The sequence below is a fragment of the Vibrio sp. ECSMB14106 genome (genome assembly GCF_000972265.1).
GTDB classification, from domain to species: Bacteria; Pseudomonadota; Gammaproteobacteria; order Enterobacterales; family Vibrionaceae; genus Vibrio; species Vibrio kanaloae.
In genome coordinates this window covers 1-57,671 of record NZ_LAUM01000009.1, presented here as the reverse complement: position 1 = coordinate 57,671, position 57,671 = coordinate 1, and the positions used below count along the sequence as shown (strand labels likewise).

The 57,671-nt window shown below is 44.6% G+C and carries 53 protein-coding genes (1 of these 53 running past the window's edge); 10 read left to right on the top strand and 43 right to left on the bottom strand.

Going from position 1 to position 57,671, the window contains the following annotated elements:
* The 29 genes from ureC to trmJ all read right to left on the bottom strand — a co-directional run.
* Positions 1–1,185, bottom strand: the 5' portion of a protein-coding gene (gene ureC, locus WR49_RS08070) for an urease subunit alpha (RefSeq protein ID WP_046223660.1). Its footprint begins 519 nt before the window's first position; the window shows 1,185 of its 1,704 coding nt (coding positions 1–1,185); the start codon lies at positions 1,183–1,185; its stop codon lies off the left edge, out of view.
* A 40-nt stretch (positions 1,186–1,225) separates the two neighbouring features.
* Entirely contained in the window at positions 1,226–1,561 is a 336-nt protein-coding gene (locus WR49_RS08065; protein WP_046223659.1) for an urease subunit beta, read from the bottom strand.
* An 11-nt stretch (positions 1,562–1,572) separates the two neighbouring features.
* Complete coding sequence (ureA, locus tag WR49_RS08060) at positions 1,573–1,875, bottom strand: urease subunit gamma (protein WP_004735119.1); 303 nt, start codon at positions 1,873–1,875, stop codon at positions 1,573–1,575.
* 130 nt (positions 1,876–2,005) lie between these two features.
* Positions 2,006–2,953 (bottom strand): urease accessory protein UreD, encoded by a 948-nt coding sequence (locus WR49_RS08055; protein ID WP_046223658.1) that lies wholly within the window; start codon positions 2,951–2,953, stop codon positions 2,006–2,008.
* Entirely contained in the window at positions 2,950–3,645 is a 696-nt protein-coding gene (gene urtE / locus WR49_RS08050) for an urea ABC transporter ATP-binding subunit UrtE (RefSeq protein ID WP_046223657.1), read from the bottom strand. The genes WR49_RS08055 and urtE overlap by 4 nt, the downstream gene beginning before the upstream one ends.
* Position 3,646: 1 nt before the next feature.
* Entirely contained in the window at positions 3,647–4,489 is an 843-nt protein-coding gene (urtD, locus tag WR49_RS08045) for an urea ABC transporter ATP-binding protein UrtD (protein WP_046223656.1), read from the bottom strand.
* Entirely contained in the window at positions 4,486–5,658 is a 1,173-nt protein-coding gene (gene urtC / locus WR49_RS08040; protein WP_046223655.1) for an urea ABC transporter permease subunit UrtC, read from the bottom strand. Before urtC ends, urtD begins: the two co-directional genes overlap by 4 nt.
* Positions 5,659–5,668: 10 nt before the next feature.
* Positions 5,669–7,297, bottom strand: coding sequence for an urea ABC transporter permease subunit UrtB (gene urtB, locus WR49_RS08035; protein ID WP_046223654.1), 1,629 nt, complete (start codon positions 7,295–7,297; stop codon positions 5,669–5,671).
* Between the two features lie 160 nt (positions 7,298–7,457).
* Positions 7,458–8,744, bottom strand: coding sequence for an urea ABC transporter substrate-binding protein (urtA, locus tag WR49_RS08030; RefSeq protein WP_017629853.1), 1,287 nt, complete (start codon positions 8,742–8,744; stop codon positions 7,458–7,460).
* Positions 8,745–9,038: 294 nt separating this feature from the next.
* Positions 9,039–9,266 carry a zinc ribbon domain-containing protein gene (locus WR49_RS08025; RefSeq protein ID WP_017056199.1) on the bottom strand — a complete coding sequence of 76 codons (228 nt, stop codon included), beginning with the start codon at positions 9,264–9,266 and terminating at the stop codon, positions 9,039–9,041.
* Between the two features lie 402 nt (positions 9,267–9,668).
* Complete coding sequence (locus WR49_RS08020) at positions 9,669–10,574, bottom strand: metal-dependent hydrolase (protein WP_046223653.1); 906 nt, start codon at positions 10,572–10,574, stop codon at positions 9,669–9,671.
* Between the two features lie 132 nt (positions 10,575–10,706).
* A complete protein-coding gene (der, locus tag WR49_RS08015) occupies positions 10,707–12,188 on the bottom strand; it encodes a ribosome biogenesis GTPase Der (protein ID WP_017056197.1) in 1,482 nt (493 codons plus the stop codon).
* 158 nt (positions 12,189–12,346) lie between these two features.
* Positions 12,347–13,507: an outer membrane protein assembly factor BamB gene (gene bamB, locus WR49_RS08010; protein ID WP_046223652.1), complete on the bottom strand. Its 1,161-nt coding sequence runs from the start codon at positions 13,505–13,507 to the stop codon at positions 12,347–12,349.
* Positions 13,508–13,517: 10 nt separating this feature from the next.
* Positions 13,518–14,132, bottom strand: coding sequence for a YfgM family protein (locus tag WR49_RS08005; RefSeq protein WP_046223651.1), 615 nt, complete (start codon positions 14,130–14,132; stop codon positions 13,518–13,520).
* Positions 14,133–14,208: 76 nt separating this feature from the next.
* Positions 14,209–15,477 carry a histidine--tRNA ligase gene (gene hisS / locus WR49_RS08000; RefSeq protein ID WP_017056194.1) on the bottom strand — a complete coding sequence of 423 codons (1,269 nt, stop codon included), beginning with the start codon at positions 15,475–15,477 and terminating at the stop codon, positions 14,209–14,211.
* A 70-nt stretch (positions 15,478–15,547) separates the two neighbouring features.
* A complete protein-coding gene (ispG, locus tag WR49_RS07995) occupies positions 15,548–16,669 on the bottom strand; it encodes a flavodoxin-dependent (E)-4-hydroxy-3-methylbut-2-enyl-diphosphate synthase (protein WP_046223650.1) in 1,122 nt (373 codons plus the stop codon).
* 7 nt (positions 16,670–16,676) lie between these two features.
* The gene (locus tag WR49_RS07990; protein ID WP_046223649.1) at positions 16,677–17,567 is read right to left on the bottom strand and encodes a RodZ domain-containing protein; all 891 of its coding nucleotides are present in this window, start codon (positions 17,565–17,567) and stop codon (positions 16,677–16,679) included.
* A 437-nt stretch (positions 17,568–18,004) separates the two neighbouring features.
* Entirely contained in the window at positions 18,005–19,147 is a 1,143-nt protein-coding gene (locus WR49_RS07985; RefSeq protein WP_017056191.1) for a bifunctional tRNA (adenosine(37)-C2)-methyltransferase TrmG/ribosomal RNA large subunit methyltransferase RlmN, read from the bottom strand.
* Positions 19,148–19,416: 269 nt separating this feature from the next.
* The gene (gene ndk, locus WR49_RS07980; RefSeq protein WP_017056190.1) at positions 19,417–19,851 is read right to left on the bottom strand and encodes a nucleoside-diphosphate kinase; all 435 of its coding nucleotides are present in this window, start codon (positions 19,849–19,851) and stop codon (positions 19,417–19,419) included.
* Positions 19,852–19,956: 105 nt separating this feature from the next.
* Positions 19,957–21,252 carry an aminopeptidase PepB gene (gene pepB / locus WR49_RS07975; RefSeq protein WP_046223648.1) on the bottom strand — a complete coding sequence of 432 codons (1,296 nt, stop codon included), beginning with the start codon at positions 21,250–21,252 and terminating at the stop codon, positions 19,957–19,959.
* A gap of 203 nt (positions 21,253–21,455) precedes the next feature.
* Positions 21,456–21,656: a Fe-S cluster assembly protein IscX gene (gene iscX, locus WR49_RS07970; RefSeq protein ID WP_004740335.1), complete on the bottom strand. Its 201-nt coding sequence runs from the start codon at positions 21,654–21,656 to the stop codon at positions 21,456–21,458.
* A gap of 117 nt (positions 21,657–21,773) precedes the next feature.
* Complete coding sequence (fdx, locus tag WR49_RS07965) at positions 21,774–22,112, bottom strand: ISC system 2Fe-2S type ferredoxin (protein ID WP_017056188.1); 339 nt, start codon at positions 22,110–22,112, stop codon at positions 21,774–21,776.
* 20 nt (positions 22,113–22,132) lie between these two features.
* On the bottom strand, positions 22,133–23,983 hold the full coding sequence (hscA, locus tag WR49_RS07960; protein ID WP_017056187.1) for a Fe-S protein assembly chaperone HscA: 1,851 nt from the start codon (positions 23,981–23,983) through the stop codon (positions 22,133–22,135).
* A 22-nt stretch (positions 23,984–24,005) separates the two neighbouring features.
* The gene (gene hscB, locus WR49_RS07955) at positions 24,006–24,521 is read right to left on the bottom strand and encodes a co-chaperone HscB (protein WP_046223647.1); all 516 of its coding nucleotides are present in this window, start codon (positions 24,519–24,521) and stop codon (positions 24,006–24,008) included.
* Positions 24,522–24,605: 84 nt separating this feature from the next.
* Positions 24,606–24,929 carry an iron-sulfur cluster assembly protein IscA gene (gene iscA, locus WR49_RS07950; RefSeq protein WP_010440519.1) on the bottom strand — a complete coding sequence of 108 codons (324 nt, stop codon included), beginning with the start codon at positions 24,927–24,929 and terminating at the stop codon, positions 24,606–24,608.
* 97 nt (positions 24,930–25,026) lie between these two features.
* Positions 25,027–25,404, bottom strand: a complete 378-nt coding sequence (gene iscU / locus WR49_RS07945; RefSeq protein WP_017056185.1) for a Fe-S cluster assembly scaffold IscU — start codon at positions 25,402–25,404, stop codon at positions 25,027–25,029.
* A 33-nt stretch (positions 25,405–25,437) separates the two neighbouring features.
* Positions 25,438–26,652, bottom strand: coding sequence for an IscS subfamily cysteine desulfurase (locus WR49_RS07940; protein WP_017056184.1), 1,215 nt, complete (start codon positions 26,650–26,652; stop codon positions 25,438–25,440).
* Between the two features lie 27 nt (positions 26,653–26,679).
* Positions 26,680–27,201, bottom strand: a complete 522-nt coding sequence (iscR, locus tag WR49_RS07935; protein ID WP_029626962.1) for a Fe-S cluster assembly transcriptional regulator IscR — start codon at positions 27,199–27,201, stop codon at positions 26,680–26,682.
* A gap of 116 nt (positions 27,202–27,317) precedes the next feature.
* A complete protein-coding gene (gene trmJ, locus WR49_RS07930; protein WP_046223646.1) occupies positions 27,318–28,046 on the bottom strand; it encodes a tRNA (cytosine(32)/uridine(32)-2'-O)-methyltransferase TrmJ in 729 nt (242 codons plus the stop codon).
* 181 nt (positions 28,047–28,227) lie between these two features.
* Here trmJ and suhB point away from each other — a divergent pair, with 181 nt between their 5' ends.
* Entirely contained in the window at positions 28,228–29,031 is an 804-nt protein-coding gene (gene suhB, locus WR49_RS07925) for an inositol-1-monophosphatase (protein ID WP_017056181.1), read from the top strand.
* A gap of 234 nt (positions 29,032–29,265) precedes the next feature.
* Here the strand turns inward: suhB and secF are convergent, their stop codons facing one another.
* The 5 genes from secF to queA form a co-directional block, all read right to left on the bottom strand.
* Positions 29,266–30,213 carry a protein translocase subunit SecF gene (gene secF, locus WR49_RS07920; RefSeq protein WP_017056180.1) on the bottom strand — a complete coding sequence of 316 codons (948 nt, stop codon included), beginning with the start codon at positions 30,211–30,213 and terminating at the stop codon, positions 29,266–29,268.
* A 14-nt stretch (positions 30,214–30,227) separates the two neighbouring features.
* Entirely contained in the window at positions 30,228–32,084 is a 1,857-nt protein-coding gene (gene secD, locus WR49_RS07915; RefSeq protein WP_077680742.1) for a protein translocase subunit SecD, read from the bottom strand.
* A 20-nt stretch (positions 32,085–32,104) separates the two neighbouring features.
* A complete protein-coding gene (gene yajC / locus WR49_RS07910; RefSeq protein WP_010440492.1) occupies positions 32,105–32,434 on the bottom strand; it encodes a preprotein translocase subunit YajC in 330 nt (109 codons plus the stop codon).
* A gap of 111 nt (positions 32,435–32,545) precedes the next feature.
* Positions 32,546–33,682 (bottom strand): tRNA guanosine(34) transglycosylase Tgt, encoded by a 1,137-nt coding sequence (gene tgt / locus WR49_RS07905; RefSeq protein WP_017056177.1) that lies wholly within the window; start codon positions 33,680–33,682, stop codon positions 32,546–32,548.
* A 190-nt stretch (positions 33,683–33,872) separates the two neighbouring features.
* A complete protein-coding gene (gene queA / locus WR49_RS07900) occupies positions 33,873–34,925 on the bottom strand; it encodes a tRNA preQ1(34) S-adenosylmethionine ribosyltransferase-isomerase QueA (protein WP_046223645.1) in 1,053 nt (350 codons plus the stop codon).
* 334 nt (positions 34,926–35,259) lie between these two features.
* Between queA and WR49_RS07895 the strand changes: the two genes are divergently transcribed.
* Together WR49_RS07895 and WR49_RS07890 are read left to right on the top strand one after the other, a co-directional pair.
* The gene (locus WR49_RS07895; RefSeq protein ID WP_017056175.1) at positions 35,260–35,703 is read left to right on the top strand and encodes a CBS domain-containing protein; all 444 of its coding nucleotides are present in this window, start codon (positions 35,260–35,262) and stop codon (positions 35,701–35,703) included.
* 225 nt (positions 35,704–35,928) lie between these two features.
* The gene (locus WR49_RS07890) at positions 35,929–37,869 is read left to right on the top strand and encodes a methyl-accepting chemotaxis protein (protein WP_046223644.1); all 1,941 of its coding nucleotides are present in this window, start codon (positions 35,929–35,931) and stop codon (positions 37,867–37,869) included.
* 102 nt (positions 37,870–37,971) lie between these two features.
* Here the strand turns inward: WR49_RS07890 and WR49_RS07885 are convergent, their stop codons facing one another.
* Positions 37,972–38,877 (bottom strand): hydrogen peroxide-inducible genes activator, encoded by a 906-nt coding sequence (locus WR49_RS07885; RefSeq protein ID WP_046223643.1) that lies wholly within the window; start codon positions 38,875–38,877, stop codon positions 37,972–37,974.
* A gap of 209 nt (positions 38,878–39,086) precedes the next feature.
* On the opposite strand from WR49_RS07885, the gene WR49_RS07880 reads away from it, so the two are divergent.
* Together WR49_RS07880 and WR49_RS07875 are read left to right on the top strand one after the other, a co-directional pair.
* Positions 39,087–39,695 carry a peroxiredoxin C gene (locus tag WR49_RS07880; RefSeq protein ID WP_004740353.1) on the top strand — a complete coding sequence of 203 codons (609 nt, stop codon included), beginning with the start codon at positions 39,087–39,089 and terminating at the stop codon, positions 39,693–39,695.
* Positions 39,696–40,008: 313 nt separating this feature from the next.
* Complete coding sequence (locus tag WR49_RS07875) at positions 40,009–40,758, top strand: copper homeostasis protein CutC (protein ID WP_017056172.1); 750 nt, start codon at positions 40,009–40,011, stop codon at positions 40,756–40,758.
* 132 nt (positions 40,759–40,890) lie between these two features.
* Here the strand turns inward: WR49_RS07875 and phoU are convergent, their stop codons facing one another.
* The 4 genes from phoU to WR49_RS07855 form a co-directional block, all read right to left on the bottom strand.
* Positions 40,891–41,589 (bottom strand): phosphate signaling complex protein PhoU, encoded by a 699-nt coding sequence (phoU, locus tag WR49_RS07870; protein WP_017056171.1) that lies wholly within the window; start codon positions 41,587–41,589, stop codon positions 40,891–40,893.
* Between the two features lie 75 nt (positions 41,590–41,664).
* Positions 41,665–42,483 carry a phosphate ABC transporter ATP-binding protein PstB gene (pstB, locus tag WR49_RS07865; RefSeq protein WP_017056170.1) on the bottom strand — a complete coding sequence of 273 codons (819 nt, stop codon included), beginning with the start codon at positions 42,481–42,483 and terminating at the stop codon, positions 41,665–41,667.
* 1 nt (position 42,484) lies between these two features.
* Positions 42,485–44,179, bottom strand: a complete 1,695-nt coding sequence (gene pstA / locus WR49_RS07860) for a phosphate ABC transporter permease PstA (protein ID WP_017056169.1) — start codon at positions 44,177–44,179, stop codon at positions 42,485–42,487.
* 44 nt (positions 44,180–44,223) lie between these two features.
* Entirely contained in the window at positions 44,224–46,455 is a 2,232-nt protein-coding gene (locus WR49_RS07855) for an ABC transporter permease subunit (RefSeq protein ID WP_046223642.1), read from the bottom strand.
* Between the two features lie 202 nt (positions 46,456–46,657).
* Between WR49_RS07855 and ppk1 the strand changes: the two genes are divergently transcribed.
* Both ppk1 and ppx read left to right on the top strand, forming a co-directional pair.
* On the top strand, positions 46,658–48,757 hold the full coding sequence (ppk1, locus tag WR49_RS07850) for a polyphosphate kinase 1 (protein WP_046223641.1): 2,100 nt from the start codon (positions 46,658–46,660) through the stop codon (positions 48,755–48,757).
* The gene (gene ppx / locus WR49_RS07845) at positions 48,744–50,327 is read left to right on the top strand and encodes an exopolyphosphatase (protein WP_269429467.1); all 1,584 of its coding nucleotides are present in this window, start codon (positions 48,744–48,746) and stop codon (positions 50,325–50,327) included. The genes ppk1 and ppx overlap by 14 nt, the downstream gene beginning before the upstream one ends.
* Before the next feature lie 15 nt (positions 50,328–50,342).
* Here ppx and WR49_RS07840 read toward each other — a convergent pair whose 3' ends face one another.
* Genes WR49_RS07840 through phoB form a run of 3 tightly spaced genes read right to left on the bottom strand, consistent with a single transcriptional unit; the run spans position 50,343 to position 53,336 of the window.
* Positions 50,343–51,320 (bottom strand): PstS family phosphate ABC transporter substrate-binding protein, encoded by a 978-nt coding sequence (locus tag WR49_RS07840; RefSeq protein ID WP_046223640.1) that lies wholly within the window; start codon positions 51,318–51,320, stop codon positions 50,343–50,345.
* Positions 51,317–52,615 (bottom strand): phosphate regulon sensor histidine kinase PhoR, encoded by a 1,299-nt coding sequence (gene phoR, locus WR49_RS07835; RefSeq protein WP_046223639.1) that lies wholly within the window; start codon positions 52,613–52,615, stop codon positions 51,317–51,319. The genes WR49_RS07840 and phoR overlap by 4 nt, the downstream gene beginning before the upstream one ends.
* Before the next feature lie 31 nt (positions 52,616–52,646).
* Positions 52,647–53,336: a phosphate regulon transcriptional regulator PhoB gene (gene phoB, locus WR49_RS07830; RefSeq protein WP_004735064.1), complete on the bottom strand. Its 690-nt coding sequence runs from the start codon at positions 53,334–53,336 to the stop codon at positions 52,647–52,649.
* Positions 53,337–53,530: 194 nt separating this feature from the next.
* On the opposite strand from phoB, the gene rdgC reads away from it, so the two are divergent.
* The 3 genes from rdgC to WR49_RS07815 all read left to right on the top strand — a co-directional run bounded on the left by rdgC (position 53,531) and on the right by WR49_RS07815 (position 56,345).
* Entirely contained in the window at positions 53,531–54,445 is a 915-nt protein-coding gene (rdgC, locus tag WR49_RS07825) for a recombination-associated protein RdgC (protein WP_046223638.1), read from the top strand.
* Positions 54,446–54,651: 206 nt separating this feature from the next.
* Positions 54,652–56,070: a prephenate-dependent tRNA uridine(34) hydroxylase TrhP gene (gene trhP / locus WR49_RS07820; RefSeq protein WP_017056161.1), complete on the top strand. Its 1,419-nt coding sequence runs from the start codon at positions 54,652–54,654 to the stop codon at positions 56,068–56,070.
* 20 nt (positions 56,071–56,090) lie between these two features.
* Entirely contained in the window at positions 56,091–56,345 is a 255-nt protein-coding gene (locus WR49_RS07815; protein WP_017056160.1) for a YfhL family 4Fe-4S dicluster ferredoxin, read from the top strand.
* 273 nt (positions 56,346–56,618) lie between these two features.
* On the opposite strand, the gene mepA is transcribed toward WR49_RS07815, so the two are convergent.
* Positions 56,619–57,455, bottom strand: coding sequence for a penicillin-insensitive murein endopeptidase (gene mepA, locus WR49_RS07810; protein WP_017056159.1), 837 nt, complete (start codon positions 57,453–57,455; stop codon positions 56,619–56,621).
* Positions 57,456–57,671 lie beyond the last annotated feature (216 nt).

Sequence of the window (57,671 nt, the reverse complement as noted above, 5' to 3'; positions counted from 1 at the left end):
GCTGTAGTCTGAATCTTCTTTTAGGCTGCCACGCTGCACTTTCATCTTGTGTGCGGTTTGCCAAGTACGTGTTACCACCTCGCCTACGCGCCCCATCGCTTGTGAATCAGAAGCGATCATTGAGAACGCGCCCAAATCATGAAGAATATCTTCAGCGGCAATAGTTTCACGGCGGATACGTGACTCGGCGAACGCGACATCTTCAGCAATTGACGGTGAAAGGTGATGACAGACCATCAACATATCTAAATGCTCATCGACCGTATTGACCGTATAAGGTCGCGTTGGGTTGGTTGAGGAAGGCAGAACGTTCGGCTCACCTGCGGCGCGAATAATATCGGGAGCATGACCACCACCGGCACCTTCGGTGTGATAAGTATGAATCACACGATCACCGATTGCGCCAAGTGTCGATTCAACAAAACCAGATTCGTTCAGAGTGTCGGTATGAATCGCGACTTGTACGTCCATCTCGTCAGCAACGCTCAAACAGGTATCGATTGAAGCGGGAGTGGTTCCCCAATCTTCGTGCAACTTCAAACCCACTGCGCCTGCCGCTACTTGTTCACGCAATGCTTCTGGCTGACTGGCATTGCCTTTGCCTAACAAGCCAAAGTTCATCGGGAATTGATCGAGTGACTCTAGCATGCGGTGCATGTTCCAAGGCCCCGGCGTACATGTGGTCGCGTTGGTGCCGGTGTTTGGCCCTGTGCCTCCGCCAATCATGGTTGTCACACCTGACGCCAATGCCTCTTCAATTTGTTGTGGGCAGATAAAGTGGATGTGTGAATCAATGCCACCAGCCGTCAAAATTGAACCTTCACCTGCTAAAATTTCCGTGCCCGGACCAATCACAATATCAACGCCTGGTTGAACATCTGGGTTGCCCGCTTTGCCCAATGCCTGAACTCGACCATCTTTGATGGCGACATCGGCTTTTACGATTCCCCAGTAGTCCAACACAATCGCGTTAGTGATCACCAAGTCAGGTGTTTCAGCACTTGGACGTTGGCTTTGCCCTTGTCCATCACGAATGACTTTACCGCCGCCGAACTTCACTTCGTCGCCGTATACCGTGTAATCCTTTTCAACTTCTAGCCATAAATCGGTGTCAGCAAGACGCACTCGGTCTCCGATTGTTGGCCCAAACATTTCGGCGTAAGCCTGTTTGGATATCTTCGCCATGTTCAATCCTTTGTTGTTTTTATTGTTTCCGTGAGAGCGCTTAGATCTTGCCCATCACCTTTCCTTGGAAGCCGTAAATTTCTAACTTACCAGCGTAACGTACTAACTCGACGCTGCGCGACTGACCCGGCTCAAAACGGGTGGCGGTGCCTGCAGGGATATTGAGTCGAAAGCCTTTAGTGGCTTCTCGGTCAAAGATCAGCGAAGGATTTGCTTCATAGAAGTGGTAATGAGAGCCAATTTGAACGGGACGATCGCCAATGTTTTGCACCTTAATGGACGTCGTGTCGCGGCCTTTATTGAGAGTGATGTCACCGGAAGCAGTTTCGACTTTTCCGGGAACGAATCCTGAGTATTGCTTTGTGGAACCAGCCATATTACTTCTCCCTACACGATAGGTTCATGAACGGTCACCAGCTTGGTGCCATCAGGAAAAGTGGCTTCGACTTGTACATCAGGGATCATGGAAGGGATCCCCTCCATAACGTCATCGACAGTAAGCAGTGTGCGTCCAAAATCCATCAACTCTGAAACGGTTTTACCCTCACGGGCACCTTCAAGAATGGCACTACTGATCAGTGCAATAGATTCTGGGTAGTTAAGTTTTAAGCCTTTTTGTTTGCGCTGCTGTGCCAGCATTCCTGCGCAGAAGATAAGTAGCTTATCTTTTTCTCTTGGTGTTAATTCCATTTAGCCGCCCGCTGTTAGTGTTGTTTCTTAGTGCTCAAAAACGCATGAGCAGTAAGTGGGATTCAAGCACAGCAAGCTTGAAAAATGTACCTAGAGCCGGAAGTCACCCTAGGTACAAAAGGGCTAATCGCTAAGTCGCCCAAATCCTTGGTAAGTCAGGAGCCGTACCACATAAATGAGAGCGAGTTGCTTGCCATATCTGACCAAAGGCCTGGAGGATGTCTTCACTCCAATTACCCAAGGCTCGCACCACAATCAATCCTTCTATCTGAGTCGCACCCAATATTAATGTGGGTTCACTCGACGTTTTTGATGTGACTGATTGCTGTGAAGCTTGCTGTGTAATAGATAAGAGCAAGCTCTGTACCAACTCTAAACCTTGCTTCTCATTTGAGGTGATATAAAAGGTTCCCATCATTGAATAATCAAGTAATCCCATATTTATCATTAACTTATCACCACCGTGAAAATTAAAACCTTCAGTAAGAAGCCTTTGATTATCAAGATGGATTTCCGTTTTCCCTACAAGATGACCACGCTCAAATCCCTCATTCTGTGCAGGTCGCCCAAAACAGTGCATCTCCCACCCCCAAAACTGTGCACCCTTTTCTAGGCGAATTTCAGTGTCTAGGCGAACGTGTGCATTAGGAAAAAAGATGTTCTCTTGCGGCATCCACTCTAAACGTGCGCCTTTCTTCACTCGAAGGGTTTGCTTCTGCTTGGCGTACTTGTTGTTAGAACGATAGAACTTGGTCGCACCGGGTGTGGTGATCAACGCATGAGCGCCGCTTTCGATGGTCGCTTCAATATTGAGAGTGTCACCACCTACTACTCCGCCGGGGGGATGAAGTAAGTAGGTGTGACACGTTTCCCCATCAGGATACAGGGGGCGTTGCACCGCAAGCGGACCAAACTGCTGACGATTCTTTAACACGGTTTTATCACCGCGGTCGACAAAGGTGAGGTTTAAACTCGCTTGCCAACCGTCTCGGATATCTTGCTTGATGGTCTCATTCAGAGACAACACTCCCGCTAAAGAAGTGTTTATTGCTTCACTCGAAGAATATAGAGAGCTCATACGGTTAGGTACTCCTTAATCAAAGACTCATTGAGCCCTTTCATTTCACCTTCTGCTACCTGACGACCGCGGTCTAGAATGCAAAATCGGTCACCGACCTTTCTCGCAAATGGCAGCTTCTGTTCAACAAGCAGAACCGTGAGTCCCATCTTCTCGTTGAGCATACGAATGATGTCACCAATCTCTTGCACAATATTAGGCTGAATACCTTCAGTCGGTTCATCCAAGATCAACAGTTTTGGATTAACCACCAGCGCACGCCCAATCGCCAGTTGCTGCTGCTGACCACCAGATAAGTCACCTCCGCGACGATGCAGCATCTCTTTTAATACTGGGAATATATCGAAGATGAACTCAGGGATCTTACGGTCGCCCTTTTCTCGAATCGGCAAGCCTACTTCTAGGTTTTCTTGAACCGTGAGCATCGGAAAGATCTGACGTCCTTGCGGCACATAACCGATACCTTGGCGAGCACGCTCTTCAGCATCGGTTTTAAGAAGCGACTCACCCGATAACGAAATGTCACCACTTTTGACTTTAACTAGCCCCATGATGCATTGCAGAAGAGTCGTTTTACCAACGCCATTGCGCCCCATTAACACCGTGCATTTACCTTCTGGGATTTGCATATCCAAGTCCCACAAAGTGTGGCTCTCACCGTAATATTGATTAACTGATTTAACCTCTAACATCCTATTCTCCGAGATAAACTTGTTTAACTTCAGGGTGAGCCTGCACTTGGTCCATGGTGCCTTCGGCCAACACGTGACCTTGATGAAGCACGGTGACATGGCTTGCGATAGAACGAACGAAATCCATATCGTGTTCAACCACGACCACCGAGTGTTTGCCTGCCAGTGAGTTAAGTAACTCCGATGTACGATCCATCTCTTGGTGAGTCATGCCCGCCACAGGTTCATCCACCAGTAACAGCTTGGGGTTTTGCATCAATAACATGCCGATCTCTAACCACTGCTTTTGCCCATGAGACAGGTTACCCGCCAAATTCGCCGCTTCGTCTTTTAGGTGAATCAGCTCAAGTACCGAGGTCAATTTGTCTTTCTGCTCGCCAGACATCACAGCTGTGAACGTCGCCCACACAGAACGATCACCTGCCATGGCTAATTCAAGGTTCTGCCACACGGTTAAACATTCAATCACAGTCGGTTTTTGGAATTTACGCCCGACGCCTGCATTGGCAATTTCGGCTTCATTCATCTTCAATAAGTTGATGTTCGAACCCAACCACACCTCGCCAGTGTCCGGCTTAGTTTTACCTGTGATGATGTCCATCATGGTGGTTTTACCTGCCCCATTAGGGCCGATGATGCAGCGCAGTTCGCCCTCTTTGATATAGAGGTTGAGGTCATTTATCGCTTGGAAACCATCGAAGCTTTTATTGACGCCTTCGACATACAACAGCACGTTATGACGAGTATCGATGGCAGGATGAACATCGGGTTTGAGGTAATCAAAGACTTCGTCTCGACGAGTGAACGCCTGAACGGATTCCTTTACGTTATTAAATGTGGTCATGCGATCACCTCCTTGGCCTTGTGCTGATCATCCTTACCTTGCTCCTCGCCTTTTGAGTTCGATGCCTTGCGTAGCTGTTGCCACTTTTCACTGACAAAGCCAATCACACCTTGTGGGAAGTACATGGTTGAAAGAACGAATAGTCCACCGAGAGCAAATAACCACACCTCTGGAAACTCAACCGTAAACCAGCTCTTCGCGTAGTTGATGATCAGCGCACCAACGATTGCACCAAACAGAGTGGCACGACCGCCTAAGGCAACCCAAACTACAATCTCAATCGAGTTAAGCGGTGCAAACTCTCCCGGGTTAATGATGCCAACTTGAGGCACATATAAAGCCCCAGCAATACCCGCGATAACCGCTGAAAGAACGAACACCCACAGCTTGATGCCATCGACGTCGTAGCCCATAAAGCGAGTGCGTGATTCCGTATCACGAATCGCTAATGCCACAAGGCCTAATCGACTGGTCACCACCATGCGACACGCAATATAGCTGAGGATTAGCGCAATACCTGTCGCGACAAACAGACCTATCTTGACCGCGTCACTCTGCAAGCTCAGGCCAATGATGTCTTTGAAATCCGTCAGCCCGTTATTGCCACCAAAGCCCATCTCGTTGCGGAAAAATGCCAGCATCAATGCGTAAGTTAATGCCTGAGTCATGATAGAAAGATACACCCCGGACACACGAGAGCGGAAAGCTAAATAACCGAACAAGTAAGCCAACGCGCCCGGCACTAACACCACCATCAAACAGGCGAACCAAAACTGATCAAAGCCCTGCCAAAACCACGGCAACGCCGACCAATCAAGGAACACCATGAAATCTGGTAAGACTGGATCACCATAAACCCCACGGTCACCAATCTGGCGCATCAAGTACATGCCCATCGCATAACCACCAAGCGCAAAGAAAGCACCGTGGCCGAGGCTCAATATTCCGAGATAGCCCCACACAAGATCGAGCGCCAACGCCAACATTGCGTAGCTCAGGTATTTACCCATTAGTGAGATAGTGAAAGTCTCGACATGGAGCGGGTGCCCACTTGGTAACATGGTGTTAGCCAGTGGGATAAGAATGACGGCCGCAAGAATGGCGAGGATGGTCAGTTGGCCACCTTTGTCACCTCGCATTGCCGAAAGTACAAATGATTTTGACTGCATGATGTTGTCCTTAACCTTCAGCCGCACGACCACGTTGCGGGAACAGTCCGCGTGGGCGTTTTTGAATAAATAGAATGATGAAAACCAGTACCAGAATCTTAGCGAGAACCGCACCAGCCCATGGTTCTAAAATCTTATTGAACAGACCAAGGCTTAAACCTGCGACTAGCGTGCCCCATAGGTTGCCAACACCGCCGAATACCACCACCATGAATGAGTCGATGATGTAAGCCTGTCCCATATTAGGGCCAACGTTGGTCAGTTGAGAAAGTGCCACGCCTGCGACACCCGCCACACCAGAACCTAACCCGAAGGTCATCGCATCAACTCGCTCAGAACGAATACCCATCGCACGCGCCATGCCACGGTTTTGAGAAACCGCACGAACCTGTAAGCCTAGTGGTGTCTTTTTCAGAACCATTAATAAGCCCATAAACACCAAACCACAGAACAAGATGATATAAAGTCGGTTGTAGGTCAGAGATAACATTGGGTTTAATTGAAGTGCGCCAGACATCCATTCAGGCGTGCTCACTGAGCGGTTCAAAGGAGAGAAAATAGAACGAACAGCTTGCTGCAAGATCAAGCTAATACCAAAGGTGGCGAGTAAGGTTTCCAATGGGCGACCATAAAGATGACGAATCACACTTCGCTCAATCGCAATGCCCACTAATCCGGATACAATGAATGCCGCTGGAATGGAAAGTATCAGTGCTAGGCCAACATGATTCGGCATCAACAACTGCAATACATAGGTGGTATAAGCGCCAATCATGATCAGCTCGCCATGAGCCATGTTGATAACGCCCATCACACCAAAGGTAATCGCTAAGCCAATGCCCGCCAGCACCAATACCGAACCTAAGCTCAAGCCGAAGAATACCGTTTCCACACCCGAATAGAGTGATTGGCTTTGTTGATAATCGTCCATCGCACGCTCTGCCGCTGCCAAGACTTTTGGATCTTGTTCGCTGTTGAGCAGTTGATTCAAGGTTTTGAGTACCACCGAATGTTTGAAGTCACCGATTCGCTCAATCGACGTGACTCGGTCTTCAATGGTTACGCTTTGATCAAGGGCGGTATAAATAGCCAATGAGAGATCCATCAGCTCTGCCACTTTGCTATCTGATTCGTTGGTTCTGAGTTCAGCGATGCGTTCGATGATATCAGCGTCTTTGGTACCTAACAGATCCAGAACCGCTTTATAGCGCACATCAGGATTACTGCTGTTCAGTCCAATCGAGGCGATTTCCCCGCGCAAGATCCCGCGAAGTTTGTTATTCACGCGAACCTTTTTAAACTGTCTCGCATTCTCGATATTCAGCGTTGAATCATCCCATACAGACAGAGCTGACGTCGCTGTTTTGATACTTTGAATGAGGTAGAGCTGTTTGTACTGCTCGCTCTGTTTCTCATTAAAGTAGTAAAGATCTCCGTTTAACCAGCCATCCAAAATAGGTTTCGACATGTCTCCCGTCTGTGCCTCAATCACCCAATCGATAGCCAATTCTTTATCCGATGTTTTCTTACCAACTAGCGCCTTGGTAAAGCTAGCTTCATCCGTTATTCCAGCAAAAGCCAACTGAGCACTGACTGCCATGAGCAACAGCGCTTTAAATACGTTTAATACGTTTTTCATCCCTGCTTCCTTAACCAACCAAGTTAGATATTGTTATTTTTACTTGGAGGATGTGTGGATAGTGGTTGTTACCTGAAACGATGAGCCTTCCGTTCGCTTCGCCCGTTAAACAGACGCGTTCTTCCCAAACCGGAAGGCTCAATATTCCTGAATTGACGATCTAGTTACCGCCAGAACACTTCTTGGTTTCGACGTTAAACGCACCACATGAGAATGGCTTCGACCAGCTAGAGAACAGTTTTGCCGATTCAGGTAAGTAACTCGACCAAGCATCACCCGCCACTAGTCCAGTGGTTTCCCAAACGATATCGAATTGACCATCGTCTTGGATTTCACCGATCAGGACTGGTTTAGTAATGTGGTGGTTTGGCAGCATGGTAGAGTAGCCGCCAGAAAGGTTAGGTACAGACACGCCAATCAAGGCATCTTGCACAGATTCAGGATCGGTTGTGCCCGCATTAGTGACCGCTTGAGCCCACATATTGAAGCCAACATAGTGCGCTTCCATTGGGTCATTGGTGACACGCTTTTCACTCTTGATGAACGACTGCCACGTTTCAACGAACTCTTCATTGGCTTCGGTATCAACACTCATGAAGTAGTTCCATGCCGCTAGGTGACCTACCAGTGGTTCAGTGTCCATACCTGACAGTTCTTCTTCACCGACAGAGAATGCAATAACTGGGATGTCTTCAGATGAAATGCCTTGAGCGCCTAACTCTTTATAGAAAGGAACGTTCGCATCGCCGTTGACAGTAGAAACCACTGCGGTTTTCTTACCGGCTTCGCCGAACTTTTTGATATCTGAAACAATAGATTGCCAATCAGAATGACCAAACGGTGTGTAGTTGATCATGATGTCTTCTTCGGCGACACCTTTATCTTTTAGGTAGGCCTCTAAGATCTTATTGGTGGTACGTGGATAAACGTAATCGGTACCTGCAAGTACCCAACGTTCAACTTCAAGCTCTTCCATCAAGTAATCCACTGCTGGGATCGCTTGTTGGTTTGGCGCGGCACCGGTGTAGAAAACGTTTTTAGAAGACTCTTCACCTTCATACTGTACTGGGTAGAAAAGGATGCTGTTGAGTTCTTCAAAGACAGGCAACATCGATTTACGTGATACCGATGTCCAACCACCGAACACCACATCCACTTTCTCTTTTTCGATAAGCTCACGCGCTTTCTCAGCAAATAGCGGCCAGTTTGACGCAGGGTCAACCACGACAGGTTCTAGCTTCTTACCAAGCAAACCGCCCTTTTTGTTCTGCTCTTCGATGAGCATTAGCACGGTATCTTTTAGCGTTGTCTCACTGATCGCCATGGTGCCAGAGAGTGAGTGTAGAACACCGACCTTGATGGTCTCGTCAGCCGCAAGTACTGATGCAGAAGAAAATGAAAGTGTTGTACACAGTGCAGCTAGCGATAAATTGAACACCTTGTTCATGATTGTTACTCCATAATTGTATTTTTGTTATCCAATTACAGAGTTACAAAAAGAGTGCCAAACTTAAAATTTGGTCAATAAATTTATAACTTATTGTATTAATAGAATTTAAAAACAAATCACACCAATAATGTGCATAGTAATTATGTAACTATGTTTCATGCTGGTGCAGTGACGGTGGGAATGAACCAAGATGACACATTCCTGTTCTTCAGATACAAAAAAGACCCAACACTTTAGTATTGAGTCTCTGGTATAACATTACCGATAGTCGTTCAAACCATGAATTTAAGGCTATTCCGCTGGTTGAAATTCGAATTTTACTCTCGACTTTGATTTCAACTCGTTGCAATCACCGTTGCAAAAATAGCTCGCCGCGCCACAGGCTTGAAGCTTCTCAAGTTGGCTGCTGCACTCAGGGCAAAACCCAACTTTAGTAAAGTGAGCCTGACAACTTTCACAGTGATACTTGCCATCCCAAGCGAGCTCAGATTGGCATTTAGGGCAGATATTTTCACTCATTAGCACTTCCTAATTTACTACTATTTTTATAATCTACTACTGATGAAGCTTATGTAGCTTTCGAAACAAACTCTTTAATTCTCGATAGGCTTCTAAGACAGATTGTTGCGTCATTCGTCAGTGCTTTCAATTATATATTTTGGCGCAGATAGTTCTTGTGCAAGATCGTATTAGTTGCTATTGGCAGACTAAATGAGTACGACAGAAAACCGAAGATCATAGGTTGATCTTTTGCTTTATCTGTTTTGATCAGCGATCTACCCTAAAAAGAATATTTATATCACCACACACCGAAAGCATAAGTTACATGTGCTGCATTTCAATTTTAAATAGTCATTTATATTGAAGGTGACATTTAAAAATAAATAAAACAGCATAAGTGATTTCGATCTGTAATCTGAATCATCGAATTACATGCGTCAGCATTTCAATGTGCTGGTCATCTAACTGGGTTAACTTAACGGACAATGCCTTAAGCTCTGACGTATTCTCAATGTGAGTGCCACCACACGGTATAGACACTAAAGTATCAGCATCCAACTGCCACTCCCAGTAACGAGAGTCTGTTAATGCCTCGCCTTCCAGTCTCATTGCTACTGGCGTCGGCTCTGCAAGCCAGCCAGAAATCATCTGATTGATATCAGTTTCAATGCCATCAAGGTTTGCTAGCAGGTCTGCAACGTTCAAGCCCCGTTTCTTCAGAGTTTTACCCAAGCGATACTTGTCGGTACACAACTCTTGAGTCACAAAGCTCGTCATTTGAGCGTAACTATTAAAGTCATAGCTGCCGAGCGGATCTTTTCTGTCGGCATCTTTGCGCCAGTAACTCTCTGCTAATACTTTATTCAGCGCTAAGGAAGCAATGTGACCTGCGCTGTGACCTCGGCTAAGGCTGGATTGGTACTCTTTATCAACCGACAACACGATTTCGTCGTGAATATTAATCATAGAAGCTGATGCCGATAACTGATGGACAACAACAAATACCCAGCCTTCAGCATCACGCTTAACAGGAATATCTGCTGCGATACAAAGTTTTCCAGTAGATTGTTCTATTGCTCCCACAAGGCAATCTTCAACTGGATATTGCACGTCATCATCAACAGTGACAAAGCCTTGGTCTGCCGGGTGATCGGGCCAAATATGACTCACTGGGTGGAAAGGTGTTACGTCGGTGATCAGGTAAGTTTTGCTGTCGTCACTTTCAACGTGCAGCGCCTTTGCGTTGAGCTGCCAAATCTGATGGCAAAATTGAGTGATGGTTGGTGTGATTACTTCAGCTTGTGTGATCAAATCGCTAGTTGTCATATCGTTCTTCTTCTGGAATCTAATCTGGTTCGTTAATCCATAGCGATACAGAGGAACTAATTATGGATTAACGTAAATTTTGCTTAAAAAAATACCCGAGACAGGCTCGGGTATCAAATTTATTAGAAAGAGCTACTTACGACCTTTCATCATGCTCATCATACGCTTACGTTTACGTTCTTGAGAGACTGTTAGCTTGTTTGTCTTAGCCTCAAATGGGTTCTCGCTGTTCTGGAATTGAATGCGAATTGGTGTACCCATAATCTCTAGTGAACGACGGTAGTAGTTCATCAAGAATCGCTTGTATGAATCTGGCAAGTTACGTACTTGGTTACCGTGGATAACGATAATCGGTGGGTTATAGCCACCAGCGTGCGCGTATTTCAGTTTCACGCGACGGCCACGAACCATCGGCGGTTGGTGATCATCAGTCGCCATTTTCATGATACGAGTTAGAACAGAAGTACCAACACGAGTCGTCGCTGACTTGTAAGCCTCTTGAACAGACTCAAACAAGTGACCAACTCCTGTACCGTGAAGTGCAGAAATAAAGTGAATACGTGCGAAATCGACGAAACCTAAACGACGGTCTAGCTCTTTCTTAACGCGATCTTTAACGTCGCTATCTAGGCCATCCCATTTGTTTACTGCAATCACGATTGAACGACCCGCGTTCAATGCAAAGCCTAACAAGCTTAGATCTTGATCCGAGATATTTTCACGGGCATCAATAAGCAGCAATACAACGTTAGCATCTTCAATCGCTTTCAATGTTTTTACTACAGAGAACTTTTCTACGGTTTCATTGATGTTTTTACGACGACGAACACCCGCAGTATCAATTAGAACGTATTCACGCTCATCACGCTGCATTGGAATATAAATAGAATCGCGAGTTGTACCTGGCATATCATAAACAACTACGCGCTCTTCACCAAGAATACGGTTGGTGAGTGTTGATTTACCTACGTTAGGACGACCAATGATCGCTAACTTAATTGGTTGATCTTGAAGGCGCTGGAACTCTTCTTCAGCCTCTTCTTCAGTGAAATCAACTTGCTCTTCTTCTTCGTCTTCAAACTCTGTTAAATCGCTTACTTCACCATTCTCAGCTTTTAGCGCTTCTGCGAATGGGTTAAGAGCAAGGTCAATCAGCGCTGTTACACCACGACCGTGCGCTGCCGCGATTTGGTACATGTCTTCTACGCCTAGTTGCCAAAAGTCAGCACTTGCAGCATCAGGGTCGATACCATCCACCTTGTTTACTACTAGCATTGAAGGCTTTTCTAGCTGACGAAGGTGCTTAGCAATTGCCACATCTGAAGGTGTTAGGCCCGCACGGCCATCTACCATAAATAGGACAACATCAGCCTCGTCAATCGCCGCTAGCGACTGTTCAGCCATTTTAGTTTCAACACCATCTTCAGTACCGTCGATACCACCAGTGTCGATAACAATAAACTCATGCTCACTAAAATGAGCATGGCCATATTTACGGTCACGCGTTAAGCCAGGAAAATCCGCAACCAATGCATCACGAGTTCGAGTCAATCGGTTAAATAACGTAGATTTACCTACGTTCGGACGCCCTACTAGAGCAACAACAGGTACCATAACAACCTCTACAATTTCTTCTCTAAATGTAGTTATAGGTAAACTCTTGTTCGCAAGTTTAAACTCTTACCTATAACCACATGGTTTATTAATTTATAACAACAAAACGGCTCCTAGCTGTTACCAACCAGGAGCCGATTGTGAATTATATCACGCTTTTATTTGCTAATCGTTAGTTTCTTTACATCGCCATTGCGAGTCGTCACTAAGTAGCCTTCAGGCATTTCAATTGGTGCAACCGCAAAGCCGCTATCATCGACTAGCTGTTGAGCAACAAATTCACCAGATGAACGATCCAACCAGTGCAGGTAACCTTCCGTATCACCGACAACTACATAACCGTTAATAATAGCAGGAGCCGTTAGTAGACGGTTTTCTAACAATGGAGTGCTCCAAAGTTCAGTACCACTACGAGCATCAACCGCAACCACATGATCTTTGTCTGTAACCACAAACAAACGACTGCCATCACTCGCTAAGTCTATCGCTGACGAGTAGTTACGTTTCCAAACGGGCTTGCCAGAGCGGAGATCGATAGCGATTAGCTGACCATTGATACCCACTGTATACAGGGTGCCTCCAAGAACAACCGGAGATGCATCAACATCTACTAAACGATCGATTTCGGTTGCACCTTTTGGCGTGCCGACTGGCTGTTGCCAAATAAGCTGACCACGGTCCACGATAGCAGCTGCTAGACGACCATTTGCGGTGCCCCAGAATACACCACCAGAAACCGCTACTGGTGTGCTATCACCACGTAGTGTTAGGCTTGGTACTTCAGTGCTGATGGCCCACTTTTGATCACCCTTGTCTTGATCTAACGCGATCAACATGCCCCGACTGGTATGCACAATAACCATGTTGTTTTCAGTCACAGGTGATGCAAGCACCTCACCATTCACTGACACACGCCATAGCTCTTCACCGGTCGATTCGTCTAACGCGATCACTTCGCCATTTTCAGAACCTAAGAACACTTTGCCGTAAGCTGCTGTTAGGCCACCAGATAAGCGTGCGATCACTTCTTTTTCAAGATCATTTTCCCACAACTTTTCCCCCGTTTCGGGGGCTAGCGCTTTGACAATACCGTCACGGCTCGCGACAAACACTTTGTCGTAAGCAAGCTCTGGCGTCAATTTGGAAAAGTAGTGACCAACACCATCACCAACCGACGTAGACCACTCCTGTTTGGGAGTGAACTCGCTATTTACTGTTGGTACTGGCGCCATAATTACGGTGTCTTCTTCACCCGCACAGCCAGCTAATAGGCCAAGAGCAATCGCATACAACGCCGCTTTTGGAAACATCTTCTTCATTCAAAGCGCCTTATTTAGCTAGGTCGTCAAGTTTGATTTGAAGCGTTTGGCTCGCATCAACAGCTTGCTGTGCTTCTGTATAAGCACTATATGCTGCGTCAGTGTCGCCTTTACGAAGTGAGATATCACCACGCAGTTCCGCAACACGGCCTTTCCAAGATTCGTCTGTCATTGCAGCAAGCTCAGTCAGTGCTGCGTCAAATTCACCTTGCTCAGCTTTAATGCGTGCAATACGGTAAGTAAGCAGAGGTTCAAGTGCCGCATCCTTCGTTGCCGATTTTGCCCACTCAAGCTGTTCAAGCGCACCTGAAAGCTCACCTGCTTGTACTTGTGCTTTTGCAAGTTGCATTGCAGCAAGTACTGAGTACTCAGCGTCTTTGTTTGCGTCGATGAAAGCTTGAATATCAGATTGAGCCGCAACGCCTTTAGCATCAAGCGCTGAAATTACAGAAGTGTAGCTTTCCGAAGCAGCTTCACGCGCTTCGACGACTGAATCTTGGTAATAGCGCCAACCAAATAGACCACCTAAACCAATAACTGCACCAAAGATTACGGCCTTACCGTTCTCTTTCCACCAATCTTTAATGGCTTCAACTTGTTGCTCTTCGCTATCGTAAAGTTCCACTTCCTGTCCTCTTTAATTCTTTAAACGCCAGCATAGTGCTGACGTTAGTATTCATTATGAGCGTTTGCTCAATGGTTTAGATTAGCGCAGCCACTTTCTCTGCAACTTCCGTTTGAGACACGGTTTCTTGCACGCCGCCAACCAAATCTTTTAGCACGACAGTATTGTCAGCAACTTCGTTCTCACCAAGCACGAGTGCCACAACAGCACCTACTTTGTCAGCACGCTTGAATTGCTTCTTGAAGTTACCGCCACCGAAATGGTTCATCACGCGTACACCTTCTAGGTTGTCGCGTAATTGATTCGCTAACTGCATGCCCGCGATCATTGTACCTTCACCAGCAGCAACCATGTATACGTCAACGCTACGGCGAACTTCTGTTAGTTCTAGCGTTTCCATCATCAGAACCAAACGCTCTAGACCCATTGCAAAACCAACCGCATTAGTTGCTTTGCCGCCTAGTTGCTCAACAAGACCATCGTAGCGACCACCACCACATACAGTACCTTGTGCACCAAGGCTGTCGGTGATCCACTCAAATACGGTACGGTTGTAGTAATCTAAACCACGTACTAGACGCTCATTAACTTGGTATTCGATACCAACAGCGTCAAGAAGTTCACACAAACCAGCAAAATGTTGCTTCGATTCTTCACCTAGATATTCAGATAGTCGAGGTGCGTCACCTAAGATAGCTTGAACATCAGGGTTCTTAGTATCTAGTACACGTAGAGGGTTAGTATGCATACGACGTTTGCAGTCTTCGTCAAGCACATCAATATGTTGCTCAAGGAAAGCCACTAACGCAGTGCGGTAGCTTACGCGATCTTCTTGAGAACCGATTGAGTTCAGCTCTAGGCGAACGTGCTTATCGATGCCTAGCTCACGCCATAGACGTGCTGTCATCATGATAAGTTCTGCGTCAACGTCTGGACCGTCTAGGCCAAACACTTCAACACCACATTGGTGGAATTGACGGTAACGACCTTTTTGAGGACGCTCGTGACGGAACATAGGGCCCATGTACCATAGGCGCTGTTCATCACGGTTGATAAGGCTATTTTGAATACATGAACGTACACAACCTGCTGTGCCTTCTGGACGCAGCGTTAGGCTATCGCCATTGCGGTCGTCAAAGGTGTACATCTCTTTAGAAACAACGTCTGTCTCTTCACCAACTGCACGGCTAAATAGGTTTGTTTCTTCAACGATAGGCATACGTACTTCGTTGTAACCGTATGCGCTCACCACGTTTTTAACTGCGCTTTCTACTTTTTGCCACAGTGGTGATTGAGTTGGAAGGCAGTCGTTCATGCCTCGAATTGCTTGAATATTTTTAGCCACAGTATTTATTCCGTAATTTCTCACGACCAGATGTTAGTGCGAATAGACAATCACACCTCATCGTGTTGTATTAATCTTCTAAATTTTCTACATCAATGCGATTTGCTTTATCAAGCACCGATGCTTTTGCTCGGATCTTCGCTTCAAGCTTGTCGACAAGGTCATCGTTGTCAAAACGCTCTTTCTGACGCTTACCGTCTTCATAGAAGGCACTCTTACGTGCACTACCCGCTAGACCTAAATGAGACACTTCGGCTTCACCTGGGCCGTTAACCACACAACCGATGATTGATACATCCATTGGGGTAATAACGTCTTCTAAGCGCTCTTCAAGAGCGTTAACGGTGTTAATAACATCGAACTCTTGGCGAGAACAACTCGGGCACGCAATAAAGTTGATGCCACGCGAACGAATGCGCAAAGATTTAAGAATATCAAAGCCGACTTTTATCTCTTCAACAGGATCCGCCGCGAGTGAGATACGCAGCGTATCGCCGATACCTTCAGACAATAACATACCTAAACCGACGGCTGATTTCACAGAACCAGCACGAGCACCGCCCGCTTCGGTAATACCAAGATGAAGTGGTTGGTCAATCTGTTTGGCAAGCAAGCGATAAGAACCGACGGCTAAGAATACATCCGAGGCCTTAACGCTGACTTTAAACTGATCAAAGTTCAGACGGTCTAGGATATCTACATGACGCATCGCGGATTCAACAAGCGCTTCTGCTGTAGGCTCTGTGTATTTCTCTTGGATCTCTTTTTCAAGAGAGCCGCCGTTAACACCAATACGAATCGGAATATTCATATCGCGAGCGCAATCCACAACAGAGCGGATACGGCTTTCGTTACCGATATTACCGGGGTTGATACGCAGACAATCTACGCCATATTCTGCCACTTTAAGGGCAATACGATAATCAAAATGGATATCAGCAACCAAAGGAATAGAAACTTGCTGCTTAATTAGCTTAAACGCTTCAGCGGCATCCATAGTTGGTACAGATACGCGAACGATATCAGCGCCAACTTTTTCCAAAGCTCGAATTTGAGCCACGGTCGCGGCTACATCAGTTGTTCTTGTGTTGGTCATGGATTGCACAGCAATTGGCGCACCATCACCGATCGGCACATCACCCACATAAATACGGGTTGATTTGCGACGAATAATAGGAGATTCGTGTTGCATATTAACTCTAAGGTAAGGTTATTCTAGCTACTTTGCCTGAAGTATACCCAGAAAGGTCGACAGGTTCACTTGCAAATGTCATCGATACGCCCTCAGGTGCACCTAGAATCACTTTGTATGGCGCCGTTCCTGAAAGATTGAGTGTCTGACCTGCTTTTTTGATACCGGTAGACAAAGTCTTGCCTGCCGCATCTTTTACTTGAATCCAACAATCAGCAGAAAATTGCATAACGAGCTGATTAGCTACAGATTCGGGAGTTACAGCTTCTGGTTCAGCAACAACAGAGTCAACCTCTGCAGCTGCTTGGGTTTCTTCAACTTGCGTGACTGTATCTGAAGATTCAGCAGCACTAACCACGGTAAGAACATCAACACTTTCGATAACGGCTAATGAATCTAACTCAGGAGTAAGCGGCTCTTCAACCACCAGCTCTTCTGGGCTCTCAGCATTGACCAGAGATTGAGATAAAGTGTCTTGTTGTTGATTCTGCCACCACCACAATGAAGAGATACCAGCAATAACAGCGAAGATACTCCAAGTCAGCAACATAATGCGACTGTTGTGCTTCTCGGTTTTTGTTTTACGAGAAAAGCTCAACATTTCTTGTTCTTGATGTTGAGCATCACCTGCATGGTGAAGTGCGCTCAGTACAACTTTTTCATCAAGGTTGACGTATTTCGCGTATGAGCGAATGTAACCACGCATGAAAGTCGCCACTTGATCTGACTCAAATTGGTTTTCTTCGATTTGTTGTATCAAAGTAACGCGAAGCTTTAAGCGATCAGAGATCTGTTTTTGTGTAAGACCAAGAGACTCGCGTTTATTTTTGAGAAGCGTCCCCGCCTCCAAAGCTGGAGCAACGGTTTCTTGTGTTTTTGTATCGTGTTCTGTGTTCATAAAAAGTGAACTTCTAAAGATTATCGCAGGTTGATGAGAGCATTTTTATTATCGTTTAAGCTCAATCTAGCAACCCACTTTATGTGAAATTTGTCTTGTTACCTAAATCATCAACCCTTAAAGACGAACATCACTCATAATATTATGAATGATCCTCTCAGGAAGCTAGTTTATCAAGTAGCCAACCTAAATAGACATATTGATGATTAGTAACAAGCGAGCACTTAAATTAATTTAAGGTTATTTAATCATAAGCTAATGCCATTGCAAGGCAAAAACACTTTAAACAAAATTTACCGTCAGCTCATGCTTTTGTCCAAAATTTGACGAAAAGTGTAAGAAAGTACAGAGAAGAAGCTCAAAATGACAAAACCTCTCCCCCTGAAAAGCAACAAGCCAGAAGTAATGCTTCTGGCTTGTTTAAGTTCAACTATCTTTTATACCGCTTTTACTTCAATCACACCACCTGCAATCAAGTTCGCTTCTGATGCGGCTTTGATCATTTTAGTGCGCTTGGTTCTATCAATCACATCACCCACTAACTGCCCACATGCGGCATCAATGTCATCACCACGAGTTTTACGAACGGTTACGGTATAATTGTATTCCATTAATGTTTTTTGGAAGCGATCAATACGAGAGTTGCTTGGCTTCTTATAAGGCGATCCCGGGTAAGGGTTAAATGGAATTAAATTAACCTTACACGGCGTGTCTTTCATTAACTCTGCAAGCTCACGAGCATGGTCCATATCATCATTCACATGATCCAATAAAACGTACTCAACCGTTACTTTACCGCGGTTAGCATTTGAAGAAGCAATGTAACGACGAACAGACGCTAGGAAATCTTGAATATCCCAACGATCATTAATCGGCATGATCTGGCTACGTAGTGCATCGTTTGGCGCGTGTAGAGAGATAGCCAACGCAACATCAATGTTATCTGTCATTTGGTCAAGGCCAGAAACAACACCAGAAGTTGATACGGTTACACGACGCTTAGACAGTGCGAAACCTAGATCATCAAGCATGATTTCTAATGACGGCATTAGGTTCTTCATGTTTAGCAGTGGCTCACCCATCCCCATCATTACGACGTTAGTAATTGGGCGACGGCCAGTTTCTTTCTCGAGGCCTATTTCACGAGATGCACGCCAGATTTGGCCAACGATCTCTGAAACTTTTAAGTTACGGTTAAAGCCTTGTTGAGCAGTAGAACAGAATTTACATTCAAGCGCACAACCAACTTGAGACGATACACATAACGTCGCACGGTCACCATCTGGGATGTATACGGTTTCAACATCTTGATCGCCAACGCTCATTGCCCATTTAATTGTGCCGTCTGAAGAGTGTTGAGCTTCTGAAACAACTGGTGCAACAATCTCACAACGACGCTCAAGTTTTTCACGTAACTTTTTGTTGATGTTGTTCATTTTTTCGAAGTCATCAACACCGAAATGATAAATCCACTTCATCACCTGCTCTGCTCGAAACGCTTTCTCATTCAGTTCTTCTGCGAAAAATTGACGAAGACCTTTACGATCAAAATCGAGTAGATTGACTTTAGCTGTGGTCATGATGCCTCTCAATGACGGAACAATAATTAAGGGCGCGAATTGTACAGGCTTTACGCAACTTCAACAAGCATTGTAAAACCCTGTGTTTATTAAGACATTCAAACTTAAGCGATTAAAACTTGAACAATTTAATTTATTGGCCTGAGATTACCCAATTTAAAGAAAATATTCCCGACTGCACTTCTTCGTAGTTTCGGGAGTAACGTAAAACCACTTACAAAAAAGGCTTCACCGAAGTGAAGCCTTTATTGATACTTACTGTTGTCTGCTTACTCAGCAGGACGCGGGCAAATTTCAGATTCTGGGAAGAAGAATTCGATTTCGCGAGCTGCAGACTCGGGGCTGTCGCTGCCGTGTACTGAGTTGTAACGCATGCTGATTGCGTAGTCAGCACGGATAGTACCGCAAGCCGCTTGTTCTGGGTTAGTTTTTCCCATAAGTTCACGGTAACGAGCGATCGCGTTTTCGCCTTCAAGCACTTGAACCATAATAGGGCCAGAAGTCATGAACTCTTTAAGTGGTCCAAAGAACTCTTTACCTTCATGTTCTGCGTAGAAGCCACTCGCTTGCTCTTCAGTTAGACGAACCATTTTAGCAGCAATAATTTCTAGACCTGCTTTCTCGATACGGTGGTAGATTTCACCAACAAGGTTACGCTTAACTGCATCAGGCTTAACAATTGAGAACGTTCTTTCTAGAGCCATAGGGATTCCTTCACTTCATTTTTTGTTATTAAATACTGAAAGTACTGAGATCATTCGATCTTAGTGTTATGAATAAGCGGCATTAAATACCGCACACTCTTATTATTATTTTGCTTGGTCGATAAGAAGACGAGCCAGAGTACGGACACCCATACCAGTCGCACCTGCCGACCATTTATCACTTGCAGACTTACGGTAAGTACCCGCGCAGTCCATATGAATCCAACCTTTTTTGTAGTCATCAACAAAGTAAGAAAGGAACGCAGCTGCTGTACTTGCACCCGGAGAGTAATCCCCTGAGCTTATGTTTGAGAGATCAGCAAAGTTAGAAGGCAACATACCACGGTGGAAATCAGCAAGAGGTAGTGGCCAAAGGCCCTCTTTCTCTTGGTTTGCCGCCGTTAGTGCTTGATGAGACAGCTCATCATCGAAGCTTAATAGCGCGTGGTAGTCGTTACCTAATGCGTTTTTAGCCGCACCGGTTAGTGTTGCGCAGTCGATGATCAGCTCTGGGTTTTGTGCACTTGCGTACATCAAACCATCAGCAAGAACCAAGCGGCCTTCCGCATCAGTATTCATGATCTCAACCGTCTTACCATTTTTGTAGGTAATGATGTCACCAAGCTTCAACGCACGGCCAGAGATCATATTCTCTGCACAGCATAAGATAAGTTTGATACGCTTGTTTAAGCCACGCTCAATCGCAAGGCCTAGACCACCCGTAATGGTTGCCGCGCCGCCCATGTCAGCCTTCATTGCAGTCATGAATTGACCAGGCTTAATGCTGTAGCCGCCTGAATCGAAAGTGATACCTTTACCGACTAAACAAGCAAATACCGGCGCGTTTTCATCACCGGTTGGGTTGAAGTCCAGTTGAAGCATCGCAGATGTGCGTTCAGAGCCACGACCTACCGCGTAGATGCCTTCCCAACCTTCGGTTAGTAGGTCTTTGTCTTTAACGATTTTCGCTTTAACTGTGCCCGTAGGAGCCACTGACTTGATGTATTCGGCAGCCATCGTCGCTAATTGACGAGGTGCCACTTCTTCAGCGGTTTTGTTGATAATGTCACGAGTCCAATCAGTAGAACGAATGCGAGCCTCTAGTTCAGCTTGGTCGGCTTCTGAAAGTGCATCCCACTCCAATGCATTCTTTTTCTTTGGTCCACGGTAGCCTTGATAAAAAGCCCAAACACTTTCGAGATCCCAACCTTCACCACGAAGTGATACGAATGCAATACCTTGTCCATCAAGCGTACGACCAGCACGTTGAACCGCGCCTAAATCGTGGCCTTCGCCAATATGAATTGTCGATCCCGCTTCAGAGAACGATAAAATAGCTCTTTCTCCCCACTGAGGCTGGGCAGCTTCTTGACTTAAAAATACAGACATCTGTGTAGACATGATTTCTCCTTGTCATGAACCACCTTGCTTGAGTGGCTCGGTTATTTTTTATTAGCGCACTGATGTTAGCATTATGTAGAAGTAAAATGTCATTTTGATAAAAAACGGACCATAAGGTCCGCTTTTTTAGTAAGAATTGTTAACTTGGCTGCGTTTTATATTGGACAGATCCCAACCCACGACCAAATCATCAGACAAGAGGCTTAGTCCATCTCATCCATCCAGCACAAAATAATCGCCTCTAAGATTTTCTCATTAGAGTGATTAGGCTCGTCATCAAACTCTTCAAGGTCTAGCACCCACTGATGTAAATCGGTAAAACGTACCGTTTTAGGATCAGTATCTGGGTACAAATCACATAGTTCAATTGCGATATCTCGCGAATCAATCCACTTCAAGCTCATAACACTTCCTTATATTTATCAGCGACGCTCTGTCACCTTTATGATCTATACTTTAGGTCAGTTTTGTTAAACCGTTATCTCAGTCATGGCGAAACCACCATAACTGCAGAGAAGTTCTTAGTGATCTTCAGACGCTAGGTTCAATGTGTACTTTGGAATCTCAACAACTAGGTCTGTATCAGCCATTTTAGCTTGGCAACCAAGGCGAGATTCCATTTCTAAGCCCCATGCTTTATCCAGCATGTCGTCTTCTAGGTCATCACTCTCTTCTAAAGAATCGAAGCCTTCGCGAATCACAACATGACATGTAGTGCAGGCGCATGACTTTTCACACGCGTGTTCAATACCAATACCGGCCTTCAATGCAACATCAAGAACCGTTTCGCCAGTTTTTGCTTCTAAAACAGCGCCCTCTGGACATAGTTCTTCGTGAGGTAAAACAATAATCTTTGGCATGCTTATCTATTCTCTAACTATTAAATATTATCGACTGACTGACCTGACAGTGCAGCACGAATTGATTTATCCATACGACGAGAAGCAAAGTCTTGGCTCGCTTTGTCGATATTCTTAATTTCTAGTTCAATGGCATCAGCATTGTCGCCATTACGCACTTCAATCAACACTTCAATCGCTTGAACAAGTTGCTGTTTCCCTTGTTCATCTAGGAGCTCGTCACCATCAGCTTGCATTGCAGCAATCAAGCCTTCGATAACACGATCAGCTTCTACGCGTTGTTCCGCAAGAGCACGTGCTTGCATGTCTTCTTTGGCAAACGTCATCGAGTCTTTCAGCATGTTAGACACTTCGTCGTCGCTTAGGCCGTAAGAAGGTTTAACCTGGATTTCTGCTTGAACGCCAGTGCTCTTCTCCATAGCGGTAACCGATAATAGACCATCAGCATCCACTTGGTAAGTCACACGAATGTGCGCCGCTCCCGCTGTCATTGGGGGAATGCCTTTTAGAGCAAAACGAGCCAGTGAACGACAGTCGTCAACCATTTCACGTTCACCTTGCACGGTGTGCACTGTCATTGCAGTTTGACCGTCTTTGAACGTGGTAAACTCTTGTGCGCGAGCCACAGGGATCGTGGTATTACGAGGGATGATTTTTTCAACCAAACCGCCCATGGTTTCAATACCTAAGGAAAGCGGGATAACATCCAGTAATAACATTTCAGAATCAGGCTTATTGCCGACCAAGATATCCGCTTGAATCGATGCGCCAATCGCAACCACTTCATCAGGGTTAATGCTGGTTAGTGGTGTACGACCAAAGAAGTCACCGACCATTTCACGTACAAGCAATGTGCGAGTAGAACCACCAACCATGACCACTTCGAGAACTTCGTCCGCGTCAACTTCCGCATCTTTCAGTGCACGACGGCACGAAAGCAGTGTTTTCTTAACCAGCGGCTTGATGATCTCTTCAAACTCTTCACGAGTTAATGAACCAGACCAACCAAGCACTTCAACATCAACACTTTCAGCTTCAGATAAGCCAATCTTCGCTTCTGTTGCTGCATCTAGCAGAATACGATTCTGTTCTGCTGTTAGTACTGATAAGCCCATTTTCTCTTGAAAGTGCTCCGCGACTAAATGGTCAAAATCATCACCACCTAATGCAGAGTCGCCACCCGTTGCAAGTACTTCAAAGACGCCTTTCGATAGGCGTAAGATAGAGATATCAAACGTACCACCACCTAAGTCGTAAACGGCAATGATCCCTTCTCTACCTGAATCTAATCCGTACGCAATGGCTGCAGCCGTTGGTTCATTCAAAAGACGTAAAACATGGAGACCAGCAAGCTGTGCTGCGTCTTTAGTACCTGCACGTTGTGCATCATCAAAATACGCAGGAACGGTAATCACAGCACCAGAGAGCTCTCCACCTAACGTGGACTCAGCACGTTGGCCTAGCGCTCGCAGAATATCTGCAGATACTTGAATTGGGTTCTTGTTACCTTGCTCTGTGCGAATCACAGGCAAACCATTATCACTTTCTTCAAATTGATATGGCAGAGATGGGTATCGCTGTTGAATATCTGACAGTGAACGACCGATTAATCGCTTTACTGAGATAATGGTATTTTTAGGATCAGTCTGTGCACTTGCACGCGCTTCATCACCAGTTGTGTATGACTCTGACTGATAGTGAACAACGGAAGGCAAAATACTGCGGCCTTGTTGGTCCACGAGTGTGCTCGCCTCACCACTGCGCACTGCCGCAACCAATGAGTTTGTTGTACCTAAATCAATACCCACAGCAAGCTTGTGCTGGTGAGGAGCGGCGCTTTGCCCTGGTTCTGCTATCTGAAGTAGTGCCATGGATGTGTCCTTGTTATACAAACTAGCCGATCAGACGATCTTCAACTAGCTCAATTTCATTCTTTAATTTTGCAATAAACTTAAGCTTTCTTACTCGGTCTGCTGCATCTAGCCAAGCTTCGCTGTCGAGTTCTTGTTGGATAGCACTTAATTGTTGTTTATACATTTTGCTAACCTTTCCTTCAAATGCTAATAATGCATCTTCAGGGTTAGAACTGTCGGCAATATCTTCAAGCTCTTCACGCAACTCCATCTGCTCCATCAGAAACAATGGATCTTGCATGGTTTGCTGCTCGCCGCGAATATCCTCACCGTGTTGAATCAACAGGTATTCAGCACGGCTGATTGGATTCTTCAACACCTGATACGCATCATTGATTTGTGCCGCTTTTTGCACGGCCAATAAGCGATCACGCTCAGAAGCTGTAGCAAATTTATCAGGGTGGAATTGGCGTTGTAGATCTCTAAACTGAGAAGAAAGAAGGCTACCATCCAGTTGAAACTGAAGTGGTAGCCCAAATAATTCGAAATGATTCATTTAACGGTGGTCCTAAGTTTAGGCTTTTTAAACAAAGCCTAATTTTATTCTTCGCTCACAATAAACGCTTAACGATCGAAGTGTTTATACGTTGAAGCTCTCACCACAACCACATTCGCCTTTGGCATTAGGGTTGTTGAATTCAAAACCTTCGTTTAGGCCTTCTTTGACATAATCAAGCTCAGTACCGTCTAGGTAGACTAGGCTCTTTGGATCAATGATAACCTTCACACCTGAATGCTCGAACACTTCGTCTTCTTCGTTAAGCTCGTCAACGAATTCTAGTACATACGCCATACCCGAACAGCCAGTCGTTTTTACCGCTAAGCGTAACCCGATACCTTTACCTCGGTTATCTAGGAAAGCTTGAACTCGGCTTGCTGCCGTATCTGTCATGGTGATGGCCATACTACAACCTTGTGTTTTATATAAATTGAGAACTCAGGGGGAGCACAAAGGATACTCCCAAATATTGCTTATTTTTCGTGATTACTTAATGAAACGATTAACGCTTCTTTTTGTAATCCGCAACAGCTGCTTTGATTGCGTCTTCAGCAAGAATTGAACAGTGAACTTTCACTGGTGGTAGCTCTAGCTCTTCTGCAATTTCAGAGTTTTTGATAGCCGCTGCTTCATCAACACTTTTACCTTTAACCCACTCAGTTACTAGTGAGCTAGAAGCGATTGCGCTACCGCAACCGTAAGTTTTGAATTTTGCGTCTTCAATAATACCTTCTGCAGATACTTTGATTTGCAGTTTCATTACGTCACCACAAGCTGGTGCGCCAACCATGCCGCTACCAATACTTGGGTCTTCTTTATCAAACGAACCTACGTTACGTGGGTTTTCGTAGTGATCAATTACTTTTTCGCTATATGCCATGATAGTTACCTCGAATCCTCTAGTTCCGTGAGATTAGTGATGAGCCCACTCAACAGTGTTCAAATCAATCCCTTCTTTATACATATCCCATAGAGGAGACATGTCGCGTAATTTGTTTACCGCTACACGAATTTGTGCAATCGCGTAGTCGATTTCTTCTTCCGTAGTAAAACGGCCGAATGAGAAACGTACAGAACTGTGTGCTAGTTCGTCGTTTAGACCAAGAGCACGTAGAACGTATGAAGGTTCTAAGCTTGCTGATGTACACGCTGAACCTGATGATACCGCTAGGTCTTTTAGAGACATCAGCAGAGACTCACCTTCAACGAAAGCAAAGCTCACGTTTAGGTTGTGTGGTACACGTTGGTCTAGGTCACCGTTTACCGTTACCGCTTCTAGATCTTGAACCCCTTTCAATAGGCGCTCACGAAGTACTAATGCGTGATCGTAATCTTTCTGCATGTCTTGCTTAGCAACAGCACAAGCTTCGCCCATACCCACTATTTGGTGAGTAGCAAGCGTACCTGAACGGAAACCACGCTCATGACCGCCGCCGTGCATTTGCGCTTCAAGACGAATACGTGGCTTACGACGAACGTAAAGTGCACCGATACCTTTAGGGCCATACATTTTGTGAGCTGAAAGTGAGATTAAGTCAACTTTCATCTCTTGTACGTCTAGTGGAATTTTACCCGCAGACTGAGCCGCATCAACGTGGAAGACGATCTTACGTGAGCGACATAGTTCGCCGATTGCAGAGATATCTTGGATGACACCAATCTCGTTATTTACATGCATGATAGAAACTAAAACAGTATCTTCGCGCATTGCAGCTTGTAGCTTGTCTAGATCGATGATGCCGTTTGCTTCAGGTTCAAGGTAAGTTACCTCAAAACCTTCACGTTCTAGTTGGCGACATGGATCAAGAACCGCTTTGTGTTCTGTTTTGCACGTGATTACGTGCTTACCTTTCTTCTCGTAAAAGTGCGCAGCACCTTTGATAGCAAGGTTATCTGACTCTGTAGCACCCGATGTGAAAACAATTTCACGTGGATCTGCATTCAGTAAATCGGCAATTTGCTCACGAGCATTATCTACTGATTCTTCTGCCTGCCAGCCGTAACGGTGTGAACGAGATGCAGGGTTACCGAAGTTACCGTCAATCGTCATACACTGAACCATTTTTTCAGCAACACGTGGATCGACTGGGCATGTAGCTGAATAGTCAAAATAAATAGGCAGTTTCATTTTCTACTCCAATGTAAAAACTGACCGCTAAGAGCGGGCATTAACACCGTGAGGTGCTGCACTAATCGTTGTAGTGCTCGTATTCTTATGTGCAAAACCATTATTAACCGCAAGATCGATATCTTGACGGTCAGAAGTTTCTAAAACTTCGTTATCTTTCATTAGCTCACCGAGCGTAATGTCATTTAAGAAGCTACTGATTCGGGAGCTTAAATCACGCCATAGGGTATGAGTTAAACAACGACTACCACCTTGGCAATCTGCTCGACCGTGACATTTAGTTGCATCAACGGATTCGTCCACTGCGGCAATCACAGTTCCGACAGCGATGTCGCTTGCTTCAGCACCTAAACGGTAACCGCCGCCAGGACCACGAACACTAGCAACTAAACCAGCTTTACGTAACTTAGAAAACAGTTGTTCTAAGTAAGATAACGATATGCCTTGTCGCTCTGAAATATCAGCCAGAGGAACCGGGCTTTTTTGCGAATGCAGTGCTACATCTAGCATAGCTGTTACCGCATATCTTCCTTTAGATGTAAGTTTCATATCACACCGTATCCACATTGTTTATGTGGTTGGAATTTTCCCATACTTGACTAAATTGGTCAAGTATTTAACTGACTAAATTGGTCAAGTATTCATCCTTAAATATTATGTGGGATTTATTTGTCGCTTTTACTCTTCTCTATTGAAGTCAAAATACCACGTAGAGTGTTGATTTCTTGCAATTCTGGTCGTGCTCGGCTGAACATACGACGTAGCTTATTCATCACCTGACCAGGCTTATCCTTAGAGATAAATTGGGTCTCAATGATCACTTTTTCAAGGTGCTCGTAGAACATTTCTAGCTCTTCGTGACGAGGGTATTCATCTTGTTGTTGTGGCTGATATTGGCTAGCCACCATATCAAGGTGTGCAACACGAACTTCGTAGCTCAGAGTCTGTACCGCCATCGCTAGGTTTAATGAGCTGTACTCTGGGTTAGCAGGGATACATACGTGATAGTGACATTTCTGCAATTCATCATTCGTTAAGCCTGTACGTTCACGACCGAACACTAATGCGACTGGATGTTTTTGACCTTCAACTGCAAACTTTTCGCCACACTCGCGAGGCTCAAGCATTGGCCACTCAAGCGTACGAGAACGAGCACTTGAGCCTACAACCAAACCACAGTCTTTTACTGCTTCTTCTAGAGTAGAAACAATGGCCGCGTTTTCTGCGATGTCACCAGCACCAGCAGCCAGTGCTAAGGTCTGCTCGTCAACTTCACATTGAGGGTCTACAAGAACTAATTGACTCAACCCCATCACTTTCATTGCGCGAGCTGCTGAGCCGATATTTCCCGAATGAGACGTACCGACCAGAACGACTTTTACATTGTCTAACATGCTATATGACACCACTTTAAAATTAATCGCGAGATATTAACACATAGCAAAGTAAAATGATCAGGCCCTTCGCGGAATGTGAATTCAAGAGTTCAAAAAACAACCACTTCCTTTTTACGGAAACTTTGGTATACTCGCCGCCGCTTTAAATTGTTCTTTAACATCTTGTGGGAAAAACCATATGCATCCAATGCTAAACATTGCGATACGCGCTGCGCGTAAAGCTGGCAACCATATTGCAAAATCTCTAGAAACAACAGATAAGATCGAAACGTCTTTGAAAGGTAACAACGATTACGTTACTAACATTGCTGAAGAAGCTGAGTACATGATCATTGAGACAATCAAAGCATCTTACCCAGAGCACAGCATTATTTCTGAAGAGAAAGGCCTAACTGAAGGTAAAGACTCGGACGTACAATGGATCGTTGACCCACTAGATGGCACCAACAACTTTGTAAAAGGTTTCCCTCATTTCTCTGTATCTATCGCAGTTCGCATGAACGGCCGTACAGAAGTTGCTTGTGTTTATGACCCAATGCTAAATGAGCTATTCACCGCTCAACGTGGCGCTGGCGCACAGCTTAACAACGCTCGTATGCGTGTTACTCAACTAAAAGACCTTCAAGGTACTGTTCTAGCGACTGGTTTCCCATTCAAGCAAAAACAACACTCTGAATCTTTCATGAAGATCATCTCTGGTCTATTCATCGACTGTGCTGATTTCCGTCGTACAGGTTCTCCTGCTCTTGACCTATGTTACCTAGCAGCTGGCCGTGTTGATGGTTACCTAGAACTAGGCCTTAAGCCATGGGATCTAGCTGCTGGCGATCTAATCGCTCGTGAAGCTGGTGCTATCATGACTGACTTTGCTGGCGGTACTGATTACATGACTTCTGGTAACGTTGTTGCTTCAAGCGCACGTGGTGTTAAGTCTATTCTTAAGCACGTTCGTGAGAACGCTAACGAAGGTATGCTGAAGTAATTCAGACCTTACGTTAACGCTCCCTGTTTCAAGGACACATAGAAATTCCAAAGCCTCGCTACTAGTGCGAGGCTTTTTTGTACCTGCGATTCAAAGATACGAGAAGGATGGTTCTTAGTTACATTAGGTACAGCCGATAAATTGCATTGAGCTTCCCCACAAAATGCAGACGTAAAAAAAACCGCTAGTTGCCTAGCGGTTTTTTTGGTTTACCGAAACTTGTTAAGCCAAGGCCTAAGGCATTTCTTCAAACTCTTCACCTTCTTTTTCCACTTGTGGTGGCATTAGGTGCTCACGTGTAATACCCAACTTCATAGCCAGTGCTGATGCAACGTAGATAGAAGAGTAAGTACCAACCGTAATACCTAACAGAAGTGCGGTTGCGAAGCCGTGAATCATAGCACCGCCCTGTACAAACAGTGCGATAACTACGAATAGCGTTGTACCAGAAGTGATCAATGTACGGCTCAATGTTTGTGTGATTGAGTTGTTCAGTACTTCAGGCGCTTCACCTTTACGCATCTTACGGAAGTTCTCACGAATACGGTCGAATACAACGATGGTATCGTTGAGGGAGTAACCGACTACCGTTAGCAAGGCTGCTACGATGGTTAGATCCACCTCAATTTGCATTAGAGAGAACACACCAAGTGTGATGATAACATCGTGCGCAAGTGCTAATACCGCACCCGCTGCCAAACGCCATTCAAATCGCACTGATACGTAGATCAATATACAGATAAGAGAAACGATGATAGCAAGGCCACCAGCTTCTGTTAGTTCATCACCCACGTTAGGGCCTACGAACTCGATACGGCGCATTTCAACTTGCTCACCAGTACCGTCTTTAATTGCAGCCAGAATCTGGTTACCAAGCGTTTCGCCTGCAACACCGTCACGCGGGCGTAAGCGAACCATAACCTCACGTGCCGACCCAAAGTTCTGTACCGTTGCATCTCCGAAGCCTTCAGCCTCTAGTGAGCTACGGATATCGGGTAGGTTTGCAGGTTGCTCAAAACCGACTTCAATTAGAGTACCGCCTGTAAAATCTAACCCCCAGTTCAACGATTTCGTTGTTAAGGTAAAGATGGCAGTACCAATCATCAAGATAGAAAATACAAAGGCAAATTTTGACCAACGCATAAAGTCGATCATTTTTTCTGCTTTTAGAATCTGAAACATATTAATTCCTAGCCTTAGATCGACAGTTTCTTAACGCGTTTACCGCCATACATCAGGTTCACGATGCAACGTGTTCCGACAATAGCTGTAAACATTGAAGTCAAGATACCAATTGATAACGTTACCGCGAAACCTTTAATCGCACCGGTACCGACAGCAAATAGAATGATTGCTGTTAGTAGTGTGGTGATATTGGCATCGGCGATAGTGCTAAATGCGTTCGCGTAACCTTGGTGAATCGCTTGTTGTGGACTGCGTCCATCTCGAAGCTCTTCACGTATACGCTCAAAGATCAGAACGTTGGCATCAACCGCCATACCGACCGTCAATACGATACCAGCAATACCTGGCAGGGTCATAGTCGCCCCCGGAATCATCGACATTACACCGATAATCAACACCAAGTTAGCCATTAGCGCAATGTTCGCAATCAGACCAAAACTACGGTAGTAAAGCAGCGTAAATAGCATAACTGCAGCCATACCCCAAACCATCGCCATAATACCCATATCGATGTTTTGTTGACCCATAGATGGACCAATCGTACGTTCTTCTACAATCGAGATAGGCGCAATCAGAGCACCCGCACGCAATAGAAGTGCCAAGTTATGAGCTTCAGCCGTTGAGTCGATACCAGTAATACGGAAGTTACGACCAAGCGCTGATTGAATTGTCGCTTGGTTAATCACCTCTTCGTGCTTACTTAAGATAACTCGACCTTCAGGTGTTTTACGACCACTGTCTTTGTACTCAGCAAACACGGTAGCCATTAGCTTGCCGATGTTCTTTTTAGAGAAAGCCGACATCTTGCTACCACCTTCGCTGTCTAACGAGATGTTAACTTGTGGACGACCATACTCATCAACACTAGAGCTTGCATCAGTAATACTTGAACCGCCTAAGATAACGCGCTTCTCAAGTACCACAGGACGACCATCACGATCTTGCTTGATTTCACTCCCCGCAGGAGCACGACCAGAAGCGGCTGCAGCTAAATCTGCACTGCTATCGACTTCACGGAATTCAAGAGTCGCGGTTGCGCCTAAAATTTCTTTAGCGCGAGCCGTGTCTTGAACACCTGGCAATTCCACTACGATACGGCTAGCACCTTGACGTTGAACCAAAGGCTCAGCTACACCAAGTTCGTTAACACGGTTACGTAGAATGGTAATGTTTTGCTCTACCGCGTAGTTGCGGATTTCTTGAAGGCGAGTTTCAGTGAAGTTAGCCACCAAAGAGAAACGACCGTTAGATGCAGAATCTACGAACGTCATATCTTGGTGTTGAGATTGCAGTAACGATTTCGCTTCAGCAAGCTGCTCTTCGTTACGCAGAAGCACTTCAACGGCATCTTTACCCGATGGGCGAATTGCACGGTAACGAATTTTTTCTTCACGAAGTTCGCTGCGGAACGCTTCTTCTTGTTGGCCAACGAGCTTTTCCATTGCAGCGTCCATATCCACTTCCATTAAGAAGTGAACACCACCACGTAGGTCAAGACCCAGTTTCATTGGTGCAGCACCAATAGATTCAAGCCAATCAGGAGTTGAAGCTGCTAAGTTTAAAGCAACGATAACGTCATCGCCTAGTGCCTCTGTGATGATATCACGGGCGCTAATTTGCGTATCTGTATCGTTAAAGCGAACAAGAATGGAACCGTTTTCTAAAGCAACGGATTTAGTAGAAAGGCTCTCTGCTTCAAGAGCATTGGTGACAACATCCAGCGTAGACAGATCTACAGAGGCGCCACGCGCCCCTGTAACTTGAACTGCCGGATCTTCACCGTATATATTTGGAAGTGCGTATAGCGCAGTGATAGCAATGGCAAACACCACCATCAAATACTTCCATAACGGATAACGGTTTAGCACAGCGAGGATCCTCTAGCTGTTTATAGAGATTTCAGAGTACCTTTTGGTAGCACTGCTGTAACGAAGTCTTTTTTGATAACGACTTCGTTGTTTGCATTCAGTTCGATAGCAACGTAGTCGCTGTCTTCAGCAATCTTAGTGATCTTGCCAATTAGGCCGCCGCTTGTAAGAACTTCGTCGCCTTTGCCCATAGAAGACATAAGGTTCTTGTGCTCTTTAACACGTTTCGCTTGTGGACGATAGATCATGAAGTAGAAGATCACAGCGAACATACCTAGCATGATAAGCATTTCGAAACCGCCGCCTGCTGGTGCACCTTCTGCTGCTGCGTGAGCTTGAGAAATAAACATTAAAAACATCCTCTATTATATTTTGGTAATTGTTTGTCTAATTGGGTTGTATCCCTTTATTTTCAAGCCCCACCTCTTGGAAGAGAGATAGGGCTCGCAAAAAAAGAAATACTAAGATTCTTTGCCTAGTGGTGGCACTTCACGCCCCATTCTTGCGTAGAACTCTGCAACGAACTCTTCAAAGCGGTCTTCATCGATAGACTGACGAATGTCTGACATTACTCGTTGGTAGAAACGCAGGTTATGAATCGTGTTCAGTCGAGCACCTAGGATTTCGTTACAACGATCCAAATGGTGTAAGTACGACTTGCTGTAGTTCTTACAAGTGTAACAGTCACACTCTGAATCTAGTGGTGTTGTATCGGTTTTATGCTTCGCATTACGGATCTTGATCACACCTTCAGTCACAAATAGGTGGCCGTTACGTGCATTTCGCGTTGGCATTACGCAGTCAAACATGTCGATACCACGACGAACACCTTCAACCAAGTCTTCAGGTTTGCCTACGCCCATTAGGTAGCGTGGCTTATCTTCCGGCAGTTGAGGACATGTGTGCTCAAGAATGCGGTGCATATCTTCTTTTGGTTCGCCTACTGCTAGGCCACCAACTGCGTAACCGTCAAAACCAATTTCAGTTAGGCCTTTAACAGATACATCACGAAGGTCTTCGTACACACCACCTTGAACGATGCCGAATAGTGAGTTCGGGTTTTCAAGCTTGTCGAAGTGGTTGCGTGAACGCTCAGCCCAACGAAGAGACATCTCCATTGAGTCTTTTGCTTCTTTGTGTGTCGCAGGGTAAGGCGTACACTCATCGAAGATCATGACGATATCTGAACCTAAATCTTTTTGGATTTCCATAGACTTCTCAGCGTCCATGAAGATCTTGTCACCGTTTACAGGGTTACGGAAATGAACACCCTCTTCAGTGATTTTACGCATTGCACCTAGGCTGAATACTTGGAAGCCGCCTGAATCAGTCAGGATAGGACCGTGCCAGTTCATGAAATCGTGCAGGTCACCGTGCATTTTCATGATTTCTTGGCCAGGACGTAGCCATAGGTGGAATGTGTTACCTAATAGGATTTCAGCACCTGTGTCTTTTACTTCTTCAGGTGTCATACCTTTAACAGTACCGTAAGTACCTACAGGCATGAATGCTGGGGTTTCAACGGTACCGCGTTCAAACTGAAGTTGACCACGACGCGCGCCGCTATTAGTTTTTTTAAGTTCGTATTTTAATTTCACGAAGCCTCCAATATGCCAGAGAAACAATCTGACTGTTAATTCAGAACCTTAAGCCAAACAAAAGTTCAGTCTAGTGGGTTCTATGAGGAGCGGTCGCGTATTCCTTGCGAGAGATTAGACAGACACCCTGCCCGACTCCTAGCTTACTGCTAGCACCCGTAAATTTTTGTATCGCTTAAACCAGCTTAAATTAGCTCGTTTTCTTATTGATGAACATCGCATCGCCGTAGCTGAAGAAACGATATTCGCTCTTCACGGCGTGGTCGTATGCGCCCATCACATTGTCGTAACCAGCAAACGCACTCACCAACATAATCAGTGTTGATTCTGGTAGGTGGAAATTAGTAATCAAGCAATCCACCAACTGGTATTCGTAACCTGGGAAGATAAAGATTTCTGTGTCACCAAAGAAAGGAACTAACTCTGTGCCTTTATTACGTGCATCTTGCGCTGCACTTTCTAGTGAACGAACCGATGTTGTGCCAACCGCAATAATACGCCCGCCACGCGCTTTTGCAGCAGCTACGGCATCCACCACTTCTTGCGGCACTTCAACGTACTCAGCATGCATGTGGTGATCATTGATGTTGTCCACTTTTACGGGCTGGAATGTGCCAGCTCCAACGTGAAGCGTCACGTAAGCAAACTCAACACCCTTTTCTTTCATGCCAGCCATTAGCTTATCATCAAAGTGAAGACCTGCTGTTGGCGCTGCAACCGCACCCGGCTTTTCATTATAGACAGTCTGGTAGCGCTCTTTATCTGCATCTTCATCAGGACGATCGATGTAAGGAGGCAGTGGCATGTGACCAACATTGTTAAGAATCTCTAGAACGCTTTGATCGGATGTGAAATGGATTTCAAACAACGCATCATGACGCGCTACCATTTCAGCTTCATACTCATCGTTCTCACCAAGGAACAACTTAGTGCCCGGCTTCGGTGATTTAGAGCAACGAACATGCGCAAGAATGCTTTTCTCATCGAGCATACGCTCCACTAGCACTTCAAGCTTACCGCCTGAGGCCTTGCGACCGAATACACGAGCAGGAATCACGCGAGTGTTATTAAAAACAACAAGATCGCCTGGCTCAACCAAGTCTAAAACGTCTTTAAACGAACCATCTGTCAGGTTGCCATTATTGCCGTCTAATTTAAGCAGGCGACTTGCTGTACGCTCTTCTTGAGGGTAGCGAGCAATGAGTTCATCTGGTAGGTCAAAGTGAAAATCTGAAACTTGCATGTTTGTAGTCTTGTCTTAGTTGATGAGATTTGTGCTGTTGACGAATAATAAGTCATGGTTGCAGATCAATCGTTACGGTAAGTCAATCGTTACCAGAAACACATCACAAACACGACTAAAAATTTCGCAGTGGGCTAGTATAGGCACACGAGCCGCAATAGCAAGGTTTACAGCACTGGATTATTGTAAAGAGGCGTAAAATAATGCTACTGATTCACCACCTCAAACTAAAGAATTAGTTGCATAAAACTCACCCAAGAATGCGTCAGATCTCAGTTATTTTTTGGATAAAAAACTATAGTAATAGCAACAAATAAAAAAGAAGGAGGTTCGTATGATCAAGGTTGAAGATATGATGACTCGCAACCCTCATACTCTATTGCGCTCACACTCACTGGCCGATGCTAAACACATGATGGAAGCGCTTGATATCCGCCATATCCCAGTCGTTGATGCTGACAGAAAGCTACTTGGTGTTGTTACCCAACGAGACGTTCTCGCCGCTCAAGAATCCAGCCTACAAAATATCCCACAAGCTCAATCTTTTACTCTTGCCACTCCCCTCAATGACATTATGCACAAAAGCGTTATGTCGGTAGAACCGCGTGCAGGATTAAAAGAGTCAGCTATCTATATGCAGAAACACAAAGTGGGCTGCTTGCCTGTCGTAGAAAATTATGAATTAGTGGGTATTATTACAGACAGCGACTTCGTCACGATAGCGATCAACCTACTAGAACTACAAGAAGATGCGGAGCCAGAAGAAGTCGAAAATTAATCCACTTATTTTATTCGCTATAACCTCTAGAGCCTTTTTTATCTAAGGCTCTTCACATATCTAGATCCCCCCCCTCTTAAAAAAATAATAATATCAACAACCTACTTTGCACATCATTCTTAGATGCAAAATATAGTGAAACAGCACTATTTATTAATATGTTTATCATTAGAATAATGCCGAATTATTAAGAATAAAAAAGCTGCTTCACTAGGAAATGTATTTATGAGTTTAAAGAAATTGCTGTCCTTGGGTTTTGGTGTGATTCTCACGCTAATTTTGGTTATTTCAGTCGTTGCTTCATTACGCTTTTATCAATCAAGTAATGGGTTTAATAGCTACCGTTCCCTTGCATTGACCAGTGTCTCGACAGGGCGAATCCAAGCCAACATACTGGAGGCTCGTTTGTCTGCACTTAAATATATTAAGAACCCTATTCCTTCACATATATCTGAATTGCGTAGACGTATCACAGTATCAAATCAATTGATCGATAACCTACTAGACTCTCGCTTTGACAACCTGAACAAAAGTGAATTTCTAATGATAAAGAAGCAGCTTGAGCAATACAGCCACGGCTTTAGCAAAGTTGTTCAATTGGTCAATACGGAAAACAATCTAGTTCAAGAAACTTTAGCACCCTCAGGTATCGATATGCGAAAAGCAGTAACGAACTTAATGCTCCAGGCTTCAGTCGAAGAAGATTTAGAGGTTGCCGCAAGTTCAGGGGAACTTCAACAGCATGTCTTACTATCAAGATTGTACGCTTCTAAGTTTTTGGCCAGCAATAAAACAGAAGATGCTCAGCGTGCTGAAAAAGAGTTGTCCTCTGCAGCATTAATAGCAAAAACTATCGAATCGCAGTTAATGTCGATGGAGCAAATCGGCCACCTAAACGACTTTACTAATGCTTCAAAAACTTATCGTTCCACATTTTCGAAGGTCACTAACACAATAAACGAGCGCAACAGCATCATTACAGAGACTCTTGATCTTGCTGGTATCAATGCGGCTAAAACCATTGAAGAAATCAAACTATCGACGCAAGCAAAACAAGATTCTGTCGGGCCTAGTATGGTCGAGCGATTTTCTAGTGCTCAGTGGGTTCTCGGCATTCTTTCTATTATTGTTGTAGCGGTTTCCCTAAGTATTGCCATTTCAATTTACCGTAGTGTTTGGAAGGTAGTAGGAGGAGAGCCGAGTGATATCCAATCCATTGTTGCTGAGGTTGCTTCTGGCGATCTTTCTAAGCAGATTCCAATTACAGGTAAAGAAACCGGTATATACGCTAACACTTTAGCGATGCGCCAAGAACTGCGCCGAATCATTGATGGTTTCCACCAAATTTCAGACAACGTTTCAGCAGCCTCAGTTGAGCTAGCCGCAGTGATGAGTCAGACCGAAGGAAATGCTAAACAAGAACTGAGTCAAATGGAACAGATAGCAACCGCTATCAATGAGCTCTCCAGTACTGCAAATGAGGTTAGTCAAAATGCGGCTAGCGCTGAGAATGCAGCAACCGGCGCAACTTCCAATGTAAAAGAGGGGGGCGTTTCACTCGATAGATCCGATGATATTTCTCGCAAGGTTGAAGACTCGATCGAAGAGACATCAAACATCGTCAATCAACTGCAAGAGTACTCAGTGGAGATCGGCACTGTTATTGAAGTGATCAACGCCATATCGGAGCAAACTAACTTGCTAGCGCTCAACGCAGCCATTGAAGCGGCTCGAGCTGGCGAGCAAGGAAGAGGTTTTGCTGTGGTTGCTGATGAGGTTCGTTCTCTGGCCGCTAAAACACAACAGTCAACTATCGACATTCAAGAAATAATATCTCGACTTCAAGCACAAGCGAAAGATGCCAATCAATTCATGCAATCTAACCTATCGCTAGCCGTAGAGTCTCGTCATTACAGTGAACAGCTCAGAACGGCATTTGCATCAATAACAGAGTCTGTCGACCTTATTTCAGATATGAATACACAAGTCGCGACAGCATCTGAAGAACAGTCTGGGGTCACGCAGGACATTTCACAAAATGTTTCTTTAACCTTTGATATTGTCCACCAAAATGTCTCTGGAATCGAGCAAAGCAAACAAGCAAGTGAAGAGCTGTCTTCATTAGCTGTGAAACAAAAAGACTTACTGAGCTTTTTCAAAATATAACGTTATAAACGCCACTATTGTGGCGTTTTTCTTATCGAATGAAGTCACAAAAAGAGCGGCTTAACTCGCCGCTCAAAATTAGGCTTGATGCTTCAATATTGTCTACAACAACTCAGACACCACATCGGCTAATTGGTGGAAGGTTTCACGACGTGATGAGCTTGGTCGCCAAACTAGGCCAATATCGCGGTAAGCCTTCTGACCTGGAGGATCAATAACCACGAGATTCTGATTCTCAAGCAAACCGTGATCGATAGCCATCTGCGGAATAAAGGTGGTTCCTAAACCATTTGCCACCATTTGCACCAATGTGTGGAGGCTTGTGGCGGTGAACGGGTTTATCTTCTCTTTGTCTGTTAACTTACAGGCCGACACTGCATGCTCTGTTAAACAGTGTTCATTCTCCAACAAGAAAACAGATTCGTCTGGCAGATCATCATATTTAATAGGAACACGAATCCCATCAGCTTGATTACGACTGATCACCATTCTAAAAGGATCTTGCCCAACCACTTTGCTCTCCATGTTGTCGATATCGACAGGCAGAGCCAGAATCAACACATCTAACTCACCATGACGCAGTGCCGCCAATAAGTTAGTCGTCGTGTCTTCACGTAATAGCAAGTTCAACTGTGGGAAGCGTTGATTAGCTTCTTGTACCAAATCGCATAATAGGAACGGGGCAATAGTAGGGATACACCCCAGCCGCAGCTGACCTTGCATCGTATCACCATTGCACAAACTACCAAGCTCGACTAAGTCTTGCCCTTTCGCCAATAGCTCTCGACTATGCTTCACCACCAGCTCACCCGCTTGAGTAAAAACTAATGGGCTCTTTTTATCTTTCTTCTCATAGAGAGGGCAACCAATCAGCTCCTCTAAATTTTGAATGCCTTTACTTAATGTAGATTGACTAACGAAACAGCGATCAGCAGCATCACTAAAGTGACGAGTTTCGTGAAGCGTAACCAGATAGTGAAGTTGCTTAAGACTTGGCCATTTATTCATGAAATTACTTTGTAATATGAGTAGGATAAATTAGATAAAGGTCATCAGACCTAAGGACTGGGCAAAGAATAAGCTCATCGTTTTTTTCGATTAACTTAATCTATTTAATTCGCTTTTTTCTATAGTACATATTGTACTATAGTTTGTCCCGTAGAAACGGAGCCCAAACAAAGATGTGTTGGGCCAACTAATTTTTTAGGAGATTCCAAATGGTACTAGTAGGTCGTCAAGCCCCTGACTTTACTGCAGCAGCTGTTCTAGGTAACGGTGAGATCGTTGATAACTTCAACTTCGCAGAATTCACTAAAGGTAAGAAAGCGGTAGTTTTCTTCTACCCACTAGACTTCACTTTCGTTTGTCCTTCAGAGCTAATCGCTTTCGACAACCGTCTAGAAGATTTCCAAGCTAAAGGCGTTGAAGTAATCGGTGTTTCTATCGATTCACAATTCTCTCACAACGCATGGCGTAACACTGCTATCGCTGACGGCGGTATCGGTCAAGTTAAATACCCTCTAGTTGCTGACGTTAAGCACGAAATCTGCAAAGCATACGATGTTGAGCACCCAGAAGCCGGTGTTGCTTTCCGTGGTTCTTTCCTAATCGATGCTGACGGTCTTGTACGTCACCAAGTAGTTAACGATCTTCCGCTAGGTCGTAACATCGACGAAATGCTACGCATGGTAGACGCACTAAACTTCCACGAGAAGAACGGTGAAGTTTGTCCAGCACAATGGGAAGAAGGTAAATCAGGTATGGACGCATCTCCAAAAGGTGTTGCAGCATTCCTATCTGAGCACGCTGACGACCTAAGCAAGTAATTACATTCTTAAGCCCGAACTCAACGCGGGTTAATGGTTGGAAGACTCTCTACAAAGAGACATAAAGCATAAGCTAATAGCGCAAAGCGCACCGCCAATCAGTTAAGAAGTAAAGTCCTATTAAAAGCCCGAAGTTAACGCTTCGGGCTTTTTGTTTTCCCCTCCTCGCGCCACCCTAGACTGCCTCTTGTAATAGATAATTGAGGTAGCGATAAACCTAAACTTTACCTCTATTTTCCCTTATCCCCATCTATTCAGAATCACACCTAGATTGCTATTATTTCATCAGTATCTTTTTGAACGGATAAACACGATGAACACCGAAATTGAAGTCTGTATCGATAACTTAGAGTCCCTATACAATGCCCTAGCAGGCGGAGCTAATCGTATTGAGCTTTGCTCTTCATTGGCTCTTGGCGGATTAACTCCAAGCTTCGGAATGATGAAGCAAGCGGCAATAATTTCGTCCGTTCCGGTCTACGCTATAATAAGACCTAGACAAGGCGACTTTATTTTCGATAACGACGATATGAACTGTATGCTTGAAGATATTGAAGCTTGTGCAAGTGCAGGGTTGGATGGGGTCGTACTTGGTGTGTTAGCGCCTAACGGAAGTATTGATATGCCAAAAATGCAACAACTGGCTGAAAAAGCGCACTCGTTAAAGCTTGGGATAACCTTCCATAGAGCCATCGATCAAAGCTCTGATTTCCAAGCAGCATTAGAGCAGATCATTTCACTTGGATGCGAAAGAGTCCTGACATCAGGACTTGCTGTTAATGCCGAGCAAGGCATCGATGTATTGGCAGCAATGGTCAAACAAGCCGACGGACGAATTGATATCATGGCAGGGGCTGGCGTTAACGCTGCGAATGCTAAAATGATTCAATGCGCCACCCAAGTACCTGCTCTTCACCTTTCAGGGAAATCCACAAGAGCTAGCCTAATGGAAAACGGATCGTCCGCTCAAATGGGGAGTGATGACATTGATGATTACCAGATTCCTGTCACTGATGCCAGTAAGGTATTTGATGTGAGGTTCGCTTTAACTATTAAAGAGTAATAACCATTAACATAAACCGAAGAGTACCAAATTACCGAATCTCACTCATGACATATATTAGGTTCATTACGGTCACTGCCAACTGTTGGTTTAAGTCGTTTGGCAATCACCTTTCAAAGAGATGAGTTCAATTTATTTTAGTACGTCATCTAGGCTTTGTTCACCTAGATGGCGAACATCTTTGCCCTTAACAAAATAGATAATATATTCGCAAATATTTTGGCAACGGTCGCCCACTCGTTCAATAGCACGAGCTGACCACATAACCTGTAAGATAATAGGTATATTCTGCGGCTCTTCCATCATGTAAGTCATTAGCTGACGAATTACAGCTTCGTATTCAGCGTCTAGCTTATCATCAAGCTTATGTACTTCAGCCGCGGCATCAACATCCATACGTGCAAATGCATCCAATACCTGATGGAGCATAGTTATCGCTTGACGACAAAGAGGCTCTAAAGAAACATGAAACTTCTGGTCTTTGGCCGAGGGGGCCTCTATCGCACCTTGCGCTATTTTAGAAGCTACATCACCAATTCTTTCCAAATCAGTAATCGTTTTGATGATCGCCATAATCAAACGAAGGTCTTTTGCGGTGGGCTGGCGCTTGGCAATAATACGCGTGCATGCCTCATCGATAGACACTTCCATCGCATTCACTTTATGATCGTCACGAATCACTTTCTTAGCCAGTTCAACGTCATCTCTGTGAAGCGCTTGCATTGCAAATGAAAGTTGCTGCTCCACTAGCCCACCCATGGTGAGTACGTGAGTACGGATCGATTCTAATTCGACGTTAAATTGCCCTGAAATGTGGCGACCGAAATGCATATCAGCTCCTTGCAAAGAAATAAATCAAACCGTTTATATAGAGTGGTTTAGCTCTAGGTGGCATCGACTCAACAGTTAGCCGTACCTACCTGTAATGTAGTCTTCTGTTTGATTTTTCAATGGTGACGTAAATATTGAGTCCGTATCTGAGTACTCGATCAATTTCCCCATATGAATAAAGGCAGTATGGTCGCTAACACGAGCGGCCTGTTGCATATTATGAGTCACAATTACCACGGTATATTGTGTTTTTAGCTCGTTGATTAACTCTTCAATAGTCAAAGTAGAAATTGGATCCAAGGCCGATGTTGGCTCATCTAACAAAAGTACTTCCGGTTCTATCGCAACCGCTCGAGCAATAACCAAGCGTTGCTGTTGGCCACCAGACAAACCGAAGGCATTCTCATGCAAACGATCTTTTACTTCATCCCATAATGCCGCTGCACGCAATGAACGCTCAACCGCATCATCAAGATCACGACTATTACTCAGACCTTGCAGCCTCAACCCATAAACCACATTCTCATAGATGGATTTAGGGAAAGGATTCGGGCGTTGAAATACCATGCCAACACGACGCCTTAAGGTTGCTACATCAACCTTAGGATGATAAACATTGTTTCCGTACAACTTCACTTTGCCGGAGACTTTGCAGCCTTCAACAAGATCGTTCATACGGTTAATACAGCGAAGCAGTGTCGACTTTCCACAACCCGAAGGACCGATAAACGCCGTCACCTGCCCTTTAGGTATTGTCATCGAGATATCATCAAGTGCCTGCGCTTCTTTATAGTATAGGTTCAGCCCTTCAATCGAGATAGCTGTTTGCTCTTCAGTTAGGTTGTGCACATCTAAAGGCGCTTGATAGCCCAAGGTTTCATTAATTGAGAACATCTTAATCTTGTCCTAAGGTTCGGTACTTTTCACGCAAGTTATTTCGAATATTAATCGCGGTCAGGTTCAACCCAACAATCACAGTAACCAACAAAAATGATGTCGCATAAACCAGTGGTCTTGCCGCTTCTATGTTTGAGGTTTGAAAACCCACATCATAAATGTGAAAGCCCAAATGCATAAACTTTCTGTCGAGGTGAACATACGGGAACTGCGCATCGACAGGTAAACTCGACGCTAATTTCACTACTCCCACTAGCATTAATGGCGCTACTTCTCCCGCAGCACGTGCTACAGCCAGAATAAGCCCGGTAATAATCGCAGGGCTCGCCATCGGTAAAACGATACGCCACAAGGTTTCAGATGGGGTTGCCCCCAAAGCTAAAGAACCATGCCTCACAGAACTCGGGATTCGCGTTAACCCTTCCTCGGCGGTCACAATCACGACAGGCAATGTTAACACAGCCAGAGTCAATGCCGACCACAACAAGCCTGGCGTACCAAATGTCGGCGCAGGTAAACGCTCCGCGTAGAACAACGAATCTATAGAACCACCAATGGTGTAAACAAAAAAGCCTAAACCAAATACACCATAAACGATGGATGGCACACCCGCTAAGTTAATAACCGCAATACGAATCAAACGAGTTAGCGCATTGTTTTTTGCGTATTCATTTAGATAAATCGCGGCAATGACACCAAGTGGCATAACGACAATCGACATGATCAGCACTAAAAGTACCGTACCGAAAATCGCAGGGAACACCCCCCCTTCAGAGTTGGACTCTCTAGGTTTTTCAGATAAGAATTTCCAGACCTGCTCACACCAATGCAGCACTTTCTCTGGGTAGGTCATCTGATTTGGGAACCAAAAGTCTAAGATCTCACTCAGCGGAATCTCAACGACTTTGCCCGTCATATCTTCAACAATCAGAGTATCAAGGTTGAGCTGCTGTCTTAAAGAGTCGAGTTGATATTCTCCCGAGGCGAGTTCACTCCTTAAAGCCAAACGTTTAGACTCCAGCTCTTGTCGCTCTGTATCTGACAGGTTGTCATTGAGCTCTCTTTTACGCTTTTCTAAACGTAATTGCTCTAACGCCCAACTTGTTGTGCGGACCGTTTGGTTAACGATCTTTTTAATTTCATCACGCAACGTGTCGGCGTGAGTTAAGCCTTCATCCAGTTCTTTCTCGATATCATCGGTTAGAACACCGTCAGCACTCCTAAAGCCAACCGGCTTTCCGAAGAAGTACCCACCGCGGCTACGCTCGATCACAGCCCACTCTTCTGGTGTGGTTGGTTCTTTAAGGTTCACCTCAAGAATAGATACGAAATCCGCAGGGTACAGTTCGCGGTTAGCAATTTTGATACTAAGACGTCGAACGACCCCTTTATCAATAATCTCTTGCGGCAACTTCTTATCTTGCACATTCGACAGTTGTTCAACCGGAATGTATTTACGATCATAGAGTTGACCGATTAAACGGTTCTTTGTCATCTCTTGATGCTGAAATGGCACATTTGCAAGGCTTTCTGTTTCATTCACTTGCCATTGGTACAGGGGCGCAGGCCAGAAATAGGTTAACCCTTTCCAGCCAATAAATAAGATCAGGCCAAGTACCGAAAGCATACTAATACTAACGGCACCACCAGTTAACCATATCCAAGGAGATCCCGATTTAATCCACTTAAACATGAAGAAGCTCTCTTACTGGTTGCGATTGACGATTCTGATAAAAATTATAAAGCACGGTATTTATCTCGCAGCCTTTGTCTTACCCATTCCGCAATCGAGTTCACGGCGAAGGTAAATAAGAATAGAAGTAACGCAGCTAGGAACAACAATCTAAAGTGAGGACTACCAACCTCTGATTCAGGAAGCTCAACAGCAATCGTCGCAGATAGCGTTCGCATCCCCTCAAGAATATTCCAATCCATGATAGGCGTATTACCGGTCGCCATCAGCACGATCATGGTCTCACCAACCGCTCTACCCAACCCCATCATGATTGCAGAGAAAATTCCGGGACTTGCAGTAAGCAGAACAACATATATTAGAGTTTGCCAAGGCGTAGCACCTAACGCTAAAGAACCATCCGACAAGTGCTTAGGCACCGAGAAAATAGCGTCTTCTGCGATAGTGAAAATGGTTGGGATAACAGCGAAGCCCATCGCGAATCCAATCACAAGAGCGTTACGTTGGTCAAAATCGATCCCATGGTGGTTTAAAAAGAGCTTGATATCACCAGCAAACAACAACGATTCAATTTCCCCACCCAAGTTAAGCACGATCACAGTAGTCACAATCAACACAGGAACCAGAATCAATGCATGCCAGCCATTAGGAAAACGGCTCACCCAATCGTGTGGTAAGCAGTACCAAATTAAACCAACAACCAACGTGCTAAGAGGTAACACCAACAACAGTGAGACAATAGCAGTTAAATGCGTTTCCACGATAGGAGCAAACCACAAACCCGCTACAAACCCGATAATGACCGTCGGTAGCGCTTCCATTAATTCAATCGAAGGTTTTACCACTCGACGCATCTTTGGAGTCATAAAGTAAGCGGTGTAGATAGCGCCAAGTACCGCAATGGGCACCGCGAATATCATCGCAAACAGTGCGGCCTTAAGTGTGCCAAAAGTCAGAGGAACTAAGCTGAATTTCCCTTCAAAATCATCATTTGCCGAAGTGGATTGCCACACGTATTGAGGCTCTGGGTAGCTCTCGTACCAAACCTTTTGCCATAACGATGAAAAAGATATCTCTGGGTATGGGTTATCGACTAAAGCAAGACTAATAACACCATCACTCAGTGTCGCGAGGTGAATTTCATTTGCAGACATGGCCGCGAGTTGTGGCGACTTCTTATAAGCTTTCTCAAACAGAGATAACTTTTCACTTGTCGTATAGTGGCTTTGAATCGTGCCATTCTGATAGAAACTGTAAAAGCCTTTGCGATAAGTATCAGGTAATAAGAACTGTACCTCTGAAGGTAACTTAAAATCTCGAATATGAGTCAAGCTACGTTTCTCATTGCTTAATACATCAAACCATTGAGAGACTCGCCCATCAAAATGACTCACGAGCAGAGAATAAGCACCGGACAACAAGTCAATACTCTTAACGGAATGCAGCTCATCACCTAAACTTAAGTCGATCACTTCCCTAACCGAGAACTCGTTCGCTTCAGTGGTTAGAATCGTAAGATCAGAGGCGTTGCGAAGATATAGAGTGTGCCCGTTAGGCGTCATTAAAAGCTGGTCTTGCTGACCAAACTCTTTAGATAACCATTGGGAGTTAACCTCTGAATACTCACCAGTCAATGACGCTTGGTACCATTTTATTAGAATGCGGTTATTGGATAACTGAGCCACCAGCGTCAAAAGACTATTGTCGGTCGCAAATGTTAGCTTTTCAACGCTCAAGCCACTACTCAAAGCGATGTCATCTAAAAATTCAAACGGTTTACCTTTGAGTTGAAGGTAGTTGATACGAGGGCTATCGGCTTGACCTTTTCTTACGGCAAGAGGCTTTAAGAACTTAGGCTGAAACAACTGCACTTGGCCTTGGCGGTTAGCAAAGGCGAACCAATTGTCTGAGGGCGCGCTTCGAGCAAACGCAACCGAGTCTTCAATAATTGACGCTGAGAAGTATGGAGTCGATTGAGTATTATCAAGAGTCCAATAATCTACCGAACCATCGCGATCGATCACTAAAGCATGTTGACCGTATTCATCGATCGTCATTGCAATCGGATCTTGTACTATCACAGGTTGAACTTTTTGATCTGTCTCTAAACTTGAGTCAGCAAAGATAGGAAGAATAACCATCGCTAGGTAAATAAAGATAAGAACCAGTGCCGCCAATACGCTCACACCACCTAACGTCACTGCAAAACGCATAAGACGGTCTTTCAACCATCTTTTTTTATCTCGTTTTTTCAATGAAATTTCGGCTGCGGTCATCTGTCTATCTACCTTTTTTGAGCTAATATCATAATATTTCGTTTACATGACAATTATATTACAACTCACATTAAACAACTGAAAATAATAGTAAGTTTTGCTGAAACTGTAGAGTGAAATAATACCGTAACAAAAACAGCATACTCTGCTCATTTTTACAATTTGAGTAATCTCACACTCTTTAAGATGTCTAGGATGGATTATGAACGCTGAAAAGCTCTATATAGAAAAAGAACTCAGTTGGCTCTCCTTTAACGAGAGAGTTTTACAAGAATCAGCGGACAAAACGGTGCCTCTTATCGAAAGAGTGCGATTTCTTGGGATCTTTTCTAATAATCTAGACGAGTTTTACAAAGTTCGATTCTCTGATGTTAAACGTCGTATTTTGATCAACCAAGAACGTGGGATCCACGATAACTCAAAGCATTTGCTTACTAAGATGCAAACCAAAGCGTTTAAGCTGAACCAACGTTTTGATGAACTCTACAATGAGCTTATTCTAGAGATGGCAAGGCGACGGATTTTCTTGGTCAACGAGACGCAATTGAATGATCCTCAAAAGAAATGGATAAGAAAATACTTTAAGAAAGAAGTACTTCCACACATCACTCCCCTTTTGATGACCGACGAGATTAATGTGCTTCAATTCTTAAAAGATGAATATGCCTACCTGACCGTCGAACTTCAAAAAGAGCAGCAATCCAAATACGCCGTCATAGAGATACCGACCGATCACCTTCCGCGCTTTGTCATGGTTCCAGAGCAGAAAGGAAAGCGCCGCAAGACGATCATCTTACTTGATAACATCATCCGATACTGCATTGATGACCTATTTAAAGGCTTTTTTGAATACGATCAACTCAACTGTCACGCGATGAAAATGACACGTGATGCCGAATACGATCTTAGTCATGAAGTCGAACATAGTTTGCTAGAACAGATGTCGGAAGGTGTCGCTCAAAGGCTCAGTGCAATGCCTGTGCGTTTTGTTTACGAACACACAATGCCGAAAAATATGCTGGATTTCTTGTGTGGTAAATTAGGGATCTCTAACTACGACAACCTGATTCCTGGTGGTCGTTACCATAATTTTAAAGATTTCATTGGTTTCCCGAATGTAGGTCGTGAATACTTAGAAAACAAGCCGTTACCCCCTATGTCATGCGCCGACTTTGATGGGTTTGATAACAGTTTTGATGCCATCAAGAATCAAGATATCTTGTTAAACTATCCATACCATACCTTTGATCACATAGCAGAGTTGGTTCGTCAGGCTTCATTTGATCCAAAAGTCATCGGCATCAAGATCAACATCTATCGTGTAGCGAAAAACTCTCAGTTAATGAACTCGTTGATTGATGCGGTTCACAATGGGAAAAACGTAACTGTGGTGGTTGAACTTCAAGCTCGATTCGATGAGGAAGCCAATATCGAATGGTCAAAAATTCTAACCGACGCTGGCGTTCACGTAATCTTTGGTGCTACAGGTTTGAAGATCCACTCTAAGTTACTTCTTATCAGCCGCCGAGAAGGTGAAGAAATCACTTATTACGCGCATATCGGTACGGGTAACTTCCACGAAAAGACAGCAAGAATTTACACTGACTTCTCGTTGCTCACCGCCGATCAAGAGCTAACTAACGAGGTGCGTAATGTCTTTGGGTATATAGAGAACCCTTACCGCCCTGTAAGGTTTGACCACTTAATTGTGTCGCCACGTAATTCACGTAAAAAGCTTTACCGTCTTATCGATACAGAAACTGCTAATGCCAAGTCCGGCAAGAAAGCAGAAATAACATTGAAGGTGAACAACTTAGTCGACAAAGGGCTGATCAACAAACTTTATGGTGCAAGCAATGCCGGAGTCAAAATTCGTATGATCATACGAGGTATGTGCTCACTGGTTCCAGGAGTAGAAGGCATCAGCGAGAACATTGAAATCATCAGTATCATCGACCGATTCCTAGAGCACCCACGCGTTTTGATTACACATAACGATGGCGACCCTAAGGTGTTCATCTCATCGGCGGATTGGATGACACGAAACATCGACCACCGCATTGAAGTCGCAGCGCCAATCCGTGATGAACGTTTGAAACAACGCATCATCGACATTGTAAATATTCATTTTACCGATACAGTTAAAGCAAGGTGGATAGACAAAGAGATGAGCAACGCTTACGTCCCTCGTGGTAACCGTAAAAAACGCCGCTCACAAGTCGCCATCTATGATTACCTCAAGCAGGTAGAGAAACAGACTCGAAAAGCTAGGGAACAACAATCTCACGATGAGCCAAGCTAAAAACATCAAGGCCAATACGCCTGAAGACTCTAAAAATACCACCCCACTAGAGGCCGTGGCATCAACAACCAAACATGTCGCTGCCATCGATTTAGGCTCAAATAGCTTCCACATGGTTGTAGCGAAAGTTATTGGACAAGAGTTACAACTAGTCAGCCGACATAAGCAGAGAGTCCAGCTTGGTTCTGGCCTCGATGACCAATCAAACCTAAGCAATGCAACCATCGAACGTGGTTTAGAGTGTCTTGCTATGTTTGCCGAGCGTCTACAAGGCTTTGAAATCGAGAATGTGCGCATTGCGGCTACTCACACGCTTCGCCAAGCAAACAACGCCCATATATTTATCCAACGTGCGCGAGAGGTACTCCCATTTCCTATCGAGGTGATTCCCGGAGAAGAAGAGGCGCGACTTATCTATTTAGGCGTAGCCCACACACAACCAGAGTCAGACTCCAAGTTAGTCATTGATATTGGCGGCGGCAGTACTGAGTTGATTATCGGTCAAGGGTTTGAAGCGAAGCTCGTCAACAGCAAACAGATGGGCTGCGTAAGCTTCACTCAACGATACTTTTCGAATGGAAAACTCTCTCGTAAGAACTTCTCCAAGGCTATTATTGCAGCTCAACAACGCCTAGAACCTCTTGCCGCTAAATATAAAAAGAAAGGCTGGGATGCGGCTCTTGGCTCTTCAGGCACCATCAAAGCGATCAAAGAAGTCTTAGTCGGAATGGGGTACGAAGATGCTATTATCACCGAAAAACGATTGAGCCATTTGACTGATGTACTGTGTGAACACGACCACATAGAAGAGATAAAGATCAAGGGACTGACCGAAGAGCGCCAACCCGTCTTTGCTGGCGGAGTGGCGATACTCACAGCAATATTTATGGCTCTTTCTGTCAAAGAGATGAACTTTTCAGACGGCGCGCTTCGTGAAGGCTTGCTGTATGAGATGGAAGATCGTTTTCGGCGTTCAGACATTCGCATGCGAACTACAGAAAACCTAGCAGCCAAGCACTCTGTTGACTTCGATCACGCGACTCGTGTAAAAGATCAAGCCAGCGAGTTCTTACATCAGCTCTGCGATGAACTTTGCATTAAGAAAAAAAGTCAGCTTTTTGAACTCCTCGAATGGAGTGCTCTATTACACGAAGTCGGACTGAGTATTAGTTTCACAGGTTTCCATAAACATTCGGCATATCTTCTGCAACATACCAACATGCCGGGCTTTAACAGCGAACAACAGATGGTCATGTCGACCTTAGCTCGCTTCCAACGTAAAGCGCTTAAGCTGCAAGACATGCCTGAATTGAATCTGTTTAAGAGCAAGCACTTGATCAGTTTGATTCGAATCTTACGTCTCTCAATCATTCTCAATGGCCAACGCAACGATACTGCTCGTTTAAAAACGCGCATTGAAGTCATCGATAAAGACCATTGGAAGATTTGTGGTGCAGACGATGATTGGCTTGATGATAATAAGTTATTAGCGGCGGACTTAGTCGCTGAACAGGAACTTTGGAGCAATGCTGAATGGCAACTAAGCTTTGATGAAAACCAAAATGCCTAATTGCCAATAAGGGTATTAAAGCCCTACTTTTGCGAGCTCTTGTTGAGCGTACTCGTGAGGGATTGAAACGTAGCCGTCTTTTTCCACCAACTCTTGACCCTGTTTAGAAAAGATAAAGGTTAAGAACTCTTGCTCGACCGGAGAAAGCGGCTTTTTGGGGTGTTTATTCACATAAACATATAAGAACCGTGAAAGCGGGTAAGCGCCACTTAGGATGTTCTCTCTTGTTGCATGCACATATTGGTCACCCTCTTTAACCACAGGAATCTGTCTCACACCCGCAACACGATACCCAATCCCCGTATACCCAATACCGCTAATAGACAAAGCAACAGATTGAACAACAGAAGCTGAACCTGGCTGTTCATTAACGCGATTCTTAAAATCACCGCCACACAAAGCATTCTGCTTAAAGTAACCATAAGTACCAGACACCGAGTTTCGCCCAAACAGTTGGAAGCGATGCTTTGCCCAAGGTTGTTTAATACCTAACTCTCGCCAATTTTCGATATTCCTAACACCACCGCAGCGTAAAGTCTCCGAGAAAATGCCATCTATCTGACGGAAGTTGAGCCCTTTGATCGGGTTATCTTTGTGTACGAACACGCCAATAGCATCGATAGCGACTCTGAGCGCGGTGGGCTTATAGCCATGCTCTCTTTCAAACGCTTCAATTTCTCGTAAGCGCATCGGACGACTCATTGGTCCAAGGTGAGCTGTACCTTCTGTTAAAGCTGGAGGGGCCGTCGCCGAGCCAGAAGCTTGGACCTGAGCATTCACGTTCGGGTAGTAAGATTTGAACTCTTCAACCCACAACGTTGTCATTCCCGCTAAGGTATCTGAACCTACCGACAGCAAACTCCCCGAAATGCCTGGCACCTTGGAATAATCGGGAAGAGGTTTGACGCTCTGTTCCGCATAAACAGTGTGAACCAAAGCAAATGCTAACAACAAACTAACTGAGAAACGCACCCTGCGTATTAAACAACTCATGACACGGTTAATCTATTTGGCAACGTGAAATGGAAGCGACTACCAACCCCCACTTCACTTTGAATTTCTAAATGGGAATCATGATGACTCAGCGCATGCTTAACGATAGCGAGCCCTAAACCACTGCCGCCAGTATCACGTGAGCGCGCCTTATCGACCCGATAAAAGCGTTCTGTCAGTCTATGTAAATGCTGAGGTTCAATACCATCTCCAGTGTCTGACACATCCAAACACGCGCCTTGGCTTGTTTGATACCAACGTACCCTAACCGTAGCACCTGGTGGTGTGTATTTCACCGCGTTATAAACCAGATTCGATATCGCACTTCTCAACTGGTCTTCATCGGCTAATACTCGTAAACTCGTATCGATATCAAACTCAAGTTTGTGCCCACAGTCACCACTTAAGCTCGCGGCTTCTTTTTCAAGGACTTCGAGCATCGCTGGTACATTGACTACTTCGTCTAGCTCGTGCATTGGCGCCGCTTCTATTTTTGAAAGAGTAAGTAGTTGGTTCACCAAACTGTTCATGCGATTCAATTGCTCAGTCATCACACCATGCGCCTTGGTCCACATCGGGCCGACGATCATGTCTGGATCTTCCGTCATTTCAAGATAGCCTTGAAGTACGGTCATTGGAGTGCGCAATTCGTGAGAAACGTTAGCAAAGAAGTTACGACGCATGCCTTCTAGCTGTTTTAGTTGAGTCACATCACGCACTACCATCAGGTGTTCACCCTCGGTATAAGGCACAATACGTAACTCAAGCATACGCTCCACGTTCAGAGGTGAAGGCATCTCTAATGGCTCAGAGAAATCTTGCTTGTTCAGATATTTAATAAAGTCTGGCGTACGAATCAGATTCGAGATCGGTTGCCCAGAATCGTCCGGCCAACGAAAGCCCAACAAATATTGAGCGAGCTTGTTACACCAAACAATATTCCCTTCACCGCGAAACACCACAACGGCATCGGGTAAAGATTCAGCACCGTTTCGAAAACGGCGGATCAGGTTGGTCAGCTCTTTTCTTTTACGACGCTGTCTCTGTTGCATACGGTAAATACCGTTAAACAGAGATTCCCAGTTTCCTGAGCCTGAAGGTGGTGTTAGACGCTTCTCATCCCACAACCATGCGGACAAACGCATTTGATTGTGTAGATGCCAGCCGAGCTGCAATACCGTAGCAGCCAGCAGTAACCAAGGTAAATAACCGAATACCCATCCGACTAAAACCCATGGTGCGTAAAAAAAAACCAGTTCCCAAACCAGCTTTTTCCAGGTTAACTTTTCAACCATTCAGGACTCCGTAGACTGCAGCGAAGCCACATTAAGCTTTTGTAGAAAAACGGTAACCCGCGCCGCGAACCGTTTGAATTAGCTTATCGTGACCTGCCGATTCAAGCGCTTTACGTAGGCGTCGAATATGCACATCAACGGTGCGGTCTTCAACGTAAACATTCGTACCCCAAACGTTGTTAAGTAGCTGCTCTCGGCTGTATACACGCTCTTGGTGCGTCATAAAGAAGTGCAACATTTTAAATTCTGTCGGTCCCATATCTACGGGACCTTCGCTTGCTGTAACGCGATGCGAGACTGGGTCTAGTTTAAGACCTTGTACATCAATCACATCTTCCAATGCTGTAGGTGTTACACGGCGAATAACCGCTTTCAGGCGAGCGACTAACTCTTTTGGTGAAAATGGTTTGGTAATGTAATCGTCAGCGCCAACTTCTAAGCCACGAACTTTATCTTCTTCTTCACCACGAGCTGTCAGCATCACCACAGGGATGTTGCGAGTTAACTCTTCACGCTTCATATGCTTGATAAAGTTTATCCCGCTACCACCAGGTAGCATCCAATCTAGTAACACTAGATCTGGGAAAGGTTCACATAGCTTGTTTACCGCTGTATCGTAATCTTCAGCCTCTACTGCTTGGTAGCCTTTTTGTTCAAGCACGAAACACAACATCTCACGAATTGGTGCTTCATCTTCAACGACCAGAATCCTTCTCGACATAATTGAATAGCCTTTATAAGTAATCAACGCATTGCATTATCTGAGTTAATTATGACACTTTTGTGACCTTTGAAAACAAATTTTCATATAACTGTCTCAAACATTTCACTTTGTAAGTTTTGATACAGAGCTAAGGACAAATCGAATTAGATCTCATATCATGAGGCACTTCTAAAAAGGTATGAGAAATATTTATGTGGTTTAAAAATTGCCTAGTCTATCGCTTCAACCGTGATATTGATTTCAACGCAGATCAGTTAGAGAAACAACTTGAAGAATTCCGCTTTACTCCTTGTGGTAGCCAAGACAAACAGAAATTTGGTTGGGTACACGCAATGGGCAAACATGGCGATATGATGACGCACGTCTCAGAAAACCGCATTCTAATCTGTGCAAAGAAAGAAGAGAAAATGCTACCTGCTTCTGTGATCAAAGAGTCACTGAACGCAAAAGTAGAAACGCTTGAGGCAGAATCGGGAACACCTCTTAAAAAGAAAGAGAAAGACAGCCTAAAAGAAGACATCATCATTGATCTGCTTCCTCGTGCATTCAGCCGCAGTAATTTTACATACGCGCTGATCATGCCAAAAGAAGGTTTCATTGTGGTTGATGCAAGCAGCTACAAAAAAGCAGAAGACGTACTAGCATTACTACGTAAAACAATGGGTAGCTTGCCAGTAGTGCCTGCTACTCTAGAGCAAGCGATTGAAACGACTCTGACAGAGTGGGTGAAATCTGGTAATACGCCTCAAGGTATCACTATGCTCGATGAAGCAGAGCTTAAATCAATCCAAGAAGACGGCGGTATCGTTCGAGTTAAGAAACAAGAACTAGAAGCTGATGAGATTAAAAACCACATCGAAGCCAATAAAGTGGTAACTAAGCTTCTGATCAACTGGCAAGATCGCATTGAGTTCATTCTTGCTGAAGATGGCAGCATCAAGCGCCTGAAATTCAGTGACGAACTAAAAGATGAGAACGACGATATTCCTCGCGAAGATCAAGCAGCGCGTTTTGATGCAGACTTCTCACTGCTATGTGGTGAATTCAGTGTTTTCCTACCAAACCTATTTGAATCATTAGGCGGGTTAACTCAACCTAACGCTTAACTGATGTAATTTGAAGCTCAGGTGTCAACAGCACCTGAGCTTAATTCCCAGCTACCTTGCAGCATTTCCTCCAGCTCCGCGCTCTTCTTAATACCATCGTTATCTTTAGGGCTATCAACCCAACTCATTTTAGCGTAAAATTTGCGCCCCTTTGATATCACTTGGTGGTATCAACCTGACTTGAGATCAGACTAGAGAACGAAGCAATGACGACACAAAAACCATTTGTACCGGAACTATTATCACCGGCAGGAAGCCTCAAAAACATGCGTTACGCATTCGCTTACGGCGCAGATGCTGTATACGCAGGCCAGCCACGTTACAGCCTTCGCGTTCGTAACAACGAGTTCAATCACGAAAACCTACAAATCGGTATCGATGAAGCTCATGCTCAAGGCAAAAAGTTATATGTTGTATGTAACATTCAGCCGCACAACTCTAAGTTAAAAACATTCATTCGCGACCTTAAACCAGTTGTAGATATGGGCCCTGACGCGCTTATCATGTCAGATCCTGGTCTTATCATGATGGTTCGTGAAGCATTCCCTGAAATGCCAATCCATCTTTCTGTTCAAGCAAACGCAGTAAACTGGGCGACCGTTAAGTTCTGGTCAACTCAAGGCGTTGAGCGTGTAATCCTATCTCGTGAGCTATCGCTTGAAGAGATCGAAGAGATTCGCGAACACTGCCCAGAAACAGAACTAGAGATCTTTGTTCACGGTGCACTTTGCATGGCTTACTCAGGCCGTTGTCTACTTTCTGGTTACATGAACAAACGCGATCCAAACCAAGGTACTTGCACTAACGCTTGTCGTTGGGAATACAAGACAGAAGCTGCGAAAGAAGACGAAAACGGTCAGATCGTTGAAGCAAACCCTACTGGTGTTGCTATTCAAGAAGTAGAAACGCAAGACATTGAAGTTCAAGATGAGCGTCCAGACAACACACTAGGTCTTGGTAAACCAACAGACGAAGTGGTTCTGCTTTCTGAATCACACAAGCCAGAAGAAAAAATGGCAGCGTTTGAAGATGAGCATGGTACTTACATCATGAACTCAAAAGACCTTCGTGCAATCCAACACGTTGAGCGACTAACGAAGATGGGTGTTCACTCTCTTAAAATCGAAGGTCGTACTAAGTCTTTCTACTACTGTGCACGTACAGCACAGGTTTACCGTAAAGCTATCGACGATGCTGTAGCAGGCAAACCATTTGATGAAAGCCTAATGGGTACGCTAGAGAGCCTAGCTCACCGTGGCTACACTGAGGGCTTCCTGCGCCGTCATACACACGACACATACCAAAACTACGAGTACGGTTACTCTATCTCAGATACTCAACAGTTTGTTGGTGAGTTCACGGGTAAGCGCCGTGGTGACCTAGCTGAAGTAGAAGTGAAGAACAAGTTCCTATTAGGCGATAGCTTAGAGATGATGACACCGAAAGGTAACGTTGTCTTCAAATTAGAAGTCATGGAAAATCGTAAATCTGAAGCTGTAGACGATGCGAAAGGCAACGGTCACTTTGTATTTATTCCTGTACCAACAGATTTAGACCTACAGTACGGTTTGTTAATGCGCAACTTGAACAAAGGCCAAGATACGCGTAACGCATCAGGTAAATAACGTTTATTTTGGAAAGATAGATGGCTCTACTAATAACTGACAAGTGCATCAACTGCGATATGTGTGACCCAGAATGCCCAAATGGTGCAATCACTATGGGCGACAGAATCTTTGAGATCGATCCTGATTTATGTACTGAGTGTAAAGGTCACTATGAAAAGCCAACATGTCAATCAGTGTGCCCCATTACCAAATGCATTATCACTGACCCAAATCATATTGAAACTGATGACGAGTTACTTGAAAAGTTTGTCATCATTCAAGGCTTAACCTGACAGATAAAAGGTTCAACTGAATCATTGAGTTGAACCTTTTCTTACCCAGCACTTTTCAGAGATACTTTCCCCCTCTTTCTCATACTGATACTCAAGCTATTCTCGTCAATTTTCATCTGAGATAGAGACATCAAATAAAATACTCTCGACTCATATCCGTAACAAGTTCTATTCTGTATTTATAAACTCTAAATAATCGAGTGACATTTCCCCTACATCTTTGACGAAAATACGAGTGCGTCATTAACGCTTAGATGATCGACCAAACTCAGATTACTGATTTGATATTAAAGCCAAACACTGACTAGGCATCACTTTAACTTTCTTTTTTTTCTTCTTTTTCGCTACTTTTTGGTGTGGCTCTGGCACAGTTTTCGGAGCCCAGCTTGCTAATTCATACCCACAACCATCACCTTTAGGAGGGCTTGCTTGAGCTATACAGTTTGAACTGCCTTCCGGGCACTTTAAACGAACATGGAAGTGAGAATGATGCCCCCACCAAGGTCTTATTTTACCTAACCAAGATCTATCATTAACATCAGAGCTATCTTGATCACAAAGGGCCTGTTTAATGACAGGGTGAACAAAGATACGCACCACTTTTTTATCTTTCGCTGCATAGCGAATAACTTGAAAGTGATCATCGGTCCAATTAGATTTACGCAGTTTGTAGTTAGTAAGATCCACAACACTCACAGGTTTAGGGACAGCAAGTTCATTCTCAGTAAGCCTCTTACTGGTTAACCTCAACCATATATCAATATCCAACCCAGTCTGGTGACTTGAATGACCCGATGAGAAGCGGCCCCCTCGAGGTAGTGAAATATCGCCAACTAACAAGTTGGTATTGAGTTGCTCGCTTGTAATTGCACCTAGCCTTTCAATAAACTGAATGGCCTCGGTATGGCCATAGTAGCGCTCTCGCTGAGGGCGAATAATTTGATAACCCTCCCCGTTAATCGGCAGGGCCTGTGCGCCATCGAGGCAACCATTGGCATAACTTCCTATTGATGAGGTTGAGTTTCTTGTCGGGCTTTTTTCTTTTTCCCACGGAGTTGCCGATACGGCAAGCGAATAAAAAATAAGAGCCGATGTATAAAGTAACCTCATAACTATTCCAAATGAATGAATTCTACTTTTCATACTAGTCGTCATCAGAAAACATATACGTATTGAATGTAATTTTTGGCGAAAAAAAGGCATTTTATAATGAGAAAATGGAAGGAAACGAGTTTTGAAACAATGGAAAGAAAAAAGGCTCCAGTCTTACGACTAGAGCCTTAAATATGGCAGGGGTGGAGAGATTCGAACTCCCAACACGCGCTG

Bases quoted from the DNA above. Each gene is read 5' to 3' on its own strand.
- urtD (WP_046223656.1), bottom strand. From the start codon at position 4,489: ATGACCACATTTAATAACGTAAAGGAATCCGTTCAGGCGTTCACTCGT.
- WR49_RS07855 (WP_046223642.1), bottom strand. From the start codon at position 46,455: ATGACCGCAGCCGAAATTTCATTGAAAAAACGAGATAAAAAAAGATGG.
- pstA (WP_017056169.1), bottom strand. From the start codon at position 44,179: ATGTTTAAGTGGATTAAATCGGGATCTCCTTGGATATGGTTAACTGGT.
- urtC (WP_046223655.1), bottom strand. From the start codon at position 5,658: ATGCAGTCAAAATCATTTGTACTTTCGGCAATGCGAGGTGACAAAGGT.
- hscA (WP_017056187.1), bottom strand. From the start codon at position 23,983: ATGGCACTACTTCAGATAGCAGAACCAGGGCAAAGCGCCGCTCCTCAC.
- hscB (WP_046223647.1), bottom strand. From the start codon at position 24,521: ATGAATCATTTCGAATTATTTGGGCTACCACTTCAGTTTCAACTGGAT.
- WR49_RS07815 (WP_017056160.1), top strand. From the start codon at position 56,091: ATGGCTCTACTAATAACTGACAAGTGCATCAACTGCGATATGTGTGAC.
- iscX (WP_004740335.1), bottom strand. From the start codon at position 21,656: ATGAGCTTGAAGTGGATTGATTCGCGAGATATCGCAATTGAACTATGT.
- yajC (WP_010440492.1), bottom strand. From the start codon at position 32,434: ATGTTTATTTCTCAAGCTCACGCAGCAGCAGAAGGTGCACCAGCAGGC.
- WR49_RS08055 (WP_046223658.1), bottom strand. From the start codon at position 2,953: ATGAGCTCTCTATATTCTTCGAGTGAAGCAATAAACACTTCTTTAGCG.
- trhP (WP_017056161.1), top strand. From the start codon at position 54,652: ATGACGACACAAAAACCATTTGTACCGGAACTATTATCACCGGCAGGA.
- WR49_RS07940 (WP_017056184.1), bottom strand. From the start codon at position 26,652: ATGAAACTGCCTATTTATTTTGACTATTCAGCTACATGCCCAGTCGAT.
- WR49_RS07875 (WP_017056172.1), top strand. From the start codon at position 40,009: ATGAACACCGAAATTGAAGTCTGTATCGATAACTTAGAGTCCCTATAC.
- iscU (WP_017056185.1), bottom strand. From the start codon at position 25,404: ATGGCATATAGCGAAAAAGTAATTGATCACTACGAAAACCCACGTAAC.
- mepA (WP_017056159.1), bottom strand. From the start codon at position 57,455: ATGAGGTTACTTTATACATCGGCTCTTATTTTTTATTCGCTTGCCGTA.
- fdx (WP_017056188.1), bottom strand. From the start codon at position 22,112: ATGCCAAAGATTATTGTTTTACCTCACGAAGAACTATGTCCAGAGGGC.
- urtB (WP_046223654.1), bottom strand. From the start codon at position 7,297: ATGAAAAACGTATTAAACGTATTTAAAGCGCTGTTGCTCATGGCAGTC.
- ispG (WP_046223650.1), bottom strand. From the start codon at position 16,669: ATGCAACACGAATCTCCTATTATTCGTCGCAAATCAACCCGTATTTAT.
- iscR (WP_029626962.1), bottom strand. From the start codon at position 27,201: ATGAAACTTACATCTAAAGGAAGATATGCGGTAACAGCTATGCTAGAT.
- suhB (WP_017056181.1), top strand. From the start codon at position 28,228: ATGCATCCAATGCTAAACATTGCGATACGCGCTGCGCGTAAAGCTGGC.
- WR49_RS07880 (WP_004740353.1), top strand. From the start codon at position 39,087: ATGGTACTAGTAGGTCGTCAAGCCCCTGACTTTACTGCAGCAGCTGTT.
- ureA (WP_004735119.1), bottom strand. From the start codon at position 1,875: ATGGAATTAACACCAAGAGAAAAAGATAAGCTACTTATCTTCTGCGCA.
- ndk (WP_017056190.1), bottom strand. From the start codon at position 19,851: ATGGCTCTAGAAAGAACGTTCTCAATTGTTAAGCCTGATGCAGTTAAG.
- queA (WP_046223645.1), bottom strand. From the start codon at position 34,925: ATGCAAGTTTCAGATTTTCACTTTGACCTACCAGATGAACTCATTGCT.
- urtA (WP_017629853.1), bottom strand. From the start codon at position 8,744: ATGAACAAGGTGTTCAATTTATCGCTAGCTGCACTGTGTACAACACTT.
- trmJ (WP_046223646.1), bottom strand. From the start codon at position 28,046: ATGTTAGACAATGTAAAAGTCGTTCTGGTCGGTACGTCTCATTCGGGA.
- WR49_RS07895 (WP_017056175.1), top strand. From the start codon at position 35,260: ATGATCAAGGTTGAAGATATGATGACTCGCAACCCTCATACTCTATTG.
- rdgC (WP_046223638.1), top strand. From the start codon at position 53,531: ATGTGGTTTAAAAATTGCCTAGTCTATCGCTTCAACCGTGATATTGAT.
- WR49_RS07990 (WP_046223649.1), bottom strand. From the start codon at position 17,567: ATGAACACAGAACACGATACAAAAACACAAGAAACCGTTGCTCCAGCT.
- WR49_RS07985 (WP_017056191.1), bottom strand. From the start codon at position 19,147: ATGACCACAGCTAAAGTCAATCTACTCGATTTTGATCGTAAAGGTCTT.
- ppk1 (WP_046223641.1), top strand. From the start codon at position 46,658: ATGAACGCTGAAAAGCTCTATATAGAAAAAGAACTCAGTTGGCTCTCC.
- WR49_RS07885 (WP_046223643.1), bottom strand. From the start codon at position 38,877: ATGAATAAATGGCCAAGTCTTAAGCAACTTCACTATCTGGTTACGCTT.
- phoB (WP_004735064.1), bottom strand. From the start codon at position 53,336: ATGTCGAGAAGGATTCTGGTCGTTGAAGATGAAGCACCAATTCGTGAG.
- der (WP_017056197.1), bottom strand. From the start codon at position 12,188: ATGGTACCTGTTGTTGCTCTAGTAGGGCGTCCGAACGTAGGTAAATCT.
- WR49_RS07890 (WP_046223644.1), top strand. From the start codon at position 35,929: ATGAGTTTAAAGAAATTGCTGTCCTTGGGTTTTGGTGTGATTCTCACG.
- WR49_RS08065 (WP_046223659.1), bottom strand. From the start codon at position 1,561: ATGGCTGGTTCCACAAAGCAATACTCAGGATTCGTTCCCGGAAAAGTC.
- pstB (WP_017056170.1), bottom strand. From the start codon at position 42,483: ATGTTCTCAATTAATGAAACCTTGGGCTATCAAGCGCCTTTAGATGTG.
- phoR (WP_046223639.1), bottom strand. From the start codon at position 52,615: ATGGTTGAAAAGTTAACCTGGAAAAAGCTGGTTTGGGAACTGGTTTTT.
- ppx (WP_269429467.1), top strand. From the start codon at position 48,744: ATGAGCCAAGCTAAAAACATCAAGGCCAATACGCCTGAAGACTCTAAA.
- pepB (WP_046223648.1), bottom strand. From the start codon at position 21,252: ATGTCTACACAGATGTCTGTATTTTTAAGTCAAGAAGCTGCCCAGCCT.
- WR49_RS08025 (WP_017056199.1), bottom strand. From the start codon at position 9,266: ATGAGTGAAAATATCTGCCCTAAATGCCAATCTGAGCTCGCTTGGGAT.
- WR49_RS08020 (WP_046223653.1), bottom strand. From the start codon at position 10,574: ATGACAACTAGCGATTTGATCACACAAGCTGAAGTAATCACACCAACC.
- secF (WP_017056180.1), bottom strand. From the start codon at position 30,213: ATGTTTCAGATTCTAAAAGCAGAAAAAATGATCGACTTTATGCGTTGG.
- bamB (WP_046223652.1), bottom strand. From the start codon at position 13,507: ATGAAGAAGATGTTTCCAAAAGCGGCGTTGTATGCGATTGCTCTTGGC.
- iscA (WP_010440519.1), bottom strand. From the start codon at position 24,929: ATGGCCATCACCATGACAGATACGGCAGCAAGCCGAGTTCAAGCTTTC.
- urtE (WP_046223657.1), bottom strand. From the start codon at position 3,645: ATGTTAGAGGTTAAATCAGTTAATCAATATTACGGTGAGAGCCACACT.
- phoU (WP_017056171.1), bottom strand. From the start codon at position 41,589: ATGCATTTCGGTCGCCACATTTCAGGGCAATTTAACGTCGAATTAGAA.
- WR49_RS07840 (WP_046223640.1), bottom strand. From the start codon at position 51,320: ATGAGTTGTTTAATACGCAGGGTGCGTTTCTCAGTTAGTTTGTTGTTA.